The organism is Nocardia sp. NPDC004711 (assembly GCF_053601595.1).
Genome location: NZ_JBSGCB010000008.1, coordinates 1 through 56,055, shown reverse-complemented (window position 1 = coordinate 56,055; position 56,055 = coordinate 1). Strand labels below are relative to the sequence as shown.

The following is a 56,055-nucleotide window of genomic DNA, read 5'->3' as shown; positions in this document are numbered from 1 at the left end:
GGCATCGCCGATCGCGACCCGGACATCGGCCGCCCCGCAGGCCTCGGCGAGCGCGCGGGCAAGGCCCGGTATCCGGGTGGTCCGGAAGCGGCGGCCCGGCGCGCCCGGTACGCGGCGCTGGACCAGGCGCGGCAGGGATTGCCGGTGTTGCTCGGGCACACGCTGGACGATCAGGCCGAGACGGTATTGCTCGGGCTCGGGCGCGGGTCGGGGGCGCGGTCCATCCGGGGGATGCCGGAATTCGATGCGCCCTGGGGGCGGCCACTGCTGGGGGTGCGGCGGAGCGTGGCCCGCGAACTGTGCGCGGATCTGGGGATCACGCCCTGGGAGGACCCGCACAACAGCGCGCCGGAATTCACCCGGGTACGCCTGCGGCACGAGGTGCTGCCGTTGCTGGAGGACGTGCTCGGCGGCGGCGTGGCCGCCGCGCTCGCGCGCACGGCAGCGCACCTGCGGGAGGACGGGGAGGTGCTGGACGCGCTCGCCGGAGAGTTGCTGGCAGCCGCCCGGGACGGTGACGGGCTGCGAATCGAGATGCTCGCCACTGCCGCGCCCGCGGTCCGCCGCCGCGTCATTCGCGAATGGTTGCTCGAGCGTGGCGCAAAATCATTGACGGACAGCAATTTACGGGCGGTCGAGGCGCTGGTCACGCGGTGGCGGGGGCAGGGCGGGGTCGCGGTGGGCGGTTCGCCCAGTGGGACGAGGTTGGTTGCCGCGCGTGAACATGGCAGGCTCATACTCGGTTCGGAGTGAACCCGGATTCGGGTCGACATCACTGAAGGGAAACCAGCGGACGTGTACGGGGACGACATCGCGTCGGTGCTGATCAGCGAGGAACAGATCGCCGACAAGGTCGAGGAACTGGCCGAACTGGTCGCCAAGCGCTATCCCGCCGATGCCCCCGAGGGCGACCTGCTGCTGGTGGGCGTGCTCAAGGGCGCCATCTTCTTCATGACCGACCTGGCCAAGAAGCTCACCGTGCCGACGCAGATGGAGTTCATGGCCGTCTCGTCCTACGGGTCCTCCACCTCGTCCTCGGGCGTGGTGCGCATCATGAAGGACCTGGACAAGGACATCGCCGGGCGCAATGTGCTGATCGTCGAGGACATCATCGACTCCGGCCTGACGCTGTCGTGGTTGCTGCGCAACCTGTCCAGCCGCAACCCGGCCTCGCTCGAGGTGGTGACGCTGCTGCGCAAGCCCGACGCGCTGCGCACCCAGGTGGATGTGATGGCCGTGGGCTTCGACATCCCGAACGAGTTCGTGGTGGGCTACGGCCTCGACTACGCCGAGCGCTACCGTGATCTGCCGTACATCGGCACCCTGGACCCGAAGGTCTACGGCGGGGAGTAACAACTCTCGAGGATCGAAACGAAGGCCGCTGCCGGTTACCGGGAGCGGCCTTCTGTGTTGATGTGACGAAACTCACTCGGTGGGCTGGTTTGGGGCGTGGGCCGGGGGGAGTGGCCGTTGCTGGATGTCAGCGCTCGGGTCGAGCGGGAATCGGGCACGGGCGCGGATTTATGTGTAACTGCTGGTCAAGTGTCCGCTAGGGGGTTGGTGGGTGAGCCTCGGTGAATGGCCAGGAATTCGCGGGTCCGGTTAACAGAATGTTTCGGGGGCGTCCTATGCTGTCTGTAACAAACCTGACGGCTGTTTTCTGATCCAGTTGCAAACTTTTGGGTCAGATACGGCTGGAAAATCAAGACCGATTCTGATAGCAAGGGGCTATGGACCCGCATTTGCGCGACCTGCGGTATTTCGTCGCCGTCGCTGAGGAACTGCATTTCACCAACGCCGCTCAACGGCTGCACATCGCACAACCCACCCTGTCACGACAGATCCGTCAGCTGGAGCGCCAGCTCGACGTCGTGCTGTTCGACCGCAACCAGCGCAGCGTGGCCCTGACCGTCGCCGGCAAGGAACTCCTCGAAGGCGCGCGGAAGATTCTGGAACTGTGGGAAGTCACCAATGTCGCCCTGCAGGAGGCCGGTGAGGTGCTGCGCGTCGGCATCCAGTCCTCCATCGGCCGCGGCCTGATCACCGACCTGGAGAGCGCCAGCGGCCACCGGCTCGCCCTGCACTCCGCGTCCTGGACCGACCCGTCCAGCGGGCTGGCCGGCCGTCAGGCCGACCTCGCGCTCATGTGGCTGCCGGTGCCCGACACCAGCCGCTACCGCTGGCAGGTGCTGCGCACCGAACCGCGCTGGGTGCTGTTGCCCGAGAACCACGCCCTGGCCGGCCGGGAGCAGATCGACTTCGCCGACCTGATCGACGAGCCCTTCATCGCCATGCCCGCCGAAGCCGGTGCGGCACGGGACTTCTGGCTCGGTGCGGACGCCCGCGGCGGCCGTCAGGCCAAGATCGGCGCGGAAGCGGCCACCGCCGAGGAGCGTCTGGAGGCGGTCAGCCTCGGCCTGGGCGTGTGCCTGCTGGCCGAGAACAATGTCCCCATGTACCGCTGGCCCGGCCTCACCGCCCGCCCGGTCGCCGGCCTGGCCCCGTGCGAACTGGCGGTGGCCTGGCGCGCCGACGACGACCGCCCCACCATCCTCGAGTTCGCCGTCCGCGTCCTCGACGGCGGCTTCGCCGAGAAGGAACCGGTCGCGGCCCAGTAGGCCCCGGCCCGGACCGGTCGAAACGGGCGGCGGCAGAGGGTCGGAGGTTGCCGCGGTCCGTCCTGGAGTACGGGATCGAGACAGAAGCACAGCGCCGCGTCACCGAGTGACGCGGCGCTGTGCTGTATCCGGGCGCGCTGTGCCGGGGTGTGCTCAGGGAGCGACGCGCTGCCAGGGGTGGGCGGCCTCGATCTGCGCGGCCAGCCGGAGGATGGTCGACTCGCTGCCGGGCGGGCCCGCGATCTGCGCCGCGACCGGGGTGCCGGTGCGCGGGTGCAGGCCCATGGGTAGTGACAGCGCGGGCCAGCCGACCAGGTTCCACAGCGGCGTGAACGGCGAGAACTTCGTGTTCGCAAGGACATTCGCCAGCCAGGGACGGGAATGCCAGCGGCGGGCGCGCGGGGCAGGGGTCGCCAGGGTGGGTGTGATGACCACGTCGTAGCGCTCGAAGTAATCGAGCAGCCGGGCCTCCACCCGATCGACCTGCGACGGGCGCAGCAGTCCGGACTTCAGCACCGCCTTGCCGAGGGCGACGTGTACCCGGGTGCGGCGCTGCAGGCGATCCGGGTGCTGGACGGTCACGGCCTCGCGGGCGGCATTGCCCAGCCAGCGCAGCAGCAGCGCGAAAGTCGAGCCCTGGTACGGGAGTTCGGCGACGCCGATGATGTGGCCGGCCCGGGAGGCCGCCGCGGCGGCCTTGTCGGCGGCCGCGGTCCAGGCCAGGTCGATATGGCCGAGTGGTGTCGGAGCCCCGGTGGCCAGGCCGATGCGCAGCGTCGAGGGCGTCTCCAGATCGGCCAGGTCGGGGCGGTCCGCCAGCACCGAGAGCATGAGCGCGGTATCCGCGACCGTCGTCGCGAGGACCCCGTTCTCGGTCATCCCGCCCCACGAGTCCAGCCCCACCTCGGCGGGCACCAGACCGCGGCCGGGCTTGAGGCCGACCAGGCCGCAGCAGGCCGCCGGAATGCGGACCGAGCCGAGCCCGTCATTGCCGTGCGCGATCGGGACCATGCCGGAGCCGACCGCCGCGCCGGAACCACCCGACGAGCCGCCCGCGGAGTAGCGGGTGTTCCACGGGCTGCGGGTGATGCTGCCCGGGCCGTCGGTGACACCCCAGAGCCCGAATTCGGGCACCGTGGTCAGGCCCACGACGACCGCGCCCGCGGCCCGCAGCCGCCGCACCACCGGGTGATCGCCGGTGGCGGGGGTATCGGGACCGGCCAGCGAGCCGCCCCGGGTGACCTCGCCGGCGACGTCGATATTGTTCTTCACCGCGATCGGCACGCCGGCCAGTGGCAGCATGTCCAGATCCGGTCGTTCGGCCACCGTGCGGGCCTCGGCGCGGGCCGCTTCCTCGCGAACGAGACTGAAAGCGTTCAATTTCCGATCGCGGGCGCGAATCCGGTCCAGCGCCGCGCCGACCGCGTCCTCGGGGGAGATCGAGCCGTTCTGGACGGCTGCGGCGATGCCGGTGGCCGTGGTCAGGTCCACGGGGGGACGGTCGGATGGGGTGTCGGAATCGGCCGTTGTGCGTGCCACCGCTACCTCCTCGGCGGTGCCGGCTGTGGCGATTTCAGCCGCTAGCGCCGTGCCCTCGTCGTGCATGCTGGTCTTCCCCCGTCGCCTCGTGTCGAAATCGGGTGATCCGCTCGTGAGCCGCAAGTTATCATTCCGGCTAGCAGTCGGGGATGATGGTGTGGGGTGTGGCGGGTTCTTTGTCCCAATCTCAGAATCCACGACATCCTCGGATCGACAGTGCGGATCGACGACATCCGTGCCGAGCCAGAGGGGTGCGGACATGGCTTCTGGTTCCGACCACCGTTCCGGCGGTTACTCGGCGAAAACGGAATCAAGTGCGATCGCCGCCTTCACGGCGGCGTGGGACTCCACTGCGGCCCCACCCCGGATCGCCGACTATCTGCCCGATGCCACCACGCTGCGGCGGGGTGCGCTGATCGAGCTCATCCGGGTGGACATGCGTCACCGCTGGCTGCACCGACCCGCCGGAACCGAGGTCTCCCCGGCCAAACGGCTGCACGACTACTGCGCCGAATTCCCCGAACTCGCGGATCGGGATCTGCCCGCCGGGCTGGTGTACGAGGAGTTCGTCATCCGCCGGCACAGCGGCGAGCGCGTGGATCCGCGCGACTGCCTGCGCGAATATCCGCATCAGGCGACCGAACTGCGGGAACTGCTGAATGCCGACGACGACGATCAGAGCACGCGGCGGGCCGGGCTGGACGAATCCACGCGCGGTGACTTCGGGCTCGAACGCTCCGAGCGGACGCAGCTCGAACGGACGCAGCTCGAACGGACGCAGCTCGAGCCGACCGCCCGGCCCCGGCCGCTCGTGGACGGCGACACCACCCGGGTACCCGAACCGGGTGAGGTGACGCTGTACGAGGATCCCTCGCAGCTGGTCGGCGCACCGGCCGAGCCCACCCGGGCCACCGGCGGGATCACCACGCCCGAGACCGGGGAACTGCTCGATCGCATCGAGATCGGGCAGCGCATCGATGATTTCGACCTGCTGACCAGTCTTGGCTCCGGGGCGTTCGCCCGGGTCTTCCTGGCCCGGCAGCGTTCCCTGCAGCGGCTGGTGGCGGTGAAGATCTCCGCCGACCACGGCACCGAGCCGCAGACCCTGGCCCAGCTCGACCACGACTACATCGTGCGCGTCTTCGACCAGCGGCTGATGTCGGACCTGCGCACCGAATCCGGGCGGCGCCTGCGACTGCTGTACATGCAGTTCCTGCCCGGCGGCACCCTGCTCGGCGTGCTGCGCTGGGTGCGGGCCACCCCGCCCGTGCAACGCAGCGGACAGCTGCTGCTCGACGCGGTCGATGCGGCGATGGAGGAGAAGGGCGAGATCCGGCCCACCGACTCCAGCGTGCGCGCCGAGCTGGCCGGGCTGTCCTGGCCGGAAACCGTGGCGTGGCTGGGCCGCCGGCTGGCCGAGGCACTGGACTACGCGGACGGGCACGGGGTCCTGCACCGGGATGTGAAACCTGCGAATGTGCTGCTCACCGCCGAGGCGGTACCGAAACTGGCCGACTTCAACATCAGCTTCAGCCGGAATATCGACAGCGCCGGCCCGGTCGCGTACTTCGGCGGTTCGCTGTCCTACATGTCCCCGGAACAGCTGGACGCGTGCCACCCCGGCACCGCCGTCAGCGCCGGCGACCTGGACACCCGCGCCGATATCTTCTCCCTCGGCGTGGTGCTGTGGGAGCTGCTCACGGGGGCGAAACCCTTCGACGACACCACCGCCGGGCCCGGCGACCACGGCGACCGCACCACCCTCGAGGCCATGCTGGCGCGGCGGCGCGGCGGCGTCGACACCGCTGCCCTCGGCCGGGTGCCGCCCGACTGCCCCGCCGCGCTGCGCCGGGTCCTGCTCACCTGCCTGGAGCCCGCCCGCGAACAGCGCTGGAGCAGCGGCGGGATCCTGGCCAAACAGTTCGACATGTGCCTGGACGAACGCGCCCGCGACCTGGTCGACCCGCCGCCGCACAGCTGGCGAATGCGGTTGCGGCCGTGGATGATTCCGCTGGTCACGCTGGCCATCGTGGTGCCGAACCTGCTGGCGTCGCTGTACAACATCGCGCACAACCGGGCCTTCATCATCAACCACCTGTCCGAGTCGGCCATGCACACCTTCATGGTCACCACGACCACAGTGAACCTGGTGTTCTTCCCGCTCGGGACGGCCGTCATCGCCTATCTGTGCCGATCCCTGATCTTTGTGCCGCGCGGGGTGCGGCTGGGCCGCGAATACGACCCGGAGACGCTCCGCAGAGCCCGCGCGGACGTGCTGCTGGCCGGGGAGCGCATCTCCCTGGTGGTGTTCTCGCTGTGGGTGCTCGCGGGCATCACCTTCCCGACGGTGCTGCGCATGACGGCTCCCGACCTACCGGCCCGTGGCATGGTGCACTTCCTGGTGTCGCTGGTGGTGTGCGGGGCCATCGCCGTGGCGTATCCGTTCTTCCTGGTGGCCTTCTATCTGGTGCGGTGCATCTATCCGATGTTCCTGCGGCACGGGGACATCAGCGCCGAGGACGCGGTGTGGCTGCACCGGCTGGGCCACCGCTGCACCACCTATCTGGCGGTCGCGGCGTCGGTCCCGTTGCTGGCGGTGGCGGGCGTGACGTTCCTCCCGCCGGACGACATTCCGCAGGTGATCGTCGCGGTGCGGGTGCTCAGCGTCGGCGGGATCGCGGCCTTCGTCCTGATCTATGCCATGTTCCGGGCGCTGGAGGCCGACCTGGCGGCGCTGGAGCGGGTGGTGTCGTCGACCCCCTCGTCGCGGGCGCCCGGAAACGGGGCGGGTACCGAATCGTGAGTGAACTCGCAGCGCAAGCCCTCGCCCGCTTCGCTGCCGACTGGGAATCCACCCTGCGCGGCGACCGCGATGAACCGCCGCCCCTGGCCGGTTACCTGCCCGACGGGCACGAGGTGCGGCTCGCGGTCCTCACCGATCTGGTGCGGGTGGACATGCGGCAGCGCCGGCGGCGCGCCGGAATGGAGAAGCGGCTCGCGGAGTACCGCCGGGAATTCCCGGAGGTGGGGACCAGCCCGGCCTTCGCCGACCTGGTCTGCGAGGAGTACGTGGCCCGCAGCCGCTTCCGGCCGGTGGACGTGGACAGCTTCACCGCCGAGTACCCGGAGGCGGCCACCGAGATCCGCCGCCGCTTCACCGGCGACACCCCACCGCCCCCGCCGCCCGTGCTGCCCGAGGGCATCGGAACCGGCCGCAGCCTCGACGATTTCGACCTGCTCACCGATCTCGGCGGCCGCGAACACAGCCGCATGTTCCTGGCCCGGCAGCGGTCCATGCAGCGGCTGGTCGCGGTGCGGGTGGAGGCGGGCGTGGACAGCGACACCGACACCGTCGCGCAGCTCGACCACCAGCACATCGTGCGGGTCTTCGACCAGCGCCTGATCGCCGACGGCAGCACCGGAAAACCGTTGCGGCTGTTGTACATGCAGTATCTGCCCGGCGGCACCGTCGACGGCGTGCTGGCCCGGCTGCGGCAGGAATCCGCGACGGCCGGGCGCGACAGCGCCGATGGCGGACTGCTGCTGCGGGCCATCGACGCGGCCATGGAGGCCAAGGGCGAGATCCGGCCGGCCGGGTCCCGGGTGCGGGCCGAGATCGCCGGGCTGAGCTGGCCGGAAACCGTGGCGTGGGTGGGACGGCGGCTGGCGGAGGCGCTCGACTACGGGTTGCGGCAGGGGGTGCTGCATCGCGACATCCGGCCCGGCAATGTGCTCTTCACGGCGGAAGGGGTGCCCAAGCTCGCGGATTTCGCGCTGGGGCCGGTGTACTGGAGTGGGGCGTTCCTCGGGGCGGGCGCGAATGATGCCGGGGCGCTGCGGTATCGGTCGCCCGAGGCGCTGGCCGCGCAGCTGGATCCGGCCGCGCCGCTGCCGGACACCCGGGGCGACATCTACTCGCTCGGACTCGTGCTGTGGGAAATGCTCACCGGCGCATTGCCATTCGACGATGCGGACGGCGGGACCGATACCGGGGCGGTGCGGGCCATGCTGGCCCGGCGGATGGCGGGCGTGCCCGCGGCGGCCCTGGATACCCTGCCCGCGGACACCCCGGCCGCGCTGCGGCGGGTGCTGCTGGAATGCCTGCAACCCGATCCCGCGCGACGCTGGCAGACCGGCGGCCAGCTGGCCGGGCAGCTGAACCTGTGCCTCGACCCGCGGGCCCGGGATCTGGTGGATCCGCCGCCGCACACGCTGTGGGCCCGGTTGCGCGGCTGGCCGGTGCCGATCGCGATGCTGTGCGTGGGCCTGCCGAATGCTGTGGCCAGCTGGTACAACGTCCGGATCAACCGGAGTCTCGTCGTGAACGAGCTGCCGCTGGTGGATCAGCAGCGGTTCGAGCAGGTGGCGCTGGTGAACAATCTGGTCGCCTTCCCGCTGGCGGCGCTGCTGCTGTTGTGGCTGGCGCGGCGGCCGCTGACCGTCTCCTACCGCTTGGCCCGCGGGCACCGGTACACCCCGGCCCAGCTGGCCCACGCCCGATCCGACACGTTGCTGATGGGGGAGCGGGCGGTGTGGGTGCCGTTCGCCATGTGGCTGATCGCCGGGGTGGCGTGGCCGCTGGCCCTGTCCGGTACGGGAGCGCGGTTGCCGCACAATGCCTTCGCGCACTTCTTCACCGCGCAGGTGGTGTGCGCGACCATCGCGCTGGCCTATCCGTTCTTCCTGATCATGGTGTACGCGGTGCGGTCGCTGTATCCGCAGCTGCTGGCGCGCGGTTCGGTGGGGCCCGCCGATCGCCGGCAGCTGTCGGCGCTGGCCCGGCGCAGCAATTTCTATCTCGCCGCGGCCGCGTCGGTGCCGCTGCTGGCGGTGGCCAGCGTGACCTTCGTGTCGACCGCCGATCTGTCGCTGGTGATCGTGCCGCTTCGGCTGATCAGTGTCGGCGGCGTGCTGGCGTTCGTGGTCACCTACCGGCTCTCGCGGCTGCTGGAGGAGGACCTGCAGGCGCTGGTGCGTGCCATTCCCGAAGGTGGGCATTGATTCCCCGTAGGCTCGGAGGGGTGGCGATGCGTGGCAGTGTCGAAACCTCGTTGGCGGAGTTGGCGGCTCGCGTTCGCCGCCGCGCCGACGGGCATTCCGGTCGGTTTCTGCTCGGTATCGCGGGCCCGCCCGGCGCCGGCAAATCCACCCTGGCCCGCGGCATTCGCGACGAACTGAATCTGACCGCCGGCGCTACGATCGCCGAAGTCGCGCCCATGGACGGATTCCACCTCACCAACGCCCAGCTGCGCACCGCCGGATTCCTCGATCGCAAGGGCGAACCCGACACCTTCGACACCGATGGCTATGTGGCGCTGTTGCGCACCATTCGCGAGACCGCGCCGGGCACGCCGGTGTCCTGGCCCACCTACGATCGCGAGATCCACGAACCGGTCCCCGGCGGCATCGTGTTCGACCGCCAATCCATCGTGGTGACCGAGGGCAACTACCTGCTGCTCGACGACCGCGCCCATCCGGCCTGGGCCGCCGTGCGCCCCCTGCTCGACGAGACCTGGTACCTGGAGGTGCCGCGCCCGATCATCGAACAACGCCTGTTGCGCCGCCACATTCGCGGCGGCCGCACCCTCGAGGCCGCGCGGATCAAGGTGGCGCACAGCGACCTCCGCAATGCCGCCCTCGTCGAATCCACCCGCACCCGAGCCGATCTGGTGCTGCGCAAGGCCGGACGCGGCTACCGCATCGACTGAACGCGTCATCTGATCGACCGAATGTCGAAGTGCCGCATCCACTCCCGGGTACCGGGGAAACCGCAGGAGGCCGTCGCCACCGCGGCCGCGCGCCGCAGCGCGACCGGGAAATCCGCGCCACGCTCGTGGAAATGGCAGAACGCGCCGTGCAGAATGTCGCCCGCCCCGAGGGTGTCCACGGCCGGCGCCGCGGGGACGGGGATCTCGCCGCGTTCGCCGGGCATCGAGTATCGGATCGGCCCGCCACCACCGGTGATCGCGACCAGCCGCGGTCCCGCCGCGTGCAGGTGGTCGAATATCTCACCGGCCGAATCACCCTGTACCCCAGGCGGAGTGAAGGTACTAGAGCAGATGGCGATATCGACGACCGGCAGCAGCGCGCCGTGCACCGGACGCCAGCGGCCGGCATCCAGCACCACGGGCACGCCCGCCGCCCGCGCCGCCGTCGCCAGCCGTAGCGCGGGTTCGGGATAGTGGCCGTCCACCAGCAGCACCGTGGCGCTGTCGAGCACCTCGGCCGCGGACTCGTCGAGGGCCGGGTGGATCCGGGATCCGTCCAGCGACACGATGGTCCGGGTGGCCGCCGCGGTGGCGACGATGATCGAGGACACCGGCGGCTGCTGATCGCCGTCGGGCGTGAGGTCCACGGCGGTGACCCCGTGCCGGTACAGATCACCGCGAATCAGTTCCGCCAGTGGATGTTTGCCCAGCGCGGTCACCAGGGCCGGGGTCGCGCCGGACAGGAAGGCGTAGGTCACCGCCGCATTGGCCGCCGGTCCGCCCGCGCCGAGGAACAGGTCGGCGGCCTGGGTCTTGGAGTCCTCGGCGGGATACCGGTCGACGGCATAGGCGAGATCCAGTGTCGACAATCCGGCGAAAACCGCACTCCTGCTACCCATGCCGCCGACCCTACGGTGAGCTACTCGCGCACCCGGTTCTCATAGGCCTTGCGCGCGTCGGAGTCCACATCGTCCAGGAACGCGGTCCGCGCACCCAGCGCGCGCCCGATGGCATCGCCCACCGACTGCGGCAGCAGACCCACCACCTGCGAGATGATGCCCGCCACCGCCGTGACGCGAACCTTGGAGCGCGGCTCCACGATCAGCTCGGTGATGGCGTCGGCGATCTCCTCCGGCTCGGCCGGGCGCAGCAGCTTGGGCCCCGTAACCCCGGATCCCAGTTCGGTTCTGGTAAGCGTCGGCAGCACCGAGGAGAAGCGCAGCCCGGTGCCCCGGTACTCCTCGCGCAGGGTGTCGGTGAAGCCCAGCACCGCGTGCTTGCTGGCGTTGTAGGTGGCCAGGCCCGGAATGTGGGTCTCGCCGGCGAGCGAGGCGATATTGATGACGTGCCCGCGCCCGCGCGGCAGCATGCGCCCGATGGCCAGCTTGGAACCCAGGATCACGCCGTACACATTGATATCGAGAATGCGGCGGGTGATCTGATCCGGTTCGTCCACCACGCGGCCGGTGGGCATGATCCCGGCATTGTTGATGAGCACGTCGATCGGGCCGAGGCGGCGCTCGACCTCGTCGAGAAAGGCGTCGAAGGACTGGTGGTCGGTGACATCCAGCCGGTCGTAGACGTCGAAACCCCGTGCGGCGCCGGACTCTTTGACGGTGGCCTCGTCGATATCGCCGATGGCGATCCTGGCGCCGAGGGCCTGCAGGGCGGTCGCGGTGGCCAGGCCGATGCCGCGCGCACCGCCGGTGATCACCACGACCTTGCCGGCGATCGTTCCGAAGTCGGCCATCACATCCCCCGCACGGTCTTGATGATGGCGGGCAGGTTGATCCGCCGCAGTCCGCGGGTGCCCGCGGCCCGCATGGCGCCCATGGCGATGGTCAGCTTGGCCGGCGAATACGGGAACCACAGCGGCTCTTTGGTTTGCGTGGGCAGGATCGGCTTGGTGATGGCCTGCTGACGGCAGTACTTGCGCACGCCGCTGGCCCCGCCCCAGCGCGCGCCGGTGCCGGACAGGCCCCAGCCGCCCATGGGCAGTGCGAAGCTGAACATATTGGCGAACACGTCGTTGATGTTCACCGCGCCCGCGTTCAGTTGGCGCGCAACGCGTTCGGCGCGATCCTTGTCGCCGGACCAGACCGAGGCGGACAGGCCGTAGATCGAATCATTGGCCAGGCGAATGGCTTCCGCCTCGTCGGCCACCTTCATGACCGGCAGCGTGGGCCCGAAGGTCTCCTCGGTCATGCAGGTCATGGTGTGGTCCACGTCGGCGAGCACGGTCGGCTCGAAGAGCGTGCCGACGCCGGTGCGCTTGCCGCCGGTCGTGACACGCGCACCCGCCTCGACGGCCTCCTCGACGTGCCGCTGCACGATCTGCGCCTGGTTCTCGTTGGCGAGTGCGCCCATGTCGTACTGGGGTTGGCGGCCGTCCACGCCCTGGCGGACCTCCTTGACGGCGGCGGTCAGCTTCGCCAGGAACTCGTCGTAGACAGGCGCTTCCACGTACACGCGCTCGACCGAGATGCACACCTGCCCGGCGTTGAACAGCCCGCCGAAGGCGATGCCGTGCGCGGCGCGCTCCAGGTCGGCGTCGGCCAGCACGATGGCCGGGTCCTTGCCGCCGAGTTCCAGGCTGTACGGGATCATCCGCTCGGTGCAGGCCGCCGCGATCTTGCGGCCGGTGGCGGTGGAACCGGTGAACTGGATGTAGTCGGCGTTCCCGACCACGGCCGCGCCCGTCTCGCCCGCGCCGGTGACCACCTCGAACACCGGCGGCGCACCGATCTCGCGCCAGCCGCGCGCCAGCTCGACCGCCGAAAGCGGTGTCACCTCGGACGGTTTCAGGATGACCGCCGCGCCCGCGGCCAGCGCCGGGATCACATCGATGACCGGCATGGCCAGCGGGAAGTTCCACGGCGTGATCACACCGACCACCTGGTAGGGCCGGAACACGGTGGTCAGCTGCTTGACCCGGGCCAGCGGGCTGTGCGGCGAAGGGTGTTCGTCGGCAAGGAATTTCGCGGCGCGGCGGGCGTAGTAGCCGGTCAGGTCGACCGAGAACGCCGGGTCGATGAGCGAGTCCACCCGGGCCTTGCCGGTCTCGGACTGCAGCACGTCGGCCAGGCGATCGGTGTTGTCCACCAGCCAGTCCTGCAGTTTCAGCAGCCACTCCTTGCGCCCGTCGGGGCCCAGGGCCTCCCAGGCGGGCTGCTGCGCGCGCAGGGCGGCGACCTTGGCGGCGACCGTCTCGGCCGAATCGATCGGCACCGTGCCCGCGAGTGCGCCGGTCGCCGGATTGCGGACCTCGAGTTCGGTGGCGGGCGCCGGGGCCGCCTCCGGTTTCGGGGTGGCTCCCGGTTTCGGGGTGGCCTTGATGGCCGTCCCGGCCGGCTTGCGAGTCCCGGTCTTGCGAGCGGTGCCCGCGGCGGGTTCGGTATTGGTCACGATGTGCCTCTCCCCACGTGCGCTACGTTGCGACGGCGAGCTGTGCCCCAGCTCACTGGACTATGATCGTGACACAATTTCGTGAGCCCATGCTTGGCCAATCGGGTCAATTCTTCCGGTCGGTTTTGTGCTCTGAGTACAACCTCGGAGGAGTGCCCGTGGCGACGCCCGCGAACCCGGCGGAGATCCGGCTCTGGATCGCCGATTTCGTCGCGGAAACCCTCCCGGCCGAAACCCTGGAACAGGTCGTCACCCGTCTCGACGACGCCATCATCGCCCGCATCCCGGAGATGCGGGACCGCGATATGCGCCGCGACCTGGCCGCCAGCAGCCGGGCCCACGCGGTCGCCGTGCTCAGCGGCCTCACTCAGGACCTGTTCGAATACCCGGTCCCGCCCGAGGCGCACGCCTTCGCCCGCACCGTCGCCCGCCGCGGCTACGACGTGCGGCTGCTGCTGCGCGTCTACCACCTCGGCCAGGAGGCGGTCATCGACTACATGACCGAGGTGCTCGAACAGCGGCAGCTGCCGCAGGACATCGAAAGATCGGTGCTGCTACGGCTTTTCGACCGCACCACGCGCTGGGTCAGCACCTCGGTCGAGGCTCTCACCGACACCTACATGGCCGAGCGGGAGCGGGGCCTGCGCGCCGCGCTCACCCAGCGCGCCGAGACCGTGCGCGCCCTGCTGGACGGCGCCGAGGTGGATATCGAAACCGCTTCGGGCCGGCTCGGATACCGGCTGTCGCAGCGGCATCTGGCGCTGGTGCTGTGGACGGACGAGGATGCCGCGCCACTGCCGTCGGACAGCAACGGCGAGGCCGTCGGCCGGCTCGACCGGATCGTGGCCCGCTACGCGGGCACGCTCGGCAACGGCAGCCTGCTCACCGTGCCCTCGGGTGCGACCGCGCTGTGGGCGTGGATCGGCGTGGACGACGCGCTGCCCGAGCCCGGCGATCCGGTGTGGTCGGTGGACGCGCCCGTGCGGGTGGCGATCGGCGTGCCCGCCGCGCACGCCGCCGGCTTCCGGGCCGGTCACCACGAGGCGGTCGCCGCCCGGCAGGTCGCCGAGCGCGCCCGCCCGGGCCTGCCGCGCGCACTGCACTACGCGGAGGTGGAGATCGCCTATCTGGCGGGATCCGACGAGACCGCCATGCGGTCGCTCATCGACAGGGAACTGGGCGCACTCGCCGCACCCGACGCGCAGTCGGCGCGACTGCGGGAAACCTTGCATGCCTACCTGCGAGCCCGCCGCAGCCCGGACGGGGCCGCGAAACTGCTCGGCGTGCACAAGAACACGGTGCGATACCGGATTCAGCGCATAGAAGAACTACTCGGTCACTCTCTCGACCAGCGTGGTACTCGACTGGAGGTCGCGCTCGACTGCGTGGCGGTCTACGGCGTGTGAGTCCGCGAGCGTCAGCTCGCTTCCTCCGCGACGGTGTCCCGGGCGGCGCGTCGCCGGGTGGGCGGCTCGCCTTCGGAGGCCCGGCGCTCCGGTAATTCCGCCAGCAATTGCGTGGTGGCCGCGGCAATGGCGGCCACCGCCTTGTCCACCGCGGCCTTGGTGGCCGTCGTCAATCCCGACACCCCGCCGACTTTGCGCACGTATTCCTGTGCGGCGGCGTAGATTTCCTGCTCCGTGGCGGCCGGACTCAGCCCGCGGAGGAGGGTGATGTTCCCACTCATGCCCCCAGAGGTTAGCGCCCGATTACCCGCTGTGACAGGGCAAGATTCAGACAATTGCGTGAGTGCGTCGCGCAGCGCCCGTGAGAATGCCGCCGAGTGGCCGCCGGAATTCCGAACCGAATGGTTTGCCGATTATTCGCACCGGACGCGGCCGGTGTGGCACACGCGATCGGCGAATAGCGGGCCACTCCAAGATCGATGGGGAACAATCGGGGTATGGCTGCCCGCGACGTGCCCACGCTGACGACTTTTCCGTACCCGGAGCTGGACCAGCGCGAGGACGATCACTGGTCCGGTGCGCAGGTCTCCGACGACGAACTGCGCGCCCTCGCGCTCGGCGGCTTCTACTCCTCCCGCTGGGACGCCTTCCACGACGCCCTGCTGCTCGGCCCCGAACGCGACCATCCCCTCGGTGATCGCCGCGAACTTGCCATCGACACCCTGACCGGCGCCTGGGGCATCACCGACGGCACCGAGGCCATGGCCTCGATGGAACAGCTGCTGGACGGTATGCACGGCCCGCTGTACGCGCTCGTGCATCCACTCGTCATGGCGGCCATCAACTCCCCTGAACGGGATCGCTTCGGCGAGCGCGCCGACCGGCACCGCGCGTTCCTGCGGCAGGTCGGCTCGTTCCGTGGCATGGAGAATCCGGAAGCGCTGGTCCGCGATTACGACATCTGGTCGCAGGCCATCAAACTCGGCCTCACCGACCATCTGGTGCGCCCGCTGCCCACCGACATCCAGGCCTGGGATCTGGCCCGCGTGGTCGCCGTCGCCCGCATGGCCTACACCGCGGGCTACCTCGACGCCGATCTCGCCTGGGATTACCTCATGCGCGCGCTGCCCCCGGCCCAGCGGAAATACCGGAACTGGCGGCAATTCGGCGATGCCTATCTCGCCGGGTGGACCTACTGGCAGGCGTGCGAGGACCTCGCGGAACTGAAATCCGGTGGCGTGGACCGGCGGATGGAATTGCTGCGCCTGTGGATGCGCCCCACCAGCCCGTGGCGGCGTATCGCGCTGCAACCGGACGAATAAGTCGCCCGGGTTCGGGGGGCTTGACCCCAAACCTTTTCACTCGATCCGCCCAGGGCTCAATCGGGCAGCGACCGGAGAATTCCGCGTCCGTACCGCTGGAACTGCGCGTCGTCGACCATGCCGAGCGAATGCCGCTCGACCAGCAATTCCCATTCGGAGTACAGCTTCGCCACGCCCGGATCCGCCGGCCCGGCGGCGCCGTCGACCACCTCGCGTTGGATGGCGAAATTCAAAGCGCCCGTCACCCGATCGGTGTCGGCCCGGTCGGTGCCGGTGAAATGCCAGGTCAGATTGCCGTCGCTGACCTCGACGCCGTACTCGGCGAGCACGGCGCCCGGCGCCTCGGCACCGTCGGTGGTGCGTGCCCACAGCAGGGTCGCCACCGGTAGCTCATGGGCGAAACGCTTGCCCGAGCTCAGCGAGACGAAGATCATCCGGGTGGTGGTGATCGCGAGCAGTCCGGTGGCCCGGGGCGCGGGCGCCTGCGCGGTGACGAGGGCGGTCTCCAGCACGTATTCGCCGGGGGTGACATAACGCTGCAGCGCGGCGACGGCCGCCTTGGCGTCCCGCTTGGGCGCCATCCGGCGCACCGCGCGATCCACGTCCGCGCGGGCGGGCCCGCTGCGTCCCCAGGAGGGCGCGGGCGGGGCGAGGTCGGGGGCGGCCACGTCCAGTCGCTGGGTGGTCAGGATCTGATTGTTGATGCGCTCGACGATGACGGTGGCGGCGGGCACATCGTGCTCGGCGATGAGCACCGGCAGCGGGGTGCGGTCGGCGGGGACGCCGGTCAGGACGGGGGTCGGGTAGCGCAAATATATTTCGATGACGACGGCGTCATCGGCGCGCCGGTTCAAACGCACCTTGAGCAGGTCGCTTACCGGCACGTCGAGCACGCGCTCGCCGTCGGTTCCAGGCCGCAGCACCGTCAAACGCCCGTTGCCATGACGCACAATCGCTGTGGGTGTCCGTAGCTCGACTATGTCCATACCCCCTGCGCTCTGTTGTGTCGTCACTCACGATGAGACGACCATGCCATGATTGTGACCACTCGGTCCGACACCAGGGGGTGATCGACCCAGTGTGTTGCCGCAGATGGTCGGGGAACCACCCGCGTTCTCCAGCCGTTTACCTGTTGAACTGCACTAGCTGCCGAACTGCGCGATGTAACGACTAGACCGTACGCGGTAACGTGGCATGTCCGCATCCGTTCGCCGGAACGGGCGTGCCACGCAAGCATCGCAGGCAAACCGGATACACCCCCCGGAAAGGACTGGCCGCCGGCCGACGCTCTATGAACCGCAAGACTGTGTTCCGCAACCTGGCCATAGTCGCGGGCTTCCTGCTCGTGATCTGGTTGGTCAGCTATTTCAGCAACGACACGCGCGGCTGGCATAGCGTCGATACCTCGGTGGCGCTCTCCCAGCTCCAGGACAAGTCGAATGTCGATTCGGTCCAGATCGACGACAAAGAACAGCAACTGCGCATCACGCTGAAGAACGGCAACGATGCCACCAAGGGCGAGACCAAGCTCATCGCCAAGTATCCGGGCGGCGGCGAGGTGTCCGCGCAGGTCTTCAAGGCCGCGCAGGATTCCGGCGCCAAGGTCAACACCACCGTCAAGCAGGATTCGTGGCTGAGCCAGATTCTGCTGTTCATGCTGCCCATGGTGATTCTGCTGGGCCTGTTCATCTTCGTGATGGCGCGCATGCAGGGCGGCGGCCGCGGCGGCATGATGGGCTTCGGCAAGTCGAAGGCCAAGCTGCTGTCGAAGGACATGCCCAAGACCACCTTCCAGGATGTGGCGGGCGCCGACGAGGCCATCGAAGAGCTCTACGAGATCAAGGACTTCCTGCAGAACCCGGCGCGGTATCAGGCGCTGGGCGCGAAGATCCCCAAGGGCGTGCTGCTCTACGGTCCGCCCGGTACCGGTAAGACGTTGCTGGCCAAGGCCGTTGCCGGTGAGGCCGGGGTGCCGTTCTTCACCATCTCGGGTTCGGACTTCGTCGAGATGTTCGTCGGTGTCGGCGCCTCCCGCGTGCGCGACCTCTTCGATCAGGCCAAGCAGAACAGCCCCTGCATCATCTTCGTGGACGAGATCGACGCGGTCGGCCGTCAGCGTGGCGCCGGCCTGGGCGGCGGTCACGACGAGCGCGAGCAGACCCTGAACCAGCTGCTGGTGGAGATGGACGGCTTCGGTGAGCGCACCGGCGTCATCATCATGGCGGCCACCAACCGGCCCGACATTCTGGACCCGGCGCTGCTGCGCCCGGGCCGTTTCGACCGGCAGATCCCGGTCGGCAACCCGGACCTGAACGGCCGCCGCGCGATTCTGCAGGTGCACTCCAAGGGCAAGCCGATCGCGACCGACGCCGACCTGGAGGGTCTGGCCAAGCGCACCGTCGGCATGTCGGGTGCGGACCTGGCCAATGTGATCAACGAGGCCGCGCTGCTCACCGCGCGTGAACACGGCAATGTGATCACCGGTGCGGCCCTGGAGGAGTCGGTCGACCGTGTCATCGGCGGCCCCCGCCGCAAATCGCGGGTGATCAGCGAGCACGAGAAGAAGATCACCGCCTACCACGAGGCCGGTCACACCCTGGCCGCCTGGGCGATGCCCGATATCGAGCCCGTCTACAAGGTCACCATCCTGGCCCGCGGCCGCACCGGCGGTCACGCCATGACGGTGCCCGAGGACGACAAGGGCCTGATGACCCGTTCGGAGATGATCGCCCGCCTGGTCATGGCCATGGGCGGCCGCGCGGCCGAGGAGCTGGTGTTCCACGAGCCGACCACGGGCGCCTCGTCCGATATCGACCAGGCCACCAAGATCGCGCGCGCCATGGTCACCGAGTACGGCATGAGCGCCCGCCTGGGCGCGGTCCGCTACGGCGAGGAGCAGGGCGACCCGTTCCTGGGCCGGTCGATGGGCATGGCCTCGAGCTACTCGCACGAGGTGGCCCGCGAGATCGACGAGGAGGTGCGCAACCTCATCGAGGCCGCGCACACCGAGGCGTGGGCGGTGCTCAACGAGTACCGCGACGAGCTGGACTCCCTGGCCACCGCGCTGCTGGAACGCGAGACCCTGCACCGCAAGGATCTCGAGGAAGTGCTGACGACGGTCGAAAAGCGGCCGCGCATCACGGCTTTCAACGATTTCGGTGACCGCACCCCGTCCGATCGCCCGCCGGTGAAGACCCCGCGCGAGTTGGCCGCCGAGCGCGGTGAGCCGTGGCCGGAGGAGGACTCGCGGCCGTCGCATCCGGTGGCGCAGCCCGCCAACGGCTATCCGGAACCGGTCTACGGCTCCGCGCAGCCGCAGTACGGCGGCTATCCGGCGCCCGCGCCGCAGGGCTACCCGCTGCCGCAGGCTCCGGCCTATCCGCGGCACGGTGCGCCGACACACGGTTCGCGTCCGGACTACGGCGCCCCGGCCGGCTGGTCGGCGCCGGGCTGGCCGCCGCAGGAGGACGAGGCTCAGGCCCCGCAGCCGCGCGGCGCGTACGGCGGCTGGGCGCCCGCGGGCAGCCAGCGCTATCAGCCGGGCGCCCAGTATCAGCCGGGCTACTCGCAGCCGGAGCATCCGGCCGCGCAGCCGGCGTCCGGGAATGACGAGGACGAGAAGAACGGTTGGGACGGACCGAACGGTCGTCGCTGACCGCGGTCCCGATAGGCTCAATGGGTTCGCGGCCCGCCTCGGGCGGGGTTCGGACGCTGGGTGAACGCCCCGTCCGGATCCGCCCGAGTGGTTCGGCGACCGCGTCCAGGCCGCGTGTGCACGTGCGGCAAGTCAACACAGGAGGTGTCGATTGTCGGCCACCAACAATCGTGTCGTGTCCGGCCTGATCGCGCTCGACACCGGTCGACCGTTCGATCAGGACCGTGCGGAGGCTGCCGTGCGGGAGCTGCTGATCGCGGTCGGCGAGAATCCGGATCGCCCCGGGCTCGCCGACACCCCGTCCCGGGTGGCCAGGGCCTACCGGGAGATGTTCGCCGGACTGTTCACCGATCCGTCCGAGGTGCTCAACACCACCTTCGAGGAGGGGCACCAGGAGCTGGTGCTGGTTCGTGACATTCCCATGTACTCGACCTGTGAGCACCACCTGGTGGCGTTCCACGGTGTCGCGCACGTCGGCTACATTCCGGGCCCGCACGGCCGGGTGACCGGACTGTCCAAGCTGGCCCGCCTGGTCGATCTGTACGCCAAGCGCCCGCAGGTGCAGGAGCGGCTGACCAGCCAGATCGCCGACGCGGTGATGGAGAAGCTGGATCCGCGCGGCGCCATCGTGGTGATCGAGGCCGAGCATCTGTGCATGGCGATGCGCGGTATCCGCAAGCCGGGCGCCTCCACCACCACCTCGGCGGTGCGCGGCCTGCTGCAGACCAACGCCTCTTCTCGCGCGGAGGCCCTGGACCTCATTCTGCGAAAGTGAGCGCACCGACCATGGCCGAGAGCGGTACACGGGGGGCCAACCTGGTTGTTCCTCGTGGGGGCCGCTCGTGCGTGGTGATGGGCGTCGTGAACGTCACCAGCGACTCGTTCTCCGACGGCGGCCGCTACCTGGATCCGGGTCTGGCGGTGGCACACGGTCTCGAGCTGTACGAGATGGGTGCGGACATCATCGATGTCGGCGGCGAGTCCACCCGGCCCGGTGCGATTCGCATCGACCCGGAAACCGAAGCGGCGCGGGTGGTTCCGGTGATCCGGCAGCTGGCCGCGGCCGGGGTGCCGACCAGCGTGGACACCATGCGGGCGAGCGTGGCCGAGGCCGCCATCGCGGCGGGCGTGTCCATGGTCAATGACGTGTCGGGCGGGCGTGCCGACCCGAACATGGTGAAAGTCGTTGCGGCGACCAGGATCCCGTGGATCCTCATGCACTGGCGGGCCGAGGCGGACTACCGTCACGCCGGTCCCGCGGAGCAGTACGACGATGTGGTGTCCAAGGTCTGGGAGGAGCTGAACGCGCAGGTCGAGTTCGCCCTCGCGGGCGGTGTCGACTTCGGGCAGCTGGTGCTGGACCCGGGTCTGGGCTTCGCCAAGAACGCCGACCACAACTGGGAGTTGCTGGGCGGCCTGTTCTATCGCATGACGGAGATGATGGACGCGGGCCTGCCGATCCTGATCGGGGCCTCCCGCAAGCGTTTCCTCGGCGGCCTGCTGGCCGATGCCGAGGGCCCGCGTCCGCCGGACGGCCGTGAGGTCGCCACGGCCACGATTTCCGCCCTGGCCGCCGAGCACGGCGCCTGGGGTGTGCGGGTGCACGATGTCCGATCGTCGCTGGACGCCATCGCGGTGGTCGACGCGACCACCAATGCGGCCCGGCGCCTGCGGGAGCGGTATGTCCGGGAGCGGGAGACGGGGGAGCGGCTGTGAGCATCCATCGCGCCGGATCACCGGGTGACCGCATCGAATTGCCGGGTGACCGTATCGAATTGCGCGGGCTGCGCGTCTTCGGCCATCACGGTGTCTTCGACTTCGAGAAGCGCGACGGCCAGGAGTTCGTCGTCGATCTGACGCTGTGGACGGATTTCACCGCCGCCGCGAAGTCGGACGACATCGCCGACACCGTCCACTACGGCGAGCTGGCCGAGCAGGTGGTGCAGATCGTGGCCGGGGAGCCGAAGGATCTGATCGAGACGGTGGTCTCGGCCATCGCCGACGAGGTGATGACCGATCCGCGCATCCAGGCCGTGGAAGTGGTGCTGCACAAGCCTTTCGCGCCGATTCCACATACCTTCGAAGACGTCCGTGTAGTCACGTCCCGTCGTCGCGAACCGGAGGAGTAGAGCGGTGACCCGCGTTGTCCTGTCGATCGGATCCAATCTCGGTGACCGGCTGGCGCATCTGCGTAGTGTCGTGGAGGCGCTGGGCCCGCGCGTGGTGGCGGTCTCGTCGGTGTACTCGACCCCGCCGTGGGGCGGGGTGCCGCAGCAGGACTACCTGAATGCCGTGCTGGTGGCCGAGGATCCGGCCATGGAACCCTCGGACTGGCTACGCCTGGGTCAGGAGCTGGAGCAGGCCGCGGGCCGGATCCGGGAAGTCCGCTGGGGCGCACGCACTCTCGATGTGGACGTGGTGCAGGCCGAGTCGCGCCGCCGCGACGGCCGGGTGGTGGTGCGCAGCCTGGATCCGGTGCTGACGCTGCCGCATCCGCAGGCCCACCATCGTGCGTTCGTGCTGGTGCCGTGGCTGGAGATCGATCCCGACGCGGAGCTGGAGGCGACCGGCGCGCTGCGCACGCTGCGAGAGTGGCTGGCCGCCTTGGATTCCGCCGAGGTGAGCGGGGTGCGCCGCACCGAGCTGACGCTGGGCTGGACGCCGTGACGCCGGAGCTGCTGCGGTGAAGCCGACCCGCATTCTCGATCTGTGTGCGAATGTGCTGCTGGCGGCGATCGTGGCCTGGGTCGCCACCAATATGGCGTATTCGAGCTTCCCGCCGATCTCGGTGTTCTCGGGCGCCTCGCTGTTGCCGGTGGCGCTGCTCGAGGTGGTGCTGGCCTTCGTGATTCGGCAGCGTAAGGAGAATCACGGGATCGGTCCCGGTTCGGGGCAGCTGCATGCGATCACGGCGGCCCGGGCGGTGGCGCTGGCGAAGGCGTCGGCCCAGGTGGGGTCGCTGGTGGGCGGGATCTGGCTGGGTTTCCTGGTGTGGCTGCTCATGCAGCGCTCGGATCTGCGTGCGGCGGCTTCGGATACGCCGGGCGCGGTGGTGGGTCTGCTGGGCGGGGTGGCCCTGGTGGCCGCGGCCCTGTGGCTGGAGTATTGCTGCCGCGCTCCCATTGAGCCGCCCGATGAGGCAGCTACTTCGTAGCTAACAGATTGGCACTGATCATCGCCAAGGTGGGGGCCACACTCCCGAGATCAAGCTACGCTGGCGGACATGGTTTCACCCTCCCGTAGCAGTGCTTCCCGTCGCCGCCGGGAGGATGCGGGAAAGTTCTTCACCGGCTTTCTGCTTCTCCTCGGACTGGTTGCCAGCGTTTTCCTGGTCTTCAGTGACAACCTCCACCTGATCCGGGTGGGCCTGGTCGCGGCCCTCTGGGCGGCCGCCATCGGCGCGCTCGCGGCCACCCGTTATCGCAGGGAGGCGGCCGTCGACAAGGCGAAAGTGGGTGACCTCCAGAAGGTCTACCAACTCCAGCTGGAGCGCGAGGTTGCTGCCCGCCGCGAATACGAGCTCGGCGTGGAGACCCGGGTCCGGCACGAGGTCGGCGCCGACGCCGCGGAGATGGCCGCGCTGCGCGCCGAACTCACGGTCCTGCGCGAGAGCCTGCAGCGTCTGTTCGACGGCGATCTGCCCTCCGAGCGTCCGGCCCTGCGTGCGGATGCCGTTCGGGTCCAAGAACTTCCGAGCAGCGAGGCCGGTTCGGCCCCCGAGGCGGCGAACGATAACTGGCCGGACGCGGATCCCTGGGACCCGTGGTCGTCCCCCGACCAGGCCGAGGACGACGACGACCCGCGCGCCCGCATGGCCCCGAAGTTCGATCCCGAGCACCCCGAACCGCCCGCCTTCGCCACCCCCTTCGACGACCCGGTCACCGCCGAGACGTCGATCATCACCGACGCCATGCGCCAGGACTACGAGGCCGAACGCGCTGCCGCCGAACCGGATTCACCCACCCCGCCCCCGAACCCGGAGGCCGCCAACGAATCCGCCGCCGCGGCCAACGGTAATGCCGGCGCCACCGGCAGTGCCGGCGCCAACGGCAGTGCGCCCACCAATGGCGGTACCGCCACCAATGGCAACGCCACCAACGGCCCCGTTCCGCGCCTGACCCCCGACCCGACTCCGGCGGCCCCGGTGGGCCGCGCCACCGCCCGCCGTCGCCGCCGCTCCGAGGACGACGCCGACGCCGAAGGCACCCACCGCCTCTCGGTCGCCGAGATCATGGCCAATCTCAAGTCCGAGAACAGCAACTGACCGCAAGTCCACCGGGCATTCGGGGCCAGCGCCCCCGAGAATCCCGAGGGAGTTCGGGGGCCGAGCCCCTGAGAGTCGCGAGGGGGTTCGGGGGCGGAGCCCCTGAGAGCCGCGAGAGTTGCCTATCCCACAGTGGGTAGCTCTGGCGAATCGGCGGCGATATCCTCGCTCGAGTAACGTCCGGTACCCGCAAGGCGGGACTGGAACGACTTTCGAGAGGACAAAGTGACCTCGGACAAGGATGTCTGCGGGACCGATCCTGCGCCTGCACGCTTGACGGTGGGAATCGTCTCGGCGGGACGCGTCGGATCCGCGCTGGGTGTGGCACTGGAGCGTGCCGGTCATGTCGTATTCGGGGTTTCCGCGATTTCGGATGCCTCGGTGCGTCGTGCCACCACGCGCCTGCCGGAATCCCGCATCCTGCCCGCCGAGGAGGTGGCCTCCCGCAGTGAGCTGCTGATTCTCGCGGTGCCGGACAGTGAACTGCCGGGTCTGGTCGCGGGTCTGGCGGCCGCGACGGCGGTGCGCGCGGGCACCATCGTGGCGCACACGTCCGGTGCGAACGGGGTCGGCGTGCTGGCGCCGCTGACCGCGCTGGGCACGCTGCCGCTGGCGATTCATCCGGCCATGACGTTCACGGGACACGACGAGGATGTGGCCCGTCTGGCCAATGCCTGCTTCGGTGTGACCGCCGCCGACGACATCGGCTATGCCATCGGGCAGTCGCTGGTGATCGAGATGGGCGGCGAGCCGGTGCGGGTCGCGGAGGAGAACCGCACCCTGTATCACGCGGCTCTGGCACACGGCAGCAACCATCTGGTGACCTTGATCGTGGATGCGGTCGAGGCGTTGCGCGCCGCGTTGTCCGGTCCGGGTCTGCTGGGTCAGCAGACGGTCGACGATCAGCCGAACGGCCTGGCCGAGCGCATGCTGGCGCCGCTCGCCTCGGCCGCCCTCGACAATGCCCTGCGCCGCGGCCCCGCCGCGTTGACGGGTCCGGTGGCGCGCGGCGATGTGGCCGCGGTGGCCGCGCATCTGGACGCTCTCGAAGCCCTGGATCCCCGGCTGGCCGCGGGCTATCGCGCCCTGTCGCTGCGTTCGGCCGAGCGCGCCAAGACCAATCCCGCCCTGATCGATCTGCTGGAGAAAGGACACTGACGCCCATGGACCCCAAGCTGATTGGCACGTACAAGCGCGGCGAGCTGACCGTGCTGCACGATCCGGCCGTCATGACCAAGGTCGTGAAGGCGCTGCGGTCGGTGGGCCGCCGGATCGCGCTGGTGCCGACCATGGGCGCGCTGCACGAGGGCCATCTGGAGCTGGTGCGGCTGGCGAAGCTGACCAACACCACGGTCATCGTGTCGATCTTCGTGAACCCGCTGCAGTTCGGCGCGAACGAGGATCTCGACAAGTACCCGCGCACCCTGGACGCGGATGTGGAACTGCTGCGCGGCGAGGGCGTGGAGCTGGTGTTCGCGCCGAGCGCCCAGGACATGTACCCGTTCGGCACCCGCACCACAGTGCAGGCCGGTCCCTACGGCGACATCCTCGAGGGCGCGACCCGCCCGGGCCACTTCTCCGGTGTGCTGACCGTCGTGTCGAAGCTCTTCAATATCTGCATGCCGCACGAGGCGTTCTTCGGCGAGAAGGACTACCAGCAGCTGGCGCTGATCCGGCAGATGGTCGTCGATCTGAACATGGACGTGAAGATCGTGCCGGCGGCGACCGTCCGGGAGGCGGACGGTCTGGCCAAGTCCTCCCGCAACCGCTACCTGAGCGCGGCGGAGCGCGAGCTGGCCGCCACCCTGTCGGCGGCGCTGCTGGCCGGCCGGCACGCGGCGGGCCGGGGTCCGGAGGCCGTGCTGGAGACCGCGCAGTCGGTGCTGGATCTCGCGCCGGACATCCAGGTCGACTATCTGGCCCTGCGGGGTGCGGACTTCTCCGAGCAGTGGCCGACCGGCAATGCCCGGCTGCTGGTCGCGGCCCGGGTCGGCACCACCCGTCTGATCGACAACATGCCCGTCTCCATCGGCAAGCCGCTCGATGGCCACCCCACTGCCCCCGATCAGCCTGCCCAGGCAGCTCTCTAGGAAGGCGACGACGATGTTGCGCACCATGATGACGTCGAAGATCCACCGCGCCACGGTGACTCACGCCGATCTGCACTACGTGGGTTCGGTGACCGTGGACCAGGACCTGCTCGATGCCGCCGACCTGCTCGAGGGCGAGAAGGTCAGCATTGTCGACATCACCAACGGGGCCCGCCTCGAGACCTATGTGATCGCCGGTGAGCGCGGTTCCGGCGTGATCGGAATCAACGGCGCCGCAGCGCATCTCGTGCATCCCGGCGACCTGGTCATCCTGATCGCCTACGGCATGATGGACGAGGCCGAGCTGACGAACTACGCCCCGCACGTGGTCTTCGTCGACGAGCGCAATCGCCCGATCGAGCTGGGCACCGATCCGGCGCACGCCCCGGAGGGGTCCGACCTGATCTCGCCGCGTTCGCTCTCGCTGGCCTGAGCGGCGGGCCATGCTGCTGACCATCGATGTCCGCAACACCAGCATCGAGCTGGGCCTGTTCTCCGGCAGCGGAGACCACGCGAAGCTGGTGCGGCACTGGCGGATGCACACCAATCCGCTGCTGACCGCGGACGAGTTCGCGCTGCAGGTGCGCGGCCTGATCGGCGCGGACGCCGAACAGGTGGTGGGCGTCGCGGCGCTGTCCACGGTGCCGCCGGTGCTGCGCGAGCTGCGTGAAATGCTGTCCCGCTATTGGGCTCATGTCCCGCACGTGCTGGTGGAACCCGGTGTGCGCACGGGTATTCCGCTGCTGGTGGACAATCCCAAGGAGGTCGGTGCGGACCGCATCGTGAATTGTCTTGCGGCATATCACCGTTTCCGCTCGCCGGCCATCGTGGTGGATTTCGGGACGGCCATCTGTGTGGATCTGGTGTCGGCCAAGGGGGAATTCCTCGGCGGCAGTATCGCGCCCGGGGTGGAGATTTCCACCGAGGCGCTGATCGCCCGCAGTGCGCTGCGCCGCGCGGAGCTGACCCGCCCGCGGTCGGTGGTGGGCAAGAACAGCATGGAGTGCCTGCAGTCGGGCGCCATTTTCGGCTTCGCGGGCCTGGTGGACGGCCTGATCGATCGCATTCGCGATATCGACGCCTTCTCCGGCGACGATGTGGCGGTGGTGGCGACGGGCGCGACCGCGCCGCTGATCGTGCCGGAGTCGGAGACCATCGAGCATCACGAGCCGCATCTGACACTGGACGGCCTGCGCCTGGTCTACGAGCGCAATCAGCAGCGCCGGACCCGGCCCGAGCCCAGCGCCGCCCGGCCCTGAACAGACCGGCTGGAATAAAAGTGACGCAGTCGTCGCCGGGAGCCCTGGTGATTCCCGGCGAACCGCTGTTAGACTCGCCGACGTGTATTTCCGCGTGAGCACCCAGGAGTGTTGTCGAGGCTGATTCGCCTCGACGGTCGTCGAGGCTTCGTATAGCCCCCGGCCACAAACACACTTCTTGGAGTTTCGCTCGTGCGTTCCTCTGTTTTTTCCCTTCCTGTCGATACCCGCGCCGCCGCCTCGCCGCTCCTGCCCGAGGTCACCGAGCGGGCCACCGCCTCCGCCCTGCCGACCCGGCTGCGTCCGGCCGACCTGCTGCGCCTGACCGATGAGGGCGCCCAGGACGTGCTGGAGGGCCGTTACGACCACCTGCTCCCCGACGGCGGCCTGTGGCCCACCGAAAACCGCTGGGCCACAAGGCTTGTCGCCGATGACGAGGTGGACATCTGGCTGATCAGCTGGGTCGAGGGCAAGTACACCGAACTGCACGACCACGCCGGCTCGCTGGGAGCGCTGACCGTGCTCTCCGGCGCGCTGTCGGAATATCGCTGGAACGGCCGGGACCTGCGCCGCCGCACCCTCACCGCGGGTGATCAGGCCTCTTTCCCGCTCGGCTGGGTGCACGACGTGGTGCGTGCCCCCGAGGCGGAGGCCGGCATCACCGGCCCGCTGAATCCGACTCTGAGCGTGCACGCCTATTCCCCGCCGCTGACGGCCATGTCCTATTACGAGGTCACCGGCCATGGCACCCTGCGGCGCACCCGTTCCGTCCTCACCGACCAGCCCGAAGGCGAACTCGAATGACCCACATGACGATCGACGGCATGCTCGCCCAGGCCCGCGGGCAGCTGCGTCGCCTGCTTCCGATCGAAATCCCGCAGGCCATCGCCCGTGGCGCGATTCTGGTGGATATTCGCCCGCAGGCGCAGCGGATGCGCGAGGGCACGCTGCCGGGCGCGCTGGTGATCGAGCGGAATGTCCTGGAATGGCGTTTGGATCCGTCGAGTTCCGCGCGTCTGGCCATGGCCGAGCACCACGACATGGAATGGATCATCGTCTGCTCGGAGGGATACACCTCGAGCCTGGCCGCCGCCTCCCTGCAACAGCTGGGACTGCGCCGCGCCACCGACCTCGAGGGCGGATATCAGGCCTTGAAAGCGGCGGGCCTGCTGACCGCCGCGGCCACTGCCCCGCACTTCGAACGCGAGGTCGCGACCCTCGCCTGGCTGTAGCCGAAGCGGCGGGGAGGCGGCGGAAAAAAGAAATTCCGCCGCAGGATAGTCTTGAGACCCGTGAGCACCTCCACTCCTTCTTCTCCCTCGAGCAACCCCGTTCCTGCTGGGCAAAAGCGTGCCGCGGCGGCCCCCGTGGAGCATGACGTTCCCGAGCAGATGCGGATTCGCCGCGAGAAGCGTGAGCGGTTGCTCGAGGAGGGCCGTGAGGCCTATCCGGTGGTGGTGAACCGCACCCACACCCTCGGTGAAATTCGCGAGGCGTACCCGGATCTGGCCGCCGATACCCAGACCGGTCAGACGGTCGGGATTGCGGGGCGCGTCATTTTCGTCCGAAATACCGGCAAACTGTGTTTCGCCACCCTGCAGGAGGGCGACGGCACCAAGCTGCAGGCGATGATCAGCCTCAATGGCGTCGGCGCGGAGTCGCTGGCGGCCTGGAAGTCCGATGTCGACCTGGGTGACTTCGTGTACGTGCACGGCGAGGTGATCGCCTCGCGCACGGGCGAATTGAGTGTGATGGCCGATATGTGGGAGATGGCGGCGAAGTCGCTGCGCCCGCTGCCGGTGGCCCACAAGGAGATGGGCGAGGAGTCGCGCGTCCGCCAGCGCTATGTCGACCTGATCCTGCGCCCGGAGGCCCGCGAGATGGCCCGCACCCGCGTCGCGGCCGTGCGCGCGCTGCGAAATGCGTTGGAGCGCAGAGGTTTCCTCGAGGTCGAGACCCCGATGCTGCAGACCATTCACGGCGGCGCCGCGGCCCGTCCGTTCGCCACGCACTCGAACGCGCTCGATATGGAGCTGTTCCTGCGCATCGCTCCGGAGCTGTTCCTGAAGCGTTGCGTGGTCGGCGGCATCGAGAAGGTCTTCGAGATCAACCGGAACTTCCGCAACGAGGGCGCGGACTCGACCCATTCGCCCGAGTTCGCAATGCTGGAAACCTACGAGGCGTACGGCACCTACGACGATTCCGCCACGATGATGCGGGAATTGATCCAGGAAGTCGCGCAGGAGGTCTACGGCACGCAGGTCGTGACGCTCGCCGACGGCACCGAATACGATCTGTCCGGCGAGTGGGCGACGGTGGAGATGTACCCGTCGCTGTCGGAGTCGATCGGTACCGAGGTCACCCCGGAAACGTCGGTCGAGGAATTGCTGGCACTCGCGGACCGGGTCGGTCTGGAAATTCCGGAGGGCAAGGGCTACGGGCACGGCAAACTGGTCGAGGAACTGTGGGAGCACGTCTACGGTGACAAGCTGTACGCGCCGACTTTCGTGCGGGACTTCCCGGTCGAGACATCGCCGCTGACGCGCCAGCATCGGAGCAAGCCCGGGGTTACCGAGAAGTGGGACCTGTACGTGCGCGGCTTCGAACTGGCCACCGGCTATTCCGAACTCGTGGATCCGGTGATCCAGCGGGACCGTTTCATGGATCAGGCGCGTTTGGCCGCGGCCGGTGACGAGGAGGCCATGCGCCTGGACGAGGACTTCCTCACCGCGATGGAGCACGGTATGCCTCCCACAACCGGAACGGGTATGGGTATCGATCGTTTGCTGATGGCCCTGACTGGCCTGGGAATCCGGGAAACGATACTCTTTCCAATTGTGCGTCCGGTAGCCCGATAGTTCTCCGGATTGCATTTCCGGGGCCTGTTCTGGGACTATCGGAATTAGCGGTATTCTGGCGTCGGGTAATCGGCCTGACTATGCGGGTCGCACGATTTCGAGAGGACGTTCATCTCATGGCAAAGAAGGTCACCGTTAGCTTGATCGACGATGTCGACGGTGAGTCCATCGCGGAGGAGACCATCGAGTTCGCTATCGATGGCGTCTCCTACGAGATCGACTTGTCGACGGAGAATGCGGCCAAGCTGCGGGAGGGTCTGGACAGTTGGGTTTCGGCCGCTCGGCGTGTGAGTGGCCGGCGTCGTACCAAGGTGGCCGGTGCTCCGGCCGCGGGCCCGAAGAACCGGGTGTCGATCGATCGCGAACAAAGCGCGGCCATTCGCGAATGGGCGCGCCGGAATGGTCACAAGGTGTCCGCTCGTGGTCGTATCTCCGCTGACATCACCGAGGCTTACAACAAGGCCGCTGCTAAGAACTAGTTGTCCGACTAGTCGCCGATTCGACTGCCGTCCGGGTGTTTCGTGCGTGCCCGGGCGGCAGTGGTTTTCTTCATACGCTTTGCGTATAACCGGGGGACCGACTGCGATCTTGCTAGTGCCGGGGAGGCCAGGCACCATTGAAACGTGCGGACGATGTCACTGGCTGGAAGTAGAGAAGAGGTATCGGCGCAGTGACCGCTTTCCACGGTTCCTTCCTCCGGGTCAAGGATCAAGAGGGACGTCAGCATGAGCTGATGCTGTCCCCCGACCAGCCGCGAATCACCATCGGGCGATCGCCTCAGGCCGACCTGTCCCTGTTCTGGGACGTCGAGGTGTCGCGGCTGCACGCCACCGCCGAGTACCTGGGCGCGCACTGGACCATCGTCGACGACGGCCTTTCCCGCAACGGCACTTTCGTCAACGGGGATCGTCTGGTCGGCCGTCATCGCCTGCAACCGGGGGACGTCATCCGGATGGGCACCTCGCGGGTCACCTTCCACGACTTCAGCGGCGCCGCAGGCGATGTCACGCAGACCTCGACCGGCGGGCTGCCGACGCTGCGCTCGCTCACCGAAACCCAGCGGTCGGTATTGGTCGCGCTCTGCCGGCCGCTCCGGAGCAATGACGGGTTCGCCTCACCCGCCTCCAACCAGCAGATCGCGGCGGAACTCTTCCTCAGCGTCGACGCCATCAAGACCCACCTCCGCGCGCTGTTCGCGAAGTTCGGTGTCGAGGACCTCCCGCAGAACCAGAAGCGGGTCCGCCTCGCCAACCTGGCCATGCAGTCCGGCGTCATCTCCGAGCGCGACCTCTGATTCGCCGATCCTGGTACTGCCCGTGCCTGTTGGACCCCTGCGCATGCGTGCGAGCTTCTGAGCCATGGGTTTCCGTGCCCGCCGGCGATTGACTGGATGTAGTCGATCACCCGGGAAGAACACGGGTGGCAGATCCAGTCAGGAGAGAACCATGTTCGCATTTCGCATCGCCGCGCTGGTGGCGGCGACGCTGACCACCGGACTGATCGCCGGGGTGTTCTACGCCTACGCGACCTCGGTGATGACGGCCCTGGGCCAGTCCGACGACCGCACCTTCATCGATGTCATGCAGAAGATCAACGTGGTCATCATCAATCCGTGGTTCATGCTCGGATTCATGGGCACGGTCGGCTTCACCGTGCTGGCCGCGGCCCTGCACCTGGGCAAGGACAACCGCACCACACTGATCTGGATCGGGGCCGCGCTGGCCCTCAATGTGATCGCCTTCTGCGTCACCTCGGGCCTGAACGTGCCGCTCAACAATCAGCTGGCCAATGCCGGTGACGTCGGGCAGATCCCGGATCTGGCGGCGGTGCGCTCGCAGTTCGAAAGCTCGTGGGTGGCTTGGAATATCGTCCGCGCGGTGCTCCACACGCTGGCCTTCCTGGTGCTGACGGGCGCGCTGTTCGTGGCCGGCATGCAGCATGCCAAGGCGAGCGCGGTCGCCACCGTCGCGCCGGCCGCGCAGCCGGGCTTCCCGCCGGCGCCCGGCGCGTATTCGGCTCCGGCGGCGTGGTCCGCTCCGGCGCAGCAGCCCTTCCCGGCCCAGCCCGGATTCGTCTCCGGTCAGCAGTAGTTCGGTCCGATTCCGGCGGTGGCCGGGACCCTGGATGCGGCCTCACAAGCCGCCTGCGGGGCCCGGCCGTCGCCGTTTTCCTGTACTGAAACAGGTTTCAGAACTTACTCGCCAGTAATCCATCCCTCGTGCTTGTTTCCTGATTAGGTATGCGGAACGCATTCTAATTTGGGAGGGAACATGCGAAGGATGCCCAGACGAGGAACGCCGGGATCACTGCTGATCATGGCGGTTCTGGCGGTCTTGTGGATCGGTGCGAGCGGTACCGCCCGAGCGGAATACCCGGTCACTTTCAACTTCTTCGCGGGCATCCCCAACGAGCTCGCCAATCCCGGTGGTTCGCTGCCCGGCGCCAATGACTGGTCCTGCAAACCCAGTGCGGCGCACCCGGATCCGGTGGTCCTCGTGCACGGCACCGCGGGCGGCGCGCAGACCAACTGGGGCGCCTACGCGCCGCTCCTCGCCAATCAGGGCTACTGCGTCTACGCGCTGACCTACGGCGCCCTCGACGTGCCGTGGCCGCTGTCCGCGCTGGGCGGTATGAAGCCGATCCCCGAGAGCGCCGCGCAGCTGGGCGCCTTTGTGGGCCGCGTGCTGTCCGCGACCGGCGCGGCGCAGGTCGACTTCGTCGCCCACTCGCAGGGCAACACGGTCGGCGAGTACTACATCAAGCGGCTCGGCGGCTCCGGCAAGGTCAACCGCTTCGTGGCCATCGCGCCCCCGTGGCTGGGCATCTTCGGCGACCAGATGAACGTCGTGCGCGCCTTCGGGCGGCAGCTCGGCGCGAGCGCCGACCAGGTGGACGATCTGGCCGCGATGGGCGTCGTGTGCCAGGCGTGCCCGGAGATGCTCGGCAACTCCTCGTTCATGAATGCCCTGAACGCCGACGGCGTCTACGACCCGTCGGTCACCTACACCAACCTGGCCTCCAACTTCGACGAGGCGGTGTGGCCCGCCATCGCGCTGGTCCCGGCCCCGAACGTCACCAATGATCTGATGCAGGACGGTTGCCCTGTCGACTTCTCCGATCACATGGCCATCGCCGGCAGTCGCCGCGCGGCCATGATGGCCCTCAACGCGCTCGATCCGGAGCATGCCCAGCCGGTGCCGTGCGAGTTCGTTCCGCCCGTCACCGGGGCCTGAGGAACCCCGAACGCGACTGTTCGCTGTGGGCGTAGCCGATTCGGAAACGGTCCGCGCAACTGCCCCGTTATGACTGAATGAGTCGTACTGTCGCCGGTTCGCAATAGGGTGGACGGACGACGTGCGTGACCCCCGGCAACTAGAGTGGAGTCGGGGGATGCAACCCCAGGGCTTCATGGCAGGCTGGCGACCAGAAGGGCAGCACAGGGTCTGAAGCGCCGGATGCCAGTGATGGCGGAGCAGGAGAGTGAGGGAGCGATGTTCGAGAGGTTCACCGACCGCGCGCGGCGGGTCGTTGTCCTGGCCCAAGAAGAGGCCCGGATGCTCAACCACAACTACATCGGCACCGAGCACATCCTGCTGGGCCTGATCCACGAGGGCGAGGGCGTCGCGGCGAAGTCGCTGGAGTCCCTTGGCATCTCGCTGGAGGGTGTGCGTTCGCAGGTCGAGGAGATCATCGGTCAGGGCCAGCAGGCCCCGTCCGGCCACATTCCGTTCACCCCGCGCGCCAAGAAGGTGCTGGAGCTGTCGCTGCGCGAGGCGCTGCAGCTCGGGCACAACTACATCGGCACCGAGCACATTCTGCTCGGCCTGATCCGCGAGGGTGAGGGCGTCGCGGCGCAGGTGCTGGTCAAGCTGGGCGCGGATCTGAACCGGGTGCGTCAGCAGGTCATCCAGCTGCTGTCGGGCTACCAGGGCAAGGAGCCGGTCGAGGGTTCCGGTTCGCGCGGCGAGCAGGGCACTCCGTCCACCTCGCTGGTGCTGGACCAGTTCGGCCGCAACCTGACCCAGGCCGCCCTCGAGGGCAAGCTCGACCCGGTCATCGGCCGCTCGAAGGAAATCGAGCGCGTGATGCAGGTGCTGAGCCGCCGTACCAAGAACAACCCGGTCCTGATCGGTGAGCCCGGCGTCGGTAAAACCGCCGTCGTGGAGGGTCTCGCCCAGGCCATCGTCAACGGCGAGGTGCCAGAGACGCTCAAGGACAAGCAGCTGTACACCCTCGACCTGGGTTCCCTGGTCGCGGGCAGCCGCTACCGCGGTGATTTCGAGGAGCGCCTGAAGAAGGTGCTCAAGGAGATCAACACCCGCGGCGACATCATCCTGTTCATCGACGAGCTGCACACCCTGGTGGGTGCGGGCGCGGCCGAGGGCGCGATCGACGCGGCCTCGATCCTGAAGCCCAAGCTGGCTCGCGGTGAGCTGCAGACCATCGGCGCCACCACCCTCGACGAGTACCGCAAGTACATCGAGAAGGACGCCGCCCTGGAGCGCCGGTTCCAGCCGGTCCAGGTGGGCGAGCCGACGGTCGAGCACACCATCAACATCCTCAAGGGTCTGCGCGACCGCTACGAGGCGCACCACCGGGTTTCGATCACCGATGGCGCTCTGGTCGCCGCCGCTACCCTCGCGGATCGCTACATCAACGACCGCTTCCTGCCGGACAAGGCGATCGACCTCATCGACGAGGCCGGTGCGCGCATGCGCATCCGCCGGATGACCGCGCCGCCGGACCTGCGCGAGTTCGACGACAAGATCGCCGAGGCGCGCCGGGAGAAGGAGTCCGCGATCGACGCGCAGGACTTCGAGAAGGCCGCGCGCCTGCGCGACAAGGAGAAGCAGCTCGTCGCCAAGCGTGCCGAGCGCGAAAAGCAGTGGCGCTCCGGCGATCTGGATGTCGTGGCCGAGGTCGACGACGAGCAGATCGCGGAGGTGCTGGCCAACTGGACCGGTATCCCGGTGTTCAAGCTCACCGAGGAGGAGACCACCCGTCTGCTCCGCATGGAGGACGAGCTGCACAAGCGGATCATCGGCCAGGAGGACGCGGTCAAGGCCGTGTCGAAGGCCATCCGCCGCACCCGCGCCGGTCTGAAGGACCCGAAGCGCCCGTCGGGCTCGTTCATCTTCGCCGGTCCGTCCGGTGTCGGTAAGACCGAGCTGTCGAAGGCGCTGGCGAACTTCCTGTTCGGCGAGGACGACGCGCTCATCCAGATCGACATGGGCGAGTTCCACGACCGCTTCACCGCCTCGCGCCTGTTCGGTGCCCCTCCGGGCTACGTGGGCTACGAGGAGGGCGGCCAGCTCACCGAGAAGGTGCGCCGCAAGCCGTTCTCGGTGGTGCTGTTCGACGAGATCGAGAAGGCGCACCAGGAGATCTACAACACCCTGTTGCAGGTCCTCGAGGACGGCCGCCTGACCGATGGTCAGGGTCGCACGGTCGACTTCAAGAACACGGTGCTGATCTTCACCTCGAACCTCGGTACCTCGGACATCTCGAAGGCCGTGGGTCTGGGCTTCGCGCAGTCCAACAACGAGGGCTCGAACTACGAGCGGATGAAGCTCAAGGTCAACGACGAGCTGAAGAAGCACTTCCGGCCCGAGTTCCTCAACCGTATCGACGACGTGATCGTGTTCCACCAGCTCACTCAGGACCAGATCATCCAGATGGTCGACCTGATGATCGGCCGCGTCGCCAACCAGCTGAAGAACAAGGACATGGAGATCGAGCTGACCGACCAGGCCAAGAGCCTGCTGGCCAAGCGCGGTTTCGACCCGGTCCTGGGCGCCCGCCCGCTGCGTCGCACCATTCAGCGCGAGATCGAGGACCAGCTGTCGGAGAAGATCCTCTTCGGCGAACTGGGCGCCGGTCAGGTCGTGGTGGTGGACGTCGAGGGCTGGGACGGCGAAGGCCAGGGCGAGAACGCCAAGTTCACGTTCACGGCGAGGGCCAAGCTGACCAAGAAGTCGGACTCCGGCGTCGAGGACAAGCCGGTCGCCGCCCTCGCGGGTGAGGCTCCGGCCTCCGCCTCGGGCGAATAAAGGCTCCGCCTCGGGCGAGTAAGGCCTCAGCGACAACGAAAGCCCCGTTCTCCTTCGGGAGGGCGGGGCTTTTCGTTTGCCCGGGCGGGAAATTCGGTGGCGGCGCGATCCTGGTATCGCCCATGCTCGGATAGCTGTCCGGAGGGACCGGGCGCGGAAAGGGCGGCAGCATGCTCTCCGAGACACAGATCGAGGACTTCATCACCGAGGGATTCGTGAAGGTCGAGGGCGCCTTCTCCGCCGAGACGGCCGCCGCGGGCCGCGAGATCCTCTGGCGCGCAACCGGTTGCGACCCGGAAGATCCGTCGACCTGGACCCAGCCGGTCATCCGGCTGTGGGACCACGCCCAGGAGCCCTTCGCGCGGGCGGTCACCGCGCCGCCGCTGCTCGCCGCCTTCGATCAACTGGTCGGTCCCGGCCGCTGGTTCCCCCGGAAAACCCTGGGCAGCTGGCCGATTCGATTCCCCAGCCCGGAGCCGCCGGGCGACGACGGCTGGCACGTCGACGTGAGCTTTCCCGGCGATGCCGCCCGCGACGACTACCTGAGCTGGCGCGTGAACATCCACTCCAAGGGCCGCGCCCTGCTGATGTTGTTCCTGTTCTCCGATGTCGGCGTCGATGACGCCCCGACGCGTATCCGGGTCGGCTCGCACCTGCGGCTGGCGCCGGTGCTGGAGCCGCTCGGCGAGGCGGGTACCACCATGTTCGACCTCCACGAGTTCTACACCGCCACGGCCGATCTCCCCGAGGCCGTCGCGACCGGCCGGGCCGGCGACGTCTACCTCTGCCATCCCTTCCTGGTGCACGCCGCCCAGCCCAATCGTGTCGGCCGCCCGAAGTTCATGGCCCAGCCGCCGCTGCTGCTGCGCGAGCCGTGCGTGCTGGACCGCCCGGACGGCGCTTATTCAGCGGTGGAACGGGCCATCCGGCGCGGGCTGGCGCTCGGGGCCGCGCACTGACTACGCGCCGAGGCGTAGCCGGGATGTGTTCTCCGGACGGATGTTTCGCCCCACCCCCGGGCGGAGGGTGGAGTCATGGAACTCGGATTGCATCTGACGAACTTCGCCCTGGACACTCCTTCGGAACGGATCGGATCGCGGCTGGCGGAGGTGGTCCGCACGGCCGAGGACAGTGGGTTCTCGGTCATCGCGGTGGGTGACCATCTCTGGCAGAGCCCGTGGCTGGGCCGTGTGGAACAGAATGTGCTGGAGGCGTATTCGACGCTGTCGTTCATCGCGGCGCACACCTCGCGGGTGGAGCTGACAGCGCTGGTGTCGGGGGTGCACTATCGGCATCCGGCCATGCTCGGGAAGCTGGTCACCACCCTGGATGTGCTGTCCGGCGGCCGGGCCTGGCTGGGGATCGGTGCGGGCACCTCCACGGGTGATGTGGAGGGCTACGGCCTGCCGTTCCCGCCGCTGCGCGACCGCTACGAGATGCTGGAGGAGGCGCTGCGGATCTGCCTGGCCATGTGGACCGATGAGCGGGGCGCTTCGGAATCCGTGCTCGGCAAGCACTTTCAGGTGCAGCGTCCGCTGAACGCGCCGCAGGCCGTGCGGAACTCGCCGCAGGGCGGGTATCGGCCGCATCCGCCGATGCTCATCGGCGGGGACGGCGAGCGCCGCACGCTGCCGCTGGTGGCGCGCTACGCGGATGTGGCGAGCCTGCGCCCGGGCCCGGACCTGCCCGCCAAGATCGCGCTGCTGGACCGGATGTGCGTGGAGATCGGCCGCGATCCGCGCGAGATCCGCAAGAGCTGTGCCTTCGCCTTCGATCCCGGCCCGGGCGGAGGGGGCGTCGGCCAGGTGCTGGGGCAGCTGAAGTGGCTGGCGGACATGGGGATCGACCTGGTCATCGGCCGGGTCGCGGGTGTCGACGACCTCACGGCGCTGGAAGTGCTAGGCCGCGAGGTGATTCCGGCGGCCGCCGAGTTCGGCGCTACTGCCAGCCCGGTCTGACCAGACCCGATTCGTAGGCCATGACGACCAGCTGGGTGCGGTCACGCGCACCCAGCTTCACCAGGATCCGGCTGACGTGGGTGCGGGCGGTGGCGGGGCTCATGTAGAGCCGGTCGGCGATCTCGGCGTTGGTGAGGCCCTCGGCGACCAGGATCATGACCTCGCGTTCGCGGTCGGTGAGTTCCGAGAATTGCGCCGCGGGTGCGGGTTTGGCGTGCGCGGCGAATTCGGCGACCAGGCGCCGGGTGACGCTGGGGGAGAGCAGCGCGTCACCGCCCGCGACCACGCGGACGGCCTTGACCAGGTCGGCGGGTTCGGTGTGTTTGACGAGGAAGCCGGTGGCGCCGGAACGCATGGCCTCGAAGACGTATTCGTCGAGTTCGAAGGTGGTCAGGACGACGACTCGCACCGCGGCGAGGACCGGATCGGCGGCGATGGCGCGGGTGGCGGCGAGGCCGTCCAGCACCGGCATGCGGATGTCCATGAGTACGACATCGGGCACGAGTTCGCGGGCCAGGTCGAGGGCCTGGGCGCCATTGTCGGCCTCGCCCACCACCTCGACGTCCTCCTGCGCGCCGAGCAGCGCCACGAAGCCCGCTCGCACCAGCGCCTGATCATCGGCGATCACCACCCGGATGGGCATGACGCGTCCTCCAATTCCGTGCTCACGCAATCGGTTCGTTCCGCACGAGGTGGGTGGGCAGCCGGGCCTTCACCCGAAATCCGCCGTCGGCCTTCGGTTCTGCGGACAGTTGCCCGCCCAGGGCGTGGGCGCGTTCGGTCATGCCGGTGATGCCGTGGCCGCCGGTCGGCGACTGCGGCGCGGGCTGGCGGGTGGGCCGGGTGTTGTCGATGGTGAGCTGCAGCCGCTCGGCGGCGTAGTGCACGGTGACGAGCACGCTCGCGCCGGGCGCGTGCCGCACCACATTGGTGAGCGACTCCTGCACGATCCGCGCGGCGGCCACGTCGACCACGGCCGGCAGCCGTCGCGGCCCACCGGTCACCATGGTGTGAACCTCCAGCCCGGCGGCGCGGGCCGGTCCGGTGAGCTTGTCGAGGTCGGTGATGCCGATGGTGGGTGCGGTCGGTGCGGTCACGGTGGCGGTGCCGCCGCGAATGGAGCGCAGCAGCGCGTTCACCTCGCCGAGCGCGTCCTTGCTGGCGGATTTGATGGCGGCCAGCGCGGTGGCGGCCTGTTCGGGCTTGCGGTCGAGCAGTTCCAGCGCGACCGAGGACTGCACATTGATCAGGGAGAGGCTGTGCGCGAGCACGTCGTGCAGTTCGCGCGCGATGGCCAGGCGCTCCTCGGTGACCCGCTGTTCCCGCTCGGCCGATTCCAGTGCGCGCTGGGCCTGTTCGCGTTCGCGCTCGGCCTGTTCCTCGCGGCGGGCCGCCTCGCCGCGCTGCCGCCGGGCGATGACGGCGGCGCGTCGCTGCCGGATGCCCTCGGCCGCCGCGGCGAGCACGAAAAGCCAGGCGAGCAAACCGAATTCCTGCCAGGTGCCGGTGTGGTACCCGCGCCAGCCGGGCACCGGCCACACCATGAGCAGGTAGCCCGCGGCCACGAACGGATAGGTGTACCAACGGGATTCGAGGACGGCTGCGGTCAGGAAGGCGACGATGAGCGAGACGAAGATCGGCCCGTAGCCGTAACCGAGCAGTAGGTACGCGACCGCCACGGCCAGCGTCGCGTAGAACACTTCCAGCGGGCGGCGCCGACGTAGTACCAGCAGTGCCGGACCGGCGATGAGCAGTGCATATCCGTACACATCGAGCTGGCGCACCACCGGCTGGTGATGATTGGCCAAGGTTCCGAAGCCGAGTTGTATCGCCCCCACCGCCAGCGCCGGGAGCACGTCGCGCCGCCCGAGCCTTCCCCCGCGTGTGTCCATAGCTGCACCGTAGCGCCGTCCGCGGGCAGCGGCACTGTGTCGCGGCCAAATACGTCCAGATACGTACGCCGGATCGCGCGTTGCGACGGATTATTTCCCGTGCGCGGCGGCGGATCGTTGAGCCCATGAACGAAGCAGTATCCGATGGCGGCCGCCGCGGGCCCTCCATGGTTACGCAGGCTGCCTCCTCCGGGCCTGACACACCGATCGCGGTCGTCGTCACCGATCGGCTGACCAAGCGCTACGGCTCCCACACCGCCGTGGACGCCGTGAGCATGAGCGTCCGCCGCGGTGAGATCTACGGTTTCCTGGGGCCCAATGGCGCGGGCAAGACCACCACGTTGCGCATGCTGGTCGGTCTCATCCGTCCGTCGTCCGGCGGGGCGATCGTGCTCGGGCGGCAGCCCGGCGACCCGGAAACCTTGCGCCGCACCGGCGTTCTCATCGAGGGCCCCGGCTTCTACCCCTACCTGTCGGGCCGGGACAACTTGCGCGTCCTGGCCCGTTACCGGGGTGTCGGCGACGACGCGGTCGCCGACGCCCTGGACCGGGTGGCCCTCAGCGCCCGCGGCAAGGACCGGTTCCGCACCTATTCGCTCGGCATGAAGCAGCGCCTCGGTGTCGCGGCCGCCCTGCTCGGCCGCCCCGACCTGCTGATTCTCGACGAACCCACCAATGGCCTGGATCCGGCGGGCATGGCCGAGATGCGCGAGCTCATCACCGGACTCGCCGGCGACGGGCACACCGTGGTGCTGTCCAGCCACCTGCTCAGCGAGGTGCAGGAGATCTGTGATCGCGTCGGCGTCATCTCCGCCGGGCGACTGCTGGTCGAGTCGACGGTACGCGAATTGCGCGGCACGGCCTCGCTTCTGGTGCGCGCGGAGCCACTGGAGGTGGCCTTCCCGGCGGTGCGCGCGGTGGTGGGGGAGCGGTCGGCGCTGGTGACCGCCAACGGTATTCGTGTCGACGCCGGGGCCGCGAACGCCCCTGTGGTGGCGCGCGCGGTCATCGAGGCGGGCGCGGAGCTGCTCGAGCTGCGCACCGACGAAAAGTCCTTGGAAGAAGTCTTTTTCGAGATGACGGAGACGGCGAAATGACCGACCTGCTGGCCAGCACCCGGGCCGAACTGCTGCGGCTGCGCAAGTGGCCCGCCTTCTGGATCGTGCTCGGCACCTGGATCCTGTTGAATCTCACCTTCGCCTACCTGTTCAACTACCTGGCCTACACCACCGGCAGCACCACCCGCATGTCCAACGGCCTGCCGCGTGAGCTGCTCCTGCAGCAGATGCTGCCGGCGGCCGTGCCGGAGGTGTTCACGCAGGGCATGGCCATGTTCGGCGGGGCGCTCATGCTGGTGCTGGGCGCGCTCGCGGTGGGCAGCGGCTACGGCTGGGGCAGCTGGAAAACCGCACTCACACAGGGGCCTTCGCGGGTGCAGGTGATCGGCGCGGTGGTGCTGAGCCTGGCGGTGACGGTGGTCGCGCTGGTGCTGGCCGCCTTCGTGATCGACACCGGCGTGGCCGCGCTCATCGCCGGCTCCCAGGGCCAGTCCCTGGCGCTGCCGTCGGCCGGCCGGATGCTGCTCGGAATCGGTTCCGGCGCCGCCATTCTGGGCATGTGGACGCTGGCGGGCGCGCTGATCGGGGCGGTCGCCCGGGGTCCCGCGCTGGCGGTGGGCCTGGGCCTGGTGTGGGTGCTGGTGGTGGAGAATCTGCTGCGCGGCGTCGCGGCGATCTTCGCGCCCATCCGGGCCGTCACCGACCACCTGCCCGGCACGGCCGCCGGCTCCCTGGCGGGTTCCCTGCGCACGGTGGGCGGTCCGGCGACCCCCGGTGTCCTGGACGTCCTGGGCCGCGGCGAGTCCCTGCTGGTGCTCGCCGGGTACGTCGTCGTCTTCGCAGCCGGAACGATCTGGCTGATTCGGCGCCGTGACATGGTGTGAGACAGGCGAATACCGCGCGATGCGGCCGTTCACCCGCGCGGTGAGCGGTCGTGTCGTCGGGTCAGCCCGCCGGATCCAGCACGCCGTGCGCGAGTTTCGCCAGGCCCGCGGCGATCTGCCCGGACCCGAGCCCGCGTTCGCGCTGATGCCGGTACACCTCGGCGGCGAGCGGTGCGAGCAGCGGGTCCACGAGTGAATCGGGTTCGGCCACACCGGCTTCGGTGAGCAGGGCGCGTACGTGCACCGCCCAGAACTGATAGGCCCCGGTGCGGAAACGCGCACCGCCGGTCTCCGCGCCGAGCACCAGATGGGCATGGGTGTCCAGCAATTCGACCATCGCCGCGTAGAACGCGGCCAGTCGTTCGGCGGGCGGCGCGCCCGGTCCCAGTGGTGGCTCGCCGCGCAGCAGCTGCTCCTGGAGTGCCCGCTCGTGCTCGTCGAGCAGCGCGACGGCGATGGATCCCACGTCCGGATAGCGCCGGTACAGCGTTCCCCGCCCGACCCCGGCCGCCTTGGCGATGTCGTCCATGGTGACGGTGCGCGGGTCGCGCCCGGCGAACAGTTCCGCGGCTGCGGCCAGCACCTTGGCCCGATTGCGGGCGGCGTCGGCGCGCTCGGCGGGCGCGGACCGGTCGTTGAGCAGTGGCAGGCCGGGGGTGTTCATGCAGCTCACTGTAGCCCTCGGGGAATAAGTGGACAATTTGTCCGGTTGTGGCCTACCGTCGGAGAAATAAACGGACACAACGTCCATTTGATTGGAGCCTCGACCATGACCGCCCTGCTGCACCTCGACGCCAGCGCCCGCCCTACCTCGGTCAGCCGCGAGCTGAGTGGCGCCTTCGCCACCGCCTGGCGCGCCGAACACCCCGGCGCCGCCTACGTTCACCGCGACCTGGCCGCCGAGCCGATCCCGTTCATCGGCGAGGGCTGGACCGAACTGTGCGACCGGGTGCTGGCCCGCGGTCGCACCGATCTCGACCGCCTGGCCGAACTGGCGGATTCCCCTGCGCAGCAGCGGGCCTGGGAGATCGTCGAGCCACTGCTGGCCGAGATCCGCGCCGCCGATGTCGTGCTGATCGGCACGCCGATGTACAACTACTCGATCCCGGCGAGCCTCAAGGCGTGGCTGGATCAGATCACCTTTCCGCGAATGTCGCTGGCCCCCACCCGATTCGTGGTCGTGACCGCGCGTGGCGGCGCGTACTCGCCGGGCGCGCCGAAGGCGATCTACGACTATCAGGAGCGCTACCTCCGCGACTTCTTCGCAGGCCATTTCGCCGTCGACGATACGGTTTTCGTCCATGCCGAGCTGGTGAACTCGCGCCAGGATCCGGCGCTGGCCCACCTGCGCGACGAGCACGACGCCTCCTACGCCGCCGCGCTCGCCGCCGCCCGCGCCCTGGGTAAGGAGTACTGAAATGAACTGGCTCGTCCTGGGTTTGGCCGGCATGGTGGAGATCGCGTGGTCGCAGTCCATCAAGCCGACCCAGAATTTCACCAAGCCGCTGCCGACCCTGCTGTGCTTCGTGCTCGCGGCGGTCGCGGTGTACCTGCTGTCCCGCGCCATGCAGTCGCTGCCGGTGGGCACCGCGTACGCCATCTTCACCGGCATCGGCGCGGTGGGCGCGATCGGGCTGGGCATCGTGGTGCAGAAGGACCCGGTGAGCGCGGGCCGGGTGCTGGCGCTGTCGATGATCATCGGCGGCATCGTGCTGGCTCGGGTCACCAATCCCGGGTGAGCGCGGGCCGGGGCGGTATCGTCGCGCCCCATGGATGTTGCGCCCCTGCGGCCACCCGACCTCGCCGCGCGACCGTTCTTCCTGGTCGCGGAACGCATCATCGCGGCCTCGCCCGCCGAGCTCTACCGCCAGTGCACCCAGCAGTTCGGACTCTGGTTCGCGGACCCGGGTTCGATCCTCATGCGCCCGGTGGTGAACCAGCCGTTCTTCTTCACGGCGGGCGGCGGCCACCCGCACTACGGCAGATTCCTGCGCCTGGAACCCGACCGCCTGGTCGAGCTGACCTGGGTCACCGGCGGCACCGAGGGCACGGAAACCGTGCTCACCCTGGAACTTTCGGCGCACGGCGCGGGCACCGCCCTACTCCTCACCCACGCCGGCTTCCCGAACGACGTGACCCGGGAGCGGCACGAGAAGTCGTGGCCGCGGGTGCTCGAGGACTGGGACCACCGCACGGCTGCGGCCGTCTGAGGGATGAACACCGAATGATCGTGAGCCCGCCCCGCTTTCGGGCGGAGTAGGTTCGACCCGTACCGGTTTCCCGGGGTTCGGGGGCGTAGCCCCTGAGAGCCTCGAGAGTTGAGTTCTCCCCTCTCACGAAAGGACAGTGATGCCTACACGTAGCGCGCGTACCGCCTGGTCCGGCGGCCTGCAGGACGGTTCCGGTCAGGTCGAGCTGGTCAGCTCGGGCGTCGGCAAGTACGACGTCTCGTTCCCGAAGCGCACCGCCGACGAGGCCGACGGCACCACCAGCCCCGAAGAGCTCATCGCGGCCGCGCACTCCTCCTGCTACGCCATGGCGCTGTCGGCTGAGATCGGCAATGCCGGCGGCACCGTGCAGAGCCTGGACATCACCGCCGACGTGACCCTGGGCCCGGACCCGGCCGGCGGCTTCCGCATCTCCAAGATCAAGCTGACCGTGGCCGGCAAGGCGTCGGGCATCGACGAGGCCGGCTTCCTGGCCGCCGCCGAGGCCGCCAAGGCGGGCTGCCCGGTGTCCAAGGCGCTGGCCGGCGTCGACACCATCGAGCTGGCTGCCACCTTCGAGGCGTAGCTCGCGAGTTCCCGGCTGACGCTGTCGTCAGCCGGGACCCGGCGCGGGCCGGGGTTGTGGACGATGGCGTTGATCAGGCGTTCTTGCCGGGTACATCGAGGACGACCTCGAACTCCAGCAGCGACGCGCCGGTGGAGACCGGCTTGCGTGCCTCGCCCGCGTGCGCCTCGCGCGCCGGGCCGTCCCGCCACGCCGCGAAGGACTCCTCCGAATCCCACTGCGTGACAACGAAATACCGGTTGTCGCCGGAGACCGGGCGGAGCAGCTGGAAACCCAGGAAACCCGGCGAGTTCTCCACCGCGTGCGCACGGTGCGCGAAGCGCTTCTCCAGTTCGGGGCCCGCGCCCTCCGGAACCTCGATTGCGTTGATCTTGACGACTGCCATGGGTGCGAATGTACTCCGTGCCCGCGACGTATCGTTCGAGGCAATAACCAACTCGGAACACATGGTCGAGGCGATGTTGTACGACGAAGGCGGCGCGGGTGCGCCGATCCTGCTGCTGCACGGATTGATGGGCAGCGCCCGGACCTGGCGGGCGCAGCTGCCGTGGTTGCGCGAATTCGGGCACGTGTACACGTTCGATGCCGCCGGGCACGGACGCCCCGCGCCCGCCGAGCTCACCACCGAGGCGTTCGTGGCCGATCTGGCCGCGGCGACCTCGGACATCGCCGAACCCATGGTGGTGATCGGGCATTCGATGGGCGGACTGCACGGGTGGATGTTCACCGCGGCGCACCCGGAGCGGGTGCGCGCACTGGTGGTCGAGGACATGGCGCCGGACTTCCAGGGACGTACCGCGGAGAACTGGGCGGCCGTGATTTCGGCTTGGCCGCAACCGTTTCCGGACGAGCGGGCCGTGCTGGAATTCTTCGGCCCGGTCGCGGGCCGCTACTTCCTCGACTCGTTCCGGCAGGGCCCCGACGGCTACCGCCTGCACGGTGAGGTCCCGACCTTCCGGGACATCTCGGAGGAATGGGGCGGGCGCGATTTCTGGGCGCAGTGGAAATCCGTGACCGTCCCGGCCCTGCTGATCGAGGGCGAGCACACCATCACCCCGCCGGGGCAGATGCGCGAGATGGCCGAGCTCCACCCGGATGCCCGCCATGTCGTCATCCCCGACGCCGGTCACCTCGTTCACGACGATCAACCCGCCGCCTACCGGGCCGAAGTCGAGGATTTCCTGCGCCGCGTCCTCGTTTGATGGCGGGTGCCTTCAGTCGGGTGGGGTGGTCGTCGTATGCTCGGCTCGACCCCGACTCCTGACGGATGGTGACCAACGATGATCGACTTCTCGATTCCCGCCGACCTTGCTGCCGAACGCGATCGGGTTCGCCGGTTCGTCATCGACAAGATCGTGCCCTTCGAGCGTGATCCGCGCCTGACCGCGCACGGCCCCGACGACGAGCTGCGGCAGGAACTGGTCGAACTGGCCCGCGCCGAGAAGCTGCTCACCATCCAGGCCCCGGTCGAGCTGGGCGGGCGCGGCCTGACCCACCTCGAGCAGGCCGTGCTGTACGAGGCGGCCGGCTGGTCCACCCTCGGCCCCGTCGCCATGAACTGCGCCGCGCCCGACGAGGGCAATATGTTCCTGCTCTCCAAGATCGCGAATCCGGAACAGACGCAACGCTTCCTGCAGCCGGTGATCGACGGCCACCAGCGCAGCGTCTTCGCCATGACCGAGCCGGGCGGCGCCGGCTCCGACCCCAACCAGCTCGCCACCGAGGCCACCTTCGACGGCGAGAACTTCACCATCAACGGCCGGAAGTGGCTGATCACCGGCGCCGACGGCGCCAAGACCTGGATCATCATGGCGCGCTTGGCCGCCAACCCGCACCTGCCCGAGGGCCCCACCCTGTTCCTCTGCGACGGCGACGCGCCCGGGATCGTGATCGAACGCGTCATGAACACCATGGACCGCAACTACGTCGGCGGCCACGCGGTGGTGCGCTTCGACAACCTGGTGCTGCCCAGGGAATCCGTGCTGGGCGAGACCGGCCAGGCGCTGCGCTACGCCCAGTTGCGGCTGGCCCCGGCCCGCCTCACCCACTGCATGCGCTGGCTGGGCGCGGCCGAGCGGGCGCAGGCCATCGCGGTCGACTACGCCAAGACCCGTACCGCCTTCGGCAAGCCCATCGGCGAGCATCAGGGCGTGTCGTTCATGTTGGCGGACAACGAGATTGCGCTGCACCAGTGCCGCCTGACCATCTGGCACGCGTGCTGGCTGATGGATCAGGGCCACAAGGCCCGCCACGAATCCTCCATCGCCAAGTCCTACGTCTCCGAGGAGCTGTTCAAGGTCACCGACCGCTGTGTCCAGGTGCTCGGCGGCATCGGCATCTCCGACGAGACCGTGGTCGAGATGATCTTCCGCGACATGCGCGCCTTCCGGCTCTACGACGGCCCGACCGAGGTGCACAAGTACGCCATCGGGCGGCAGATCCTGCGCGGCTGAAAGCCCGGTCTGCCCAGTCGGACCGGCCTTCGGTGGGCGAACCCCCATGGTTCGCGGCGCGTCTCGTTCTGGACTGCGCTCCGCCTCCCCGCGCTTGGAGCGGGGGAGCGAAGCGGAGGAGCGGAGGGAGGGAAGAACGAGACCTCCAGCGCCGCGAACCCGCCCGGAGCGGAGCGGAGGGCAGATCAAACACAGAGGGCATAATCTTCCAGCATGAGTTCGGAATTGCACGTGGACGTCTCCGGCGGCGTCGCCGTGCTCACGCTCAATCGCCCCGCCCAGCAGAACGCCCTGACCCCGGCCATGGCGTCGGAACTCGGTGCGTCGCTGCGCCGCTGCGACGAAGACGACGCGATCGGCGCGGTCGTCATCACCGGGACCCCGCCCGCGTTCTGCGCGGGCGCGGACCTGTCGCTGAAGGTCGGCGAGGTCAACGGCCTGATCGATCCGCCGCCGTTCCGGATCCGGAAACCGGTCATCGCGGCGGTGAACGGGCACGCGGTGGGCATCGGCCTGGAGATCGCGCTGCAGTGCGACCTGCGCTATGTCGCCCGCGACGCGGTGTACGCGCTCAACCAGGTTCGCCGCGGCGCGCTCGCCGACGGGTTCGCGCACTGGACCCTGCCCCGCCTGATCGGCAGCGCCCGCGCCGCCGACCTGCTGCTCACCGGCCGCACCTTCGACGGAGACGAGGCGTACTCGCTGGGCATCGCCAATTCCTGCCTGCACGCCGCCGAGGTGCTGCCCACCGCCCTCGAGGTGGCCCACGACATCGCCCACGGTTCGGCCCCGCTCCCGGTGGCCCTGTCCAAGCGCCTGCTGTGGGAGGCCCCCACCATGGCCCCGGAAACCGTGGGCCGCTTGGAAAGCGAGCTCAACGGCTACGTCGCCAAGAGCACCGACGGCGGTGAGGGCGTCGCGGCCCTCAAGGACCGCCGTCCGCCCAAGTGGACCGGCAGCGTCAGTGGCGAATGGCCCGCCTGGGATGCGGTGACCGGTGGCGAGCGCCTGCCCGGTCTGGACTGACCCGGGCCGTTCGGCCGGACCTGAGCGGGCCGTTCGGCTAGGCGCGCCCGCTGATGACCATCAGCAGGAAGATGCAGGCGAAGACCACCATCAGGCAGGTCCCGATGACGCCGAGGACATAGCCCACCAGGACCTGCACCCGGCCACCGAAGCGGCCCCCGCCCTCCTCGATCTCGTTCAGCGCGCGCCGTCCGAGCGCCCAGGCGACGGGACCCAGCGCGCCGCAACAGAACACGCTGAGCGCACCCAGCAGCAGGACGGCCGTCGCATGCTCATGCTCGACAGGGGATCCGAGGGGCGGCTGATCGAAGACCACCGCCCGAGTTTACGGGCGGAAGCCCCGCGGCGGCAGGCTGACGCGCGGTGTTCGCTTGCGCCGCTTGGATATCGAGGCTCGAGAGCCCCGATATGTGGTGGTCGAGTGACCGAATCAGGCCCGGCGCTGCCGCGCCACCTCGGCCAGCACCACGCCCGCCGCCACCGAGGCATTGAGCGACTCGACCGGCCCCGCCATCGGAATGCTCAGGATCGAATCGCAGGTCTCGCGCACCAGGCGCGACAAGCCCTTGCCCTCCGAGCCGACCACGATGACCGTCGGTGCGCTGCCGTCGAATTCGTCGAGGGTGGTGTCGCCGCCCGCGTCGAGGCCGACGATCTGGTAGCCCTTGTTCGCCCAATCCTTCAGCGTGCGAGTCAGATTCGTGGCCCGCGCGACCGGAAGCCGCGCTGCCGCACCCGCACTGGTGCGCCATGCCACCGCGGTGACACTGGCGCTGCGCCGCTGCGGGATCACCACACCCTGGCCGCCGAAGGCCGCCACCGAGCGGATGACCGCACCCAGATTGCGCGGATCGGAGATATTGTCCAGCGCCACCAGCAGCGCCGGCTCGCCCGAGTTGTGCACCCGGTCGACCAGATCGTCCGGGTGGGCGTACCGGTACGGCGGCACCTGCAGCGCCATGCCCTGATGCATGCCGTTGTGGCTCATCTTGTCCAGGTCGGTGCGCGGCACCTCCAGGATCGAGATACCGATCTCCGCGGCCGTCTTCACCGCCTCGCTGAGCCGGTCGTCGTTCTCGGCGCCATTGGCGACATAGAGCGCGGTGGCGGGCACGCCCGCGCGCAGGCACTCCACCACCGGGTTGCGGCCGAGCACCAGCTCCGGACCCTCGTTGTCCTTGCGGCCCGCGATGGGCCGGGCCGCATTGCGCGACCGGGTGGTGGCGGCCGACGTCTGCGCCTTGGCCTTCGCCTTGGCGCGCTTCGCGGCCGGGTGGTAGACGCGGTCCTCGGCCTTGGGCGTCGCGCCCTTGCCCTCGAGCCCGCGGCGGCGCTGCCCGCCCGACCCGACGGTCTGCCCCTTCTTGGTGCCTGACTTGCGCGTCGCCCCGCGTCGCTGGGAATTGCCTGCCATCACTTCGCCTTCCGTATTTCGCGGGTATCCCGCCTCGGCCCGGCCGCGGGACGAACCCGCTCACGGTCGATCACGCGGGAAACCTGCCTCCGGTCGGCGCAGCGAACGGCTGCGCCCCTGTCTGAACTTTCGCGCTGCCCAAGAGCAGCGCCTCCGGCCGGCCACGAGCCGCGCGGCATTGCCGGAGGGACGCTACGAATTGTGCCCCACGCTGGGTCGCCGCCCCGAATTCGGTGCGCTCCGCCACACCGCGCGAGCGAGCCCGCGCGGTATTCGGCGACCCGACGCGGTATTCGAGCTATACGGGTTCCGCCGATGCGGAACCGGTTACTTCTTCTCCTTGGCCAGGGACCACTCCGCGCCCTGCGGCGTGTCGGTGACCTCGACGCCCGCGGCCGAGAGCCGGTCGCGGACCGCGTCGGCGGTGGCCCAGTCCTTGTCGGCGCGCGCCTGCTGCCGCCGCTGCAGTTCCGCGCCGATGAGCACATCGAGCGCGGCGATGGCGGCGGAATTGTCCGCGGGCGCGGCCCAGTGCTCGTCGAGCGGATCCACACCGAGGATGCCCAGCATGGCCCGAACCTGCCCGGCCAGCATGCGCGCGCCCGAGAGGTCACCCGCGTCGAGCGCCTTGTTGCCCTCGGTCACCACGCCGTGAAGCGCGGCCAGCGCCTGCGGAACTCCGAGGTCGTCGTTCAGCGCGTCTCCGAAGGCCGGGGTCCAGGTGCCGACCGGAACCTCGCCCGTGCGCTCGGCCACCCGCAGCACGAAGGCCTCCAGCCGCTGGTACCCGGCGGCCGCCTCGGTCAGTGCCTGATCGGAATACTCGATCATGGACCGGTAGCTCACGCTGCCCAGGTAGTAGCGCAGCTCGACCGCGCGCACCCCGACCCGTTCCAGCACATTCGGAATGGACAGCACATTGCCCAGCGACTTGGACATCTTCTCGCCGCCCATGGTCACCCAGCCGTTGTGCAGCCAGTAGCGGGCGAATCCGTCCCCGGCCGCGCGCGACTGCGCGATTTCGTTCTCGTGGTGCGGGAAAACCAGATCCATTCCGCCGCAATGAATATCGAATTCCGGTCCGAGATAGAACTCGGCCATGGCGGAGCATTCCAGATGCCAGCCCGGGCGACCCGGACCCCACGGCGACGGCCAGCTGGGCTCACCCGGCTTGGCGGCCTTCCACAGCGTGAAGTCGCGCGGATCCTTCTTGCCCTGGCCCGCGCTCTCGCCCTGGTGCACGTCATCGAGCTTGTGCCCGGACAACTTTCCGTAGTCCGGGAAGCTCAGCACGTCGAAATAGACATTGCCCTCGGAGGCGTAGGCGTGGCCGCGTTCGATGAGCCGCTCCATCATCCCCACCATCTGGGTGATGTGCCCGGTGGCGCGCGGCTCGCCGGACGGCGGCAGCACGCCCAGCGTCTCGTAGGCGCGGTCGAAGGCGCGCTCGTGGGTCGCGGCCCACTCCCACCACGGGCGGCCGTGCTCGGCGGCCTTGTTCAGAATCTTGTCGTCGATATCGGTGACATTGCGAATGAAGGCGACGTCGAAATCATTGGCGGCCAGCCACCGTCGGAGCACATCGAAGGCGACGCCGCTGCGCACGTGCCCGATGTGGGGTTCCCCCTGAACGGTCGCGCCGCACAGGTACACCGAGGCTTTGCCAGGGACCAGCGGCGTGAATTCACGCAGGGTCCGCGTCTCGGTGTCGAAAAGGCGCAGAGTCACGACAGAGCATCCTAGCTGTTGGGAAATGGGCGGATGACGGGTGCGTCAGGCGCGACAACACAGCAGCGCGGTGGCGACCGCCGCGACACCCTCGCCGCGGCCGGTGAGGCCCAATCCGTCGGTCGTGGTGCCGGACACCGAGACCGGCGCACCCAGAATCTCGCCCAGCACCTGCTGCGCCTCGGCCCGTCGCGGGCCGATTTTCGGGCGATTCCCAATTACCTGTACAGCCGCATTGACAATTGTGAATCCGGCCTCGTCGAGCAGACGGCGGACTTCTTTCAACATGGCCGCGCCGGACACGCCCGCCCATTCCGGGCGACCCGTGCCGAAAACCGCGCCCACATCGCCCAGTCCGGCGGCCGACAGCAGCGCGTCGCACAGCGCGTGCGCCGCGACATCACCGTCGGAATGTCCCGCGCAGCCGCTGTCGCCCTCGAACAGCAGGCCCGCCATCCAGCAGGGCCGGCCGGATTCGACGGGGTGCACATCGCTGCCGATGCCGGTGCGCAGGGCCATGGGATCCATCACGGGGCGATCACCGCTTCGCGTGTCGTGTCCAGCCCACCTGCGGTGTCCGCCGTATCACGGCGCGCGGCAAGGGTATTGGCGAGGACCAGGTCCAACGGCGTAGTGATCTTGAAAGCCAGGGCGTCACCGAGCACCGTGTGAACGGTCGCACCCAGCATTTCCACCAACCCCGCGTCATCTGTCGCCTGTGTACCCACAGCGTAGGCGGCCCGCAGCAGTGCGGCATCGAAGCCCTGCGGAGTCTGGATGGCACGCAACCCGGATCGATCCGGGGTACCAGTCACGGCGCCGGTCGCGTCCACGGACTTGATGGTGTCGGTCACCGGCAGCGCGGGCACCACGGCCCGCGCGCCCGCGCGCAGCGCCTCCACCACGCGGGTGACGAGCGCCGGGGGAGTCAGGGCCCGGGCGGCGTCGTGCACCAGCACCAGGGTGGCGTCGGGCGCGGCCGCGAGACCGGCCCGCACCGAATCGGTGCGCTCGGCCCCGCCCGCGACGACGTGCACGGGCACGTCGGAAGCGGGCAGCAGGGCTCGGGTCTCGGCGACGAGTTCGGCGGGCACCATAACCACAACGTCGTCGACCGACCCGGAATCGATCAGTCCCTGGACCGCCCGAGTGAGCATGGGACTGCCGCCGACGTGGACGAACGCCTTCGGCTTGTTCTCACCGAGACGCACGCCCATGCCGGCGGCAGGAACCAGAGCGACGACACGACTGCCGTCGCCGGGTGTAGTTTTCACGGTCAGGAGGCCGCTGCGAGAACCTCGTCGAGCAGGGTCTCGGCCTTGACGTCGTCGGTACCTTCCGCGAGCGCGAGCTCACCGACGAGAATCTGGCGGGCCTTGGCCAGCATCCGCTTCTCACCGGCGGACAGGCCGCGGTCCTGCTCACGACGCCACAGGTCGCGGACGACCTCGGCCACCTTGTTCACATCGCCGGAGGCGAGCTTCTCGAGGTTGGCCTTGTAACGGCGGGACCAGTTGGTCGGCTCTTCGGTGTGCGGAGCCCGCAGCACCTGGAAGACCCGGTCCAGGCCTTCCTGCCCAACGACGTCGCGGACGCCGACATACTCGGCATTCTCCGCGGGAACCCGAACGGTCAGGTCGCCCTGTGCGACCTTCAGGACCAGATACTCCTTTTGTACACCCTTGATGGTGCGGGTTTCGATAGCTTCGATCAGCGCCGCTCCGTGGTGGGGGTAAACGACGGTGTCTCCGACCTTAAAAATCATGTGTCCCGTGCCCCTTTCGATGTTCACAGTTTAACATGCGACTCGGTAACGGCGCGATCAACGGCGCAGGTCAGGGCCACAACGGAGCGGCGGCGGGGGTTGACAGAACGGGAATCGTGTGCATCCCGTTGTGGCATAAGGGGATAGCGCATCGCATCGTCCGCGCGCATATGCGAGTGCGTACTTCGCATACGCGACCGAGCGCCCTCTCATAAACATCAATGCATCACTCCAGAAGTCGTCTCCGAATCGTTGTCAGGGCCCCTGACACATCCCGCCCGGTCGTTCTGTGAGATGCCGCGCTCGCGCCGGGCCGCCGCGGCGGGCGCTCGCCACGCGCACGCGACACCGCCCGCGTGTAGAGCGGGGGGAGGGACGCATTACTCTCTTTGACTACTACTCTCCATAGTGGAGTTAGCCCGGTCGACATGGAGGACCCTGTGACTGCCCTGAAAGCCACCACTGCGTCGAAGTCGCGGCGGCGTGCCGTGACAGTTGCTGCACTCGCTGCGGGTGCGGTGCTCGCGCTGTCGGGTTGCGGCGCCGGTCAGGTCTCGCAGACCGCCACCCAGGTCGCCGCCGTCAACGGCAACACTGCCAATGTCGGCTCCATCGCGCTGCGCGACGTGCGCTTCCTGCTCCCGCAGACCGAGGAGTACAACAACGCCAAGGGCGGCAAGGCCGTGCTGGCCTTCAGCGCCGTCAACCTCAGCGACAGCAAGGCCGACGAACTGGTCAGCATCAGCACCGACCTGGGCCAGGTCAAGATCGCCGACAAGATCGAGATCAAGCCGTCCAGCACCGTCGTAGCCGACAAGCCGACCGCCAAGGACGCGGCCGCCGCGGCCGCCGTGCACGAGCAGAACGCCGGCGAGCCCGCCTCCGACAAGGTCACCGACCCGAACGCCAAGCCCGTCCTGATCGAGGTCACCGGCCTCACCAAGGACGTCACCCCGGGCCTGACCTACCCGCTGACCTTCGTCTTCAAGGAGGGCGGCACCGTCGTCGTCAACACTCCCGTCGACGCCGGCCCCAACAACCCGCGCCAGGAGCCCGCGAAGCAGGAGAAGGGCGGCGAGCACTGAGCTCCCGCTAGAGCACCTGACCGCGCCCGCCCCCACAAATCGGGGCGGGCGCTGTTGCATCCGATCATCCCGGAGGTTCGCGGCCGTCTCGATTCTGGACTGCGGCTGGAATAGACCTCCGCCTTGGAGCGGGGGAGCGAAGCGGAGGAGCGGAGGAGGGAAGAATCGAGACCTCGGGGCCGCGAACCCCGCCCCGGAGCGAAGCGGAGGGGCAAATAAGACACAGTGTCGGGGGCGCTGGCTAGGCTGCCCGGCGTGGCCAAGGTGAAATCGCTGTACCGGTGCGCGGACTGCTCGCACGAGGTCGCCAAATGGGTTGGGCGCTGCCCGGATTGCAACGCGTGGGGGACCATCGAGGAGATGGCGGCGTCCGCGTCGGCGGTCGCGGTGGGGCGGCGGGCGATGCTGCCCAGCACGGCGGCCGCGCCGATCTCGAGCATCGACTCGAACAAGACCCAGGCCCGGTCGACGGGGGTGTCCGAGCTGGATCGGGTGCTGGGCGGCGGGATCATTCCCGGGTCGGTGGTGCTGTTGTCGGGGGAGCCCGGGGTGGGCAAGTCGACGCTGTTGCTCGAGGTGGCGCACCGGTGGGCGCGGGCGCGCGACGAGATCGCGCTGTACGTGACCGCGGAGGAGTCGGCGGGGCAGGTGCGGCTGCGGGCGGACCGCACGGGCGCGGTGCACGACAAGGTGTACCTGGCCGCGGAATCGGATCTGGCGACCATTCTCGGGCACGTGGAGCAGGTGAAACCCTCACTGCTGGTGGTGGACTCGGTGCAGACGATGCTGGCCGCCGACGCGGACGGCGTGATCGGCGGTGTCACGCAGGTGCGGTCGGTGACGGCGGCGCTCACCTCGCTGGCCAAGGCGAGCGGGATCGCGGTGCTGCTGGTCGGGCACGTCACCAAGGACGGCGCGGTGGCCGGTCCGCGCACGCTCGAGCACCTGGTCGACGTGGTGCTGCAGTTCGAGGGCGACAAACACTCCGCGTTGCGCATGGTGCGCGGCATCAAGAACCGCTTCGGCAGTACCGACGAGGTCGGCTGCTTCGAGATGCGGGAGGCCGGAATCCATTGCGTGGACGACCCTTCGGGGCTGTTCCTGCACCATCGGGGCGACGCGGTGCCCGGGACCGCGGTGACGGTCGCCATGGACGGCAAGCGGCCCATGCTGGGTGAGGTGCAGGGGCTGACGGTGGACACCCAGGCGCCCGCGCCCCGGCGCGCGGTGAGCGGGCTGGACTACAACCGCGTTTCCATGGTCCTGGCTGTCCTGCAGAGCCGCGGGGGCGTCTTCGTGGGCAAGCAGGACGTCTACGCGGCCACCGTGGGCGGTATGCGGCTCACCGAGCCCGCCGCGGATCTGGCTGTCGCGCTTGCCATTGCGAGCGCCAGCCAGGATCTGGCGCTGCCCAGCGGCCTGGTGGTGCTGGGCGAGGTGGGGCTGGCGGGCGAGGTGCGCCAGGTGACCGGGCTGACCCGCCGGCTGGCGGAGGCGGAGCGGCTGGGCTTCACCGAGGCCCTGGTGCCGCCGGGCGCGGATCGCACCGGCCGCAGCATGACCGTGCGCGAGGTCGCCGATATCCGTGCCGCCCTTGCCGTTACCGGGTTGCGCCGGCGGCGCGGTGCGCAGGCCCCGGCGGAAATGGCGGAATGACAGCCGAAATCGAATGAGGTCGCGGAATCGAATTCGATCCGGACCGGAATTCGGTTCGCAATTACCGGAATTCTCGAAAGACGGCGGCGCCCCAAGGTCGCACTGACCGGGGTCGCCCGGCAGTAACCTGAGCGATCGTGGCACGCCGACTCGACTACTCCGCGCGGTA

Annotated in this window: 56 protein-coding genes (1 of these 56 only partly in view); 40 read left to right on the top strand and 16 right to left on the bottom strand. The window is 69.0% G+C overall.

Going from position 1 to position 56,055, the window contains the following annotated elements; all coding sequences use genetic code 11:
• From ACWEKS_RS09645 to ACWEKS_RS09635, 3 genes are all read left to right on the top strand, one after another.
• Positions 1-753, top strand: partial view of a tRNA lysidine(34) synthetase gene (locus ACWEKS_RS09645; RefSeq protein WP_452339804.1) — the 3' portion only. 264 nt of this gene lie to the left of the window's left edge; only the last 753 of its 1,017 coding nucleotides appear in the window; its start codon lies beyond the left edge, outside the window; it ends in the stop codon at positions 751-753.
• A 42-nt stretch (positions 754-795) separates the two neighbouring features.
• A complete protein-coding gene (hpt, locus tag ACWEKS_RS09640) occupies positions 796-1,353 on the top strand; it encodes a hypoxanthine phosphoribosyltransferase (protein WP_354831477.1) in 558 nt (185 codons plus the stop codon).
• 377 nt (positions 1,354-1,730) lie between these two features.
• Positions 1,731-2,618: a LysR family transcriptional regulator gene (locus ACWEKS_RS09635; protein ID WP_452339676.1), complete on the top strand. Its 888-nt coding sequence runs from the start codon at positions 1,731-1,733 to the stop codon at positions 2,616-2,618.
• A 153-nt stretch (positions 2,619-2,771) separates the two neighbouring features.
• On the opposite strand, the gene ACWEKS_RS09630 is transcribed toward ACWEKS_RS09635, so the two are convergent.
• Entirely contained in the window at positions 2,772-4,157 is a 1,386-nt protein-coding gene (locus tag ACWEKS_RS09630; protein ID WP_452339675.1) for an amidase, read from the bottom strand.
• A gap of 259 nt (positions 4,158-4,416) precedes the next feature.
• On the opposite strand from ACWEKS_RS09630, the gene ACWEKS_RS09625 reads away from it, so the two are divergent.
• From ACWEKS_RS09625 to ACWEKS_RS09615, 3 genes are read left to right on the top strand one after another with little or no spacing between them, the layout of a single operon-like run.
• Positions 4,417-6,960, top strand: a complete 2,544-nt coding sequence (locus tag ACWEKS_RS09625; protein ID WP_452339674.1) for a serine/threonine-protein kinase — start codon at positions 4,417-4,419, stop codon at positions 6,958-6,960.
• Positions 6,957-9,158: a protein kinase domain-containing protein gene (locus ACWEKS_RS09620; protein ID WP_452339673.1), complete on the top strand. Its 2,202-nt coding sequence runs from the start codon at positions 6,957-6,959 to the stop codon at positions 9,156-9,158. The genes ACWEKS_RS09625 and ACWEKS_RS09620 overlap by 4 nt, the downstream gene beginning before the upstream one ends.
• Before the next feature lie 26 nt (positions 9,159-9,184).
• A complete protein-coding gene (locus ACWEKS_RS09615; RefSeq protein WP_452339672.1) occupies positions 9,185-9,865 on the top strand; it encodes a nucleoside/nucleotide kinase family protein in 681 nt (226 codons plus the stop codon).
• A gap of 5 nt (positions 9,866-9,870) precedes the next feature.
• Here ACWEKS_RS09615 and ACWEKS_RS09610 read toward each other — a convergent pair whose 3' ends face one another.
• The 3 genes from ACWEKS_RS09610 to ACWEKS_RS09600 are packed head-to-tail and all read right to left on the bottom strand — an operon-like array spanning position 9,871 to position 13,270.
• Positions 9,871-10,764: a PfkB family carbohydrate kinase gene (locus ACWEKS_RS09610; protein WP_452339671.1), complete on the bottom strand. Its 894-nt coding sequence runs from the start codon at positions 10,762-10,764 to the stop codon at positions 9,871-9,873.
• A 20-nt stretch (positions 10,765-10,784) separates the two neighbouring features.
• Positions 10,785-11,615, bottom strand: a complete 831-nt coding sequence (locus ACWEKS_RS09605) for an SDR family oxidoreductase (protein WP_452339670.1) — start codon at positions 11,613-11,615, stop codon at positions 10,785-10,787.
• Positions 11,615-13,270, bottom strand: coding sequence for an aldehyde dehydrogenase family protein (locus ACWEKS_RS09600; protein WP_452339669.1), 1,656 nt, complete (start codon positions 13,268-13,270; stop codon positions 11,615-11,617). The genes ACWEKS_RS09605 and ACWEKS_RS09600 overlap by 1 nt, the downstream gene beginning before the upstream one ends.
• Positions 13,271-13,428: 158 nt before the next feature.
• On the opposite strand from ACWEKS_RS09600, the gene ACWEKS_RS09595 reads away from it, so the two are divergent.
• Positions 13,429-14,676: a PucR family transcriptional regulator gene (locus ACWEKS_RS09595; RefSeq protein ID WP_452339668.1), complete on the top strand. Its 1,248-nt coding sequence runs from the start codon at positions 13,429-13,431 to the stop codon at positions 14,674-14,676.
• 11 nt (positions 14,677-14,687) lie between these two features.
• Here ACWEKS_RS09595 and ACWEKS_RS09590 read toward each other — a convergent pair whose 3' ends face one another.
• A complete protein-coding gene (locus ACWEKS_RS09590) occupies positions 14,688-14,957 on the bottom strand; it encodes a DUF2277 family protein (protein WP_356998658.1) in 270 nt (89 codons plus the stop codon).
• A gap of 216 nt (positions 14,958-15,173) precedes the next feature.
• Here ACWEKS_RS09590 and ACWEKS_RS09585 point away from each other — a divergent pair, with 216 nt between their 5' ends.
• Positions 15,174-15,998, top strand: coding sequence for a DUF1266 domain-containing protein (locus ACWEKS_RS09585; protein ID WP_452339667.1), 825 nt, complete (start codon positions 15,174-15,176; stop codon positions 15,996-15,998).
• Between the two features lie 56 nt (positions 15,999-16,054).
• On the opposite strand, the gene ACWEKS_RS09580 is transcribed toward ACWEKS_RS09585, so the two are convergent.
• Positions 16,055-16,921 carry a hypothetical protein gene (locus ACWEKS_RS09580; protein ID WP_452339666.1) on the bottom strand — a complete coding sequence of 289 codons (867 nt, stop codon included), beginning with the start codon at positions 16,919-16,921 and terminating at the stop codon, positions 16,055-16,057.
• 368 nt (positions 16,922-17,289) lie between these two features.
• On the opposite strand from ACWEKS_RS09580, the gene ftsH reads away from it, so the two are divergent.
• The 21 genes from ftsH (at position 17,290) to ACWEKS_RS09475 (ending at position 38,132) form a co-directional block, all read left to right on the top strand.
• Positions 17,290-19,653 (top strand): ATP-dependent zinc metalloprotease FtsH, encoded by a 2,364-nt coding sequence (gene ftsH, locus ACWEKS_RS09575; protein WP_452339665.1) that lies wholly within the window; start codon positions 17,290-17,292, stop codon positions 19,651-19,653.
• A gap of 175 nt (positions 19,654-19,828) precedes the next feature.
• Positions 19,829-20,428 carry a GTP cyclohydrolase I FolE gene (gene folE, locus ACWEKS_RS09570; RefSeq protein ID WP_379425124.1) on the top strand — a complete coding sequence of 200 codons (600 nt, stop codon included), beginning with the start codon at positions 19,829-19,831 and terminating at the stop codon, positions 20,426-20,428.
• An 11-nt stretch (positions 20,429-20,439) separates the two neighbouring features.
• Positions 20,440-21,369, top strand: coding sequence for a dihydropteroate synthase (folP, locus tag ACWEKS_RS09565; RefSeq protein WP_364606788.1), 930 nt, complete (start codon positions 20,440-20,442; stop codon positions 21,367-21,369).
• Positions 21,366-21,782 carry a dihydroneopterin aldolase gene (folB, locus tag ACWEKS_RS09560; protein WP_452339664.1) on the top strand — a complete coding sequence of 139 codons (417 nt, stop codon included), beginning with the start codon at positions 21,366-21,368 and terminating at the stop codon, positions 21,780-21,782. The genes folP and folB overlap by 4 nt, the downstream gene beginning before the upstream one ends.
• Before the next feature lie 4 nt (positions 21,783-21,786).
• On the top strand, positions 21,787-22,320 hold the full coding sequence (folK, locus tag ACWEKS_RS09555; protein WP_452339663.1) for a 2-amino-4-hydroxy-6-hydroxymethyldihydropteridine diphosphokinase: 534 nt from the start codon (positions 21,787-21,789) through the stop codon (positions 22,318-22,320).
• 16 nt (positions 22,321-22,336) lie between these two features.
• Positions 22,337-22,807, top strand: coding sequence for a DUF3180 domain-containing protein (locus tag ACWEKS_RS09550; protein ID WP_452339662.1), 471 nt, complete (start codon positions 22,337-22,339; stop codon positions 22,805-22,807).
• 69 nt (positions 22,808-22,876) lie between these two features.
• The gene (locus ACWEKS_RS09545; protein ID WP_452339661.1) at positions 22,877-23,917 is read left to right on the top strand and encodes a DUF6779 domain-containing protein; all 1,041 of its coding nucleotides are present in this window, start codon (positions 22,877-22,879) and stop codon (positions 23,915-23,917) included.
• Positions 23,918-24,142: 225 nt separating this feature from the next.
• A complete protein-coding gene (locus ACWEKS_RS09540) occupies positions 24,143-25,075 on the top strand; it encodes a Rossmann-like and DUF2520 domain-containing protein (protein ID WP_452339660.1) in 933 nt (310 codons plus the stop codon).
• Between the two features lie 5 nt (positions 25,076-25,080).
• Complete coding sequence (gene panC / locus ACWEKS_RS09535) at positions 25,081-26,007, top strand: pantoate--beta-alanine ligase (protein ID WP_452339659.1); 927 nt, start codon at positions 25,081-25,083, stop codon at positions 26,005-26,007.
• Between the two features lie 13 nt (positions 26,008-26,020).
• The gene (panD, locus tag ACWEKS_RS09530; protein ID WP_452339658.1) at positions 26,021-26,440 is read left to right on the top strand and encodes an aspartate 1-decarboxylase; all 420 of its coding nucleotides are present in this window, start codon (positions 26,021-26,023) and stop codon (positions 26,438-26,440) included.
• 10 nt (positions 26,441-26,450) lie between these two features.
• Positions 26,451-27,266 (top strand): type III pantothenate kinase, encoded by an 816-nt coding sequence (locus ACWEKS_RS09525; RefSeq protein WP_364606510.1) that lies wholly within the window; start codon positions 26,451-26,453, stop codon positions 27,264-27,266.
• 249 nt (positions 27,267-27,515) lie between these two features.
• Positions 27,516-28,070 (top strand): cysteine dioxygenase, encoded by a 555-nt coding sequence (locus tag ACWEKS_RS09520; RefSeq protein ID WP_452339803.1) that lies wholly within the window; start codon positions 27,516-27,518, stop codon positions 28,068-28,070.
• A gap of 5 nt (positions 28,071-28,075) precedes the next feature.
• Positions 28,076-28,498 (top strand): rhodanese-like domain-containing protein, encoded by a 423-nt coding sequence (locus ACWEKS_RS09515; protein ID WP_364606785.1) that lies wholly within the window; start codon positions 28,076-28,078, stop codon positions 28,496-28,498.
• Positions 28,499-28,657: 159 nt separating this feature from the next.
• Entirely contained in the window at positions 28,658-30,124 is a 1,467-nt protein-coding gene (gene lysS, locus ACWEKS_RS09510; protein WP_452339802.1) for a lysine--tRNA ligase, read from the top strand.
• A gap of 116 nt (positions 30,125-30,240) precedes the next feature.
• Entirely contained in the window at positions 30,241-30,603 is a 363-nt protein-coding gene (locus ACWEKS_RS09505; protein ID WP_452339657.1) for a histone-like nucleoid-structuring protein Lsr2, read from the top strand.
• A gap of 191 nt (positions 30,604-30,794) precedes the next feature.
• Entirely contained in the window at positions 30,795-31,418 is a 624-nt protein-coding gene (locus ACWEKS_RS09500; protein ID WP_379425133.1) for an FHA domain-containing protein, read from the top strand.
• Positions 31,419-31,569: 151 nt separating this feature from the next.
• Positions 31,570-32,214: an anthrone oxygenase family protein gene (locus ACWEKS_RS09495; RefSeq protein ID WP_452339656.1), complete on the top strand. Its 645-nt coding sequence runs from the start codon at positions 31,570-31,572 to the stop codon at positions 32,212-32,214.
• Positions 32,215-32,403: 189 nt separating this feature from the next.
• Positions 32,404-33,357, top strand: a complete 954-nt coding sequence (locus ACWEKS_RS09490) for an esterase/lipase family protein (protein WP_452339655.1) — start codon at positions 32,404-32,406, stop codon at positions 33,355-33,357.
• Positions 33,358-33,615: 258 nt separating this feature from the next.
• Positions 33,616-36,174: an ATP-dependent Clp protease ATP-binding subunit gene (locus tag ACWEKS_RS09485; protein WP_452339654.1), complete on the top strand. Its 2,559-nt coding sequence runs from the start codon at positions 33,616-33,618 to the stop codon at positions 36,172-36,174.
• Between the two features lie 170 nt (positions 36,175-36,344).
• Complete coding sequence (locus ACWEKS_RS09480) at positions 36,345-37,133, top strand: phytanoyl-CoA dioxygenase family protein (RefSeq protein WP_452339653.1); 789 nt, start codon at positions 36,345-36,347, stop codon at positions 37,131-37,133.
• A 75-nt stretch (positions 37,134-37,208) separates the two neighbouring features.
• Positions 37,209-38,132, top strand: a complete 924-nt coding sequence (locus tag ACWEKS_RS09475; protein WP_452339652.1) for an LLM class flavin-dependent oxidoreductase — start codon at positions 37,209-37,211, stop codon at positions 38,130-38,132.
• Here the strand turns inward: ACWEKS_RS09475 and ACWEKS_RS09470 are convergent.
• Positions 38,113-38,775 (bottom strand): response regulator transcription factor, encoded by a 663-nt coding sequence (locus ACWEKS_RS09470; protein ID WP_452339651.1) that lies wholly within the window; start codon positions 38,773-38,775, stop codon positions 38,113-38,115. The genes ACWEKS_RS09475 and ACWEKS_RS09470 overlap by 20 nt on opposite strands.
• Positions 38,776-38,797: 22 nt before the next feature.
• Positions 38,798-40,024 (bottom strand): sensor histidine kinase, encoded by a 1,227-nt coding sequence (locus ACWEKS_RS09465; protein WP_452339650.1) that lies wholly within the window; start codon positions 40,022-40,024, stop codon positions 38,798-38,800.
• Between the two features lie 167 nt (positions 40,025-40,191).
• Here ACWEKS_RS09465 and ACWEKS_RS09460 point away from each other — a divergent pair, with 167 nt between their 5' ends.
• Both ACWEKS_RS09460 and ACWEKS_RS09455 read left to right on the top strand, forming a co-directional pair.
• The gene (locus ACWEKS_RS09460) at positions 40,192-41,121 is read left to right on the top strand and encodes an ABC transporter ATP-binding protein (RefSeq protein WP_452339801.1); all 930 of its coding nucleotides are present in this window, start codon (positions 40,192-40,194) and stop codon (positions 41,119-41,121) included.
• On the top strand, positions 41,118-41,966 hold the full coding sequence (locus ACWEKS_RS09455) for an ABC transporter permease (protein WP_452339649.1): 849 nt from the start codon (positions 41,118-41,120) through the stop codon (positions 41,964-41,966). Before ACWEKS_RS09460 ends, ACWEKS_RS09455 begins: the two co-directional genes overlap by 4 nt.
• 61 nt (positions 41,967-42,027) lie before the next feature.
• Here ACWEKS_RS09455 and ACWEKS_RS09450 read toward each other — a convergent pair whose 3' ends face one another.
• A complete protein-coding gene (locus tag ACWEKS_RS09450; protein ID WP_452339648.1) occupies positions 42,028-42,630 on the bottom strand; it encodes a TetR/AcrR family transcriptional regulator in 603 nt (200 codons plus the stop codon).
• Between the two features lie 105 nt (positions 42,631-42,735).
• Here ACWEKS_RS09450 and ACWEKS_RS09445 point away from each other — a divergent pair, with 105 nt between their 5' ends.
• The 4 genes from ACWEKS_RS09445 (at position 42,736) to ACWEKS_RS09430 (ending at position 44,759) form a co-directional block, all read left to right on the top strand.
• Complete coding sequence (locus tag ACWEKS_RS09445) at positions 42,736-43,383, top strand: FMN-dependent NADH-azoreductase (RefSeq protein ID WP_452339647.1); 648 nt, start codon at positions 42,736-42,738, stop codon at positions 43,381-43,383.
• A gap of 1 nt (position 43,384) precedes the next feature.
• Positions 43,385-43,705: a DMT family transporter gene (locus ACWEKS_RS09440; protein WP_452339646.1), complete on the top strand. Its 321-nt coding sequence runs from the start codon at positions 43,385-43,387 to the stop codon at positions 43,703-43,705.
• 30 nt (positions 43,706-43,735) lie between these two features.
• The gene (locus ACWEKS_RS09435; protein WP_452339645.1) at positions 43,736-44,176 is read left to right on the top strand and encodes an SRPBCC family protein; all 441 of its coding nucleotides are present in this window, start codon (positions 43,736-43,738) and stop codon (positions 44,174-44,176) included.
• A gap of 139 nt (positions 44,177-44,315) precedes the next feature.
• Positions 44,316-44,759 (top strand): OsmC family peroxiredoxin, encoded by a 444-nt coding sequence (locus tag ACWEKS_RS09430; protein ID WP_452339644.1) that lies wholly within the window; start codon positions 44,316-44,318, stop codon positions 44,757-44,759.
• Positions 44,760-44,832: 73 nt separating this feature from the next.
• Here ACWEKS_RS09430 and mhuD read toward each other — a convergent pair whose 3' ends face one another.
• Positions 44,833-45,144 carry a mycobilin-forming heme oxygenase MhuD gene (gene mhuD / locus ACWEKS_RS09425; protein ID WP_364606466.1) on the bottom strand — a complete coding sequence of 104 codons (312 nt, stop codon included), beginning with the start codon at positions 45,142-45,144 and terminating at the stop codon, positions 44,833-44,835.
• Positions 45,145-45,217: 73 nt separating this feature from the next.
• On the opposite strand from mhuD, the gene ACWEKS_RS09420 reads away from it, so the two are divergent.
• The 3 genes from ACWEKS_RS09420 (at position 45,218) to ACWEKS_RS09410 (ending at position 48,238) form a co-directional block, all read left to right on the top strand.
• On the top strand, positions 45,218-45,961 hold the full coding sequence (locus ACWEKS_RS09420) for an alpha/beta fold hydrolase (protein WP_452339643.1): 744 nt from the start codon (positions 45,218-45,220) through the stop codon (positions 45,959-45,961).
• 78 nt (positions 45,962-46,039) lie between these two features.
• Positions 46,040-47,212 (top strand): acyl-CoA dehydrogenase family protein, encoded by a 1,173-nt coding sequence (locus ACWEKS_RS09415; RefSeq protein ID WP_452339642.1) that lies wholly within the window; start codon positions 46,040-46,042, stop codon positions 47,210-47,212.
• Positions 47,213-47,425: 213 nt separating this feature from the next.
• Positions 47,426-48,238: an enoyl-CoA hydratase/isomerase family protein gene (locus ACWEKS_RS09410; RefSeq protein ID WP_452339641.1), complete on the top strand. Its 813-nt coding sequence runs from the start codon at positions 47,426-47,428 to the stop codon at positions 48,236-48,238.
• 37 nt (positions 48,239-48,275) lie between these two features.
• On the opposite strand, the gene ACWEKS_RS09405 is transcribed toward ACWEKS_RS09410, so the two are convergent.
• The 6 genes from ACWEKS_RS09405 to carD form a co-directional block, all read right to left on the bottom strand.
• On the bottom strand, positions 48,276-48,554 hold the full coding sequence (locus ACWEKS_RS09405) for a DUF4190 domain-containing protein (RefSeq protein ID WP_452339640.1): 279 nt from the start codon (positions 48,552-48,554) through the stop codon (positions 48,276-48,278).
• 114 nt (positions 48,555-48,668) lie between these two features.
• Positions 48,669-49,652, bottom strand: coding sequence for a 23S rRNA (guanosine(2251)-2'-O)-methyltransferase RlmB (rlmB, locus tag ACWEKS_RS09400; protein WP_452339639.1), 984 nt, complete (start codon positions 49,650-49,652; stop codon positions 48,669-48,671).
• 327 nt (positions 49,653-49,979) lie between these two features.
• Positions 49,980-51,380, bottom strand: a complete 1,401-nt coding sequence (cysS, locus tag ACWEKS_RS09395) for a cysteine--tRNA ligase (protein WP_452339638.1) — start codon at positions 51,378-51,380, stop codon at positions 49,980-49,982.
• 45 nt (positions 51,381-51,425) lie between these two features.
• Positions 51,426-51,893: a 2-C-methyl-D-erythritol 2,4-cyclodiphosphate synthase gene (gene ispF / locus ACWEKS_RS09390; RefSeq protein ID WP_364606775.1), complete on the bottom strand. Its 468-nt coding sequence runs from the start codon at positions 51,891-51,893 to the stop codon at positions 51,426-51,428.
• A 14-nt stretch (positions 51,894-51,907) separates the two neighbouring features.
• Positions 51,908-52,654 (bottom strand): 2-C-methyl-D-erythritol 4-phosphate cytidylyltransferase, encoded by a 747-nt coding sequence (gene ispD, locus ACWEKS_RS09385; RefSeq protein ID WP_452339637.1) that lies wholly within the window; start codon positions 52,652-52,654, stop codon positions 51,908-51,910.
• 2 nt (positions 52,655-52,656) lie between these two features.
• Entirely contained in the window at positions 52,657-53,145 is a 489-nt protein-coding gene (gene carD, locus ACWEKS_RS09380; protein WP_019931623.1) for an RNA polymerase-binding transcription factor CarD, read from the bottom strand.
• A gap of 440 nt (positions 53,146-53,585) precedes the next feature.
• Here carD and ACWEKS_RS09375 point away from each other — a divergent pair, with 440 nt between their 5' ends.
• Both ACWEKS_RS09375 and radA read left to right on the top strand, forming a co-directional pair.
• Positions 53,586-54,230: a hypothetical protein gene (locus tag ACWEKS_RS09375; RefSeq protein WP_452339636.1), complete on the top strand. Its 645-nt coding sequence runs from the start codon at positions 53,586-53,588 to the stop codon at positions 54,228-54,230.
• A gap of 255 nt (positions 54,231-54,485) precedes the next feature.
• Positions 54,486-55,886, top strand: coding sequence for a DNA repair protein RadA (radA, locus tag ACWEKS_RS09370; RefSeq protein WP_379383245.1), 1,401 nt, complete (start codon positions 54,486-54,488; stop codon positions 55,884-55,886).
• Positions 55,887-56,055 lie beyond the last annotated feature (169 nt).

What these genes read in the sequence shown, in the direction of transcription:
- ACWEKS_RS09635 (WP_452339676.1), top strand. Translation starts at nt 1,731, where the DNA reads ATGGACCCGCATTTGCGCGACCTGCGGTATTTCGTCGCCGTCGCTGAG.
- ACWEKS_RS09625 (WP_452339674.1), top strand. Translation starts at nt 4,417, where the DNA reads ATGGCTTCTGGTTCCGACCACCGTTCCGGCGGTTACTCGGCGAAAACG.
- ACWEKS_RS09615 (WP_452339672.1), top strand. Translation starts at nt 9,185, where the DNA reads ATGCGTGGCAGTGTCGAAACCTCGTTGGCGGAGTTGGCGGCTCGCGTT.
- ACWEKS_RS09610 (WP_452339671.1), bottom strand. Translation starts at nt 10,764, where the DNA reads ATGGGTAGCAGGAGTGCGGTTTTCGCCGGATTGTCGACACTGGATCTC.
- ACWEKS_RS09605 (WP_452339670.1), bottom strand. Translation starts at nt 11,615, where the DNA reads ATGGCCGACTTCGGAACGATCGCCGGCAAGGTCGTGGTGATCACCGGC.
- ACWEKS_RS09590 (WP_356998658.1), bottom strand. Translation starts at nt 14,957, where the DNA reads ATGAGTGGGAACATCACCCTCCTCCGCGGGCTGAGTCCGGCCGCCACG.
- ACWEKS_RS09585 (WP_452339667.1), top strand. Translation starts at nt 15,174, where the DNA reads ATGGCTGCCCGCGACGTGCCCACGCTGACGACTTTTCCGTACCCGGAG.
- ftsH (WP_452339665.1), top strand. Translation starts at nt 17,290, where the DNA reads ATGAACCGCAAGACTGTGTTCCGCAACCTGGCCATAGTCGCGGGCTTC.
- folP (WP_364606788.1), top strand. Translation starts at nt 20,440, where the DNA reads ATGGCCGAGAGCGGTACACGGGGGGCCAACCTGGTTGTTCCTCGTGGG.
- ACWEKS_RS09545 (WP_452339661.1), top strand. Translation starts at nt 22,877, where the DNA reads ATGGTTTCACCCTCCCGTAGCAGTGCTTCCCGTCGCCGCCGGGAGGAT.
- panC (WP_452339659.1), top strand. Translation starts at nt 25,081, where the DNA reads ATGGACCCCAAGCTGATTGGCACGTACAAGCGCGGCGAGCTGACCGTG.
- panD (WP_452339658.1), top strand. Translation starts at nt 26,021, where the DNA reads ATGTTGCGCACCATGATGACGTCGAAGATCCACCGCGCCACGGTGACT.
- ACWEKS_RS09525 (WP_364606510.1), top strand. Translation starts at nt 26,451, where the DNA reads ATGCTGCTGACCATCGATGTCCGCAACACCAGCATCGAGCTGGGCCTG.
- ACWEKS_RS09515 (WP_364606785.1), top strand. Translation starts at nt 28,076, where the DNA reads ATGACGATCGACGGCATGCTCGCCCAGGCCCGCGGGCAGCTGCGTCGC.
- lysS (WP_452339802.1), top strand. Translation starts at nt 28,658, where the DNA reads ATGCGGATTCGCCGCGAGAAGCGTGAGCGGTTGCTCGAGGAGGGCCGT.
- ACWEKS_RS09505 (WP_452339657.1), top strand. Translation starts at nt 30,241, where the DNA reads ATGGCAAAGAAGGTCACCGTTAGCTTGATCGACGATGTCGACGGTGAG.
- ACWEKS_RS09495 (WP_452339656.1), top strand. Translation starts at nt 31,570, where the DNA reads ATGTTCGCATTTCGCATCGCCGCGCTGGTGGCGGCGACGCTGACCACC.
- ACWEKS_RS09490 (WP_452339655.1), top strand. Translation starts at nt 32,404, where the DNA reads ATGCCCAGACGAGGAACGCCGGGATCACTGCTGATCATGGCGGTTCTG.
- ACWEKS_RS09485 (WP_452339654.1), top strand. Translation starts at nt 33,616, where the DNA reads ATGTTCGAGAGGTTCACCGACCGCGCGCGGCGGGTCGTTGTCCTGGCC.
- ACWEKS_RS09480 (WP_452339653.1), top strand. Translation starts at nt 36,345, where the DNA reads ATGCTCTCCGAGACACAGATCGAGGACTTCATCACCGAGGGATTCGTG.
- ACWEKS_RS09475 (WP_452339652.1), top strand. Translation starts at nt 37,209, where the DNA reads ATGGAACTCGGATTGCATCTGACGAACTTCGCCCTGGACACTCCTTCG.
- ACWEKS_RS09470 (WP_452339651.1), bottom strand. Translation starts at nt 38,775, where the DNA reads ATGCCCATCCGGGTGGTGATCGCCGATGATCAGGCGCTGGTGCGAGCG.
- ACWEKS_RS09465 (WP_452339650.1), bottom strand. Translation starts at nt 40,024, where the DNA reads ATGGACACACGCGGGGGAAGGCTCGGGCGGCGCGACGTGCTCCCGGCG.
- ACWEKS_RS09460 (WP_452339801.1), top strand. Translation starts at nt 40,192, where the DNA reads ATGGTTACGCAGGCTGCCTCCTCCGGGCCTGACACACCGATCGCGGTC.
- ACWEKS_RS09455 (WP_452339649.1), top strand. Translation starts at nt 41,118, where the DNA reads ATGACCGACCTGCTGGCCAGCACCCGGGCCGAACTGCTGCGGCTGCGC.
- ACWEKS_RS09450 (WP_452339648.1), bottom strand. Translation starts at nt 42,630, where the DNA reads ATGAACACCCCCGGCCTGCCACTGCTCAACGACCGGTCCGCGCCCGCC.
- ACWEKS_RS09445 (WP_452339647.1), top strand. Translation starts at nt 42,736, where the DNA reads ATGACCGCCCTGCTGCACCTCGACGCCAGCGCCCGCCCTACCTCGGTC.
- ACWEKS_RS09440 (WP_452339646.1), top strand. Translation starts at nt 43,385, where the DNA reads ATGAACTGGCTCGTCCTGGGTTTGGCCGGCATGGTGGAGATCGCGTGG.
- ACWEKS_RS09435 (WP_452339645.1), top strand. Translation starts at nt 43,736, where the DNA reads ATGGATGTTGCGCCCCTGCGGCCACCCGACCTCGCCGCGCGACCGTTC.
- ACWEKS_RS09430 (WP_452339644.1), top strand. Translation starts at nt 44,316, where the DNA reads ATGCCTACACGTAGCGCGCGTACCGCCTGGTCCGGCGGCCTGCAGGAC.
- mhuD (WP_364606466.1), bottom strand. Translation starts at nt 45,144, where the DNA reads ATGGCAGTCGTCAAGATCAACGCAATCGAGGTTCCGGAGGGCGCGGGC.
- ACWEKS_RS09420 (WP_452339643.1), top strand. Translation starts at nt 45,218, where the DNA reads ATGTTGTACGACGAAGGCGGCGCGGGTGCGCCGATCCTGCTGCTGCAC.
- ACWEKS_RS09415 (WP_452339642.1), top strand. Translation starts at nt 46,040, where the DNA reads ATGATCGACTTCTCGATTCCCGCCGACCTTGCTGCCGAACGCGATCGG.
- ACWEKS_RS09410 (WP_452339641.1), top strand. Translation starts at nt 47,426, where the DNA reads ATGAGTTCGGAATTGCACGTGGACGTCTCCGGCGGCGTCGCCGTGCTC.
- rlmB (WP_452339639.1), bottom strand. Translation starts at nt 49,652, where the DNA reads ATGGCAGGCAATTCCCAGCGACGCGGGGCGACGCGCAAGTCAGGCACC.
- carD (WP_019931623.1), bottom strand. Translation starts at nt 53,145, where the DNA reads ATGATTTTTAAGGTCGGAGACACCGTCGTTTACCCCCACCACGGAGCG.